The sequence below is a fragment of the Streptomyces sp. NPDC002676 genome (assembly GCF_053592455.1).
Map to the genome: position 1 here is coordinate 1 of NZ_JBSFVT010000016.1, position 56097 is coordinate 56097.

Here is a 56097-nt window from a genome sequence, read left to right on the forward strand (position 1 = left end):
GTGGTGACCCGGACGCCGGGACGGGCGGCGAGGTCGGCGGCGAGGCGGCGCGCCTCGGTGGTGCCGCCGAGGATCAGGACGTGCACGGGCATGAGAGTGAGCGTACGAGGTCGTACCGGCCGTTCCGGAGCCCGGGTCGCTACGGTCTGAGGCATGGAGTCCGTGCGTGCCGTGCTCATCGACATCGACGGTGTCCTCACCATGTCCTGGAAGCCGCTGCCGGGTGCGGTGGAGGCGGTGCGCGCGATCCGCGCGGCCGGGCTCGGTGTGGCTCTGGTGACCAACACGACGTCCCGTACGCGGGCGTCGATCGCCGCGACCCTGTCGGAGGCCGGGTTCGAGGTGAGCGCCGAGGACGTGCTCACGGCGCCCGCGGCCACCGCAGCCCACCTCGCCGCGCACTTTCCGGGCGCCCGCTGCGCCCTCCTGAACAGCGGGGACATCGCGGAGGACCTCACCGACGTCACCCTGGTCGACGAGGAGCGCCCGGACATGGACGTGGACGTAGACGTGGTCGTGCTCGGCGGCGCCGGGCCCGAGTTCGGCTACGCGGCGCTCAACCGGGCCTTCGGGTACCTCCAGCAGGGGGCGCGGCTGGTCGCCATGCACCGCAGCCTGTACTGGCGCACCGACGCCGGGCTGCAACTGGACTCGGGGGCCTTCCTGCTCGGGCTGGAGCGGGCCGCGCGCGTCGAGGCGGAGGTCACGGGCAAGCCGTCCCCGGCGTTCTTCGGAGCGGCGCTGGCCCGGCTGGGGGTGGGCGCGGACCGGGCGCTGATGGTGGGCGACGACATCGAGTCGGACGTCCTCGCGGCGCAGCGCGCCGGGATCACGGGGGTGCTGGTCAGGACGGGGAAGTACCAGCGGGAGACCGAGGAGAGCGCCGGCGGTACGCCCGACCATGTTGTGGACTCGTTCGCGGACCTGCCCGCGCTGCTGGGGCTGGAAGGCGTCTAGGCCCTGTCGTCGAGGGCCTAGCGCAGGAGCAGTTGTACGCCGCCCACGATCGTCGCCGCGATCACGATCTGCTCGAAGAGCCGCTGGTTGATCCGGTTCACAGCCCATTTGCCGAACAACGCCCCGGGCACGACGAACACGGCGAGCGCGGCGTCAAGGAGCAGGGAGCGGCCGTCGATCAGCCCGAGGCCGACGCTGAAGGGCACCTTGGACACGTTCACGATGAGGAAGAAGAACGCCGACGTACCGAGGAAGCCGAGCTTCCGGAAGCCCGCCGAAAGGAGATACATCGACATCACCGGCCCGCCCGCGTTGGCGACCATCGTCGTGAAGCCGCCGAGGACGCCGTACGAACGGGCCCTCGTCCGGCCCGCCCGGGTGGTCACCGCGTCCGGCTCCTCCCCCGCCTCCGCCCGGCGCCGCCGCCACAGCGTGACCCCGGTCATCAGCAGCAGGATCGCGCCGATCGAGGTCCGTACGACTCCGTCGTCGGCCCACATCAGGAACAGCGTGCCGGCCACCACGCCGACCGCCACCGCCGGGAACAGCCGCCACAGCGTGGGCCAGTGGGCGTGCCGCCGGTAGGTGAGGACGGCGAGCACGTCGCCGGCGATCAGGACCGGCAGCAACACCCCGGTGGAGGCGCGGGCGGGCAGCACGGCCGCGAAGATCGCGAGGCTGACCGTGTTGGCCCCGCTCACCGCGGACTTGGAGAAGCCCACGATCAGGGCCGCGAAGGCGAGGGCGGCGAACTCCCAGCCGGTTATGTTCCAGAGCGTCATCGTGTTCATGCGGACACCGATGCTATGCGCACGCATCCCGCCCGCATGAGCCGCGTCCCGCCTGGTGGCTGCGGGCCCCGGAAAAGCCCCTGGCTCCCCTTGCGGGGAGCCCCCGTCGCCCCCTAGTGCCGCTCGACCAGCACCGCGCTCCCCTGCCCCACGCCCACGCACATCGTCGCCAGCCCCCGCTCCGCGCCCGTGCGGCGCATGCGGTGCAGCAGCGTGGTGAGGATGCGGGCGCCGGAGCAGCCGAGCGGGTGGCCCAGGGCGATCGCGCCGCCGTAGGGGTTCACCAGCTCGGGGTCGATGCCCAGCTGGTCGACGCACGCGAGTGCCTGCGCGGCGAACGCCTCGTTGAACTCGGCCTCCTGGAGGTCGCCGGTCGTCCAGCCGGCGCGGGCCAGCGCCTTGCGGGTCGCGGGCACCGGGCCGATGCCCATCACGTCCGGGTGCACGCCCGCCGAGGCGCCGGCGACGTACCGGCCGAGGGATTCGAGGCCCAGCTCGTTCAGCGCCTCCTCGCTGACCAGCAGCAGCCCGGCGGCGCCGTCGTTCATCGGCGAGGCGTTGCCCGCGGTGACCGTGCCGTCGGCGCGGAACGCCGGCTTGAGGCGGGCCAGTTTCTCCAGCGAGGTGTCCTCGCGGACGCACTCGTCCTGCTCGACCACGACGCCGTCCGCCCGCTCAACGGGCAGAAGTTCGTCGTCGAAGTGGCCGTTCTTGCGTGCCGCGGCGGCCAGTTGGTGGCTGCGCAGGGCGAACTCGTCCTGCCGGTCGCGGGAGATGCCGTAGCGCTCGGCGACCTCCTCGGCGGTCTCGCCCATGGCCAGCAGGCCGTGCAGCTCCTTCATGGCCGGGTTGACCAGGCGCCAGCCGAGGCGGGTGTCGTACGTCTCGATGCGGTGGGGCAGGGCCTCGTCGGGGCGGGGCAGCACGAAGGGGGCGCGGCTCATCGACTCCGAGCCGCCCGCGATGACGATGTCGGCCTCGCCCGCCGCGATCGTACGGGCCGCGGTCGTGACCGCCTCCAGGCCGGAGGCGCACAGCCGGTTGACGGTGGCGCCGGGCACGGACTCGGGCAGTCCGGCGAGCAGGGCGGCCATGCGGGCGACGTTACGGTTGTCCTCGCCGGCCTGGTTGGCCGCGCCCCAGTAGACGTCGTCGATCCGGGCGGGGTCGAGCGCGGGCACGTCGGCGACCAGGTGGCGGACCACGGTGGCCGCCAGATCGTCGGGACGCACGGTGGACAGGGCTCCGCGCAGCTTGCCGATGGGTGTGCGGCGGGCGGCTGCGAAGTGGACGGGACGCACGGCTTGGACTCCTGACCTACGACGCTGTGGATCAGCACAGACCTCAGTGGACACGGACCTCGGTGGACGCGGACCCGGTTGTCCTGGACCACGGTCGCACGGGACCGAATTAATTAGCACTGCTAGTTTTGGACTATAGACCGCCCACCCGCTCCCTGGGAAGATCTTCCCCGACCTTCACCCAGACACGCCGAGACAGCCGGAGGAGACATGGCCGAGATCCGCGAGCACACCCTCGACGGCACCCGTGGCGCGATCGCCGTCCGGGAGTGGCCGCACGCCGGCCCCCGCTACCTGGCCCTGCTGGTGCACGGCTACGGCGAGCACGCGGGCCGGTACGACGGGCCGGCCGCCGTCCTCACCGGACACGGGGCCGCCGTGTACGCGCCCGATCACATGGGGCACGGGAAGTCGGCCGGCGAACGGGTGGTGATCGAGGACTTCGAGGACGTCGTCACGGACGTCCACCGCGTGGCCGACCTGGCCCGCGCGGCCCACCCCGGCCTGCCGCTCGTCATGGTCGGCCACTCGATGGGCGGCCTGATCGCGTCGCGCTACGCCCAGCGGTACGGCGACGAGCTGACCGCGCTGGTGCTCTCCGGCCCGGTGATCGGCGCCTGGGAGCTGCCCGGCCGGCTGCTCGCCCTGGACGAGATCCCGGACATCCCGATCAGCCCGGCCGCGCTCTCCCGCGACCCTGCGGTGGGCGCCGCGTACGCCGCCGATCCGCTGGTCTGGCACGGGCCGATGAAGCGGCCGACGCTGGAGGCGTTCGCCCGCACCCTGGAGACCGTCGACAAGGGCGGTGACGTGGGCGCACTGCCGGTGCTGTGGCTGCACGGGGACGACGACCGGCTGGTGCCGCTGCCCGGGAGCCGGGTCGGCGTGGAACGGCTGAGCGGCGGCCGGCTGACCGAGCGGATCTTCACCGGGGCCCGGCACGAGGTGTTCCACGAGACGGACCGGGCGGCGGTCTTCGCGGAGCTGATCCGCTTCCTGGACGCGGCACTTCCGCGCTGACCGGGCACGCGGGAGCGGGGTGGCCGAATCCCGCTCCGCCGGGCCGCGTGACCATGTCACACTGCTCCCCGTACGCCCCCGGGACGAGGGCCGGGGCGGGCCGAGCGGAGGAGCAGGACGTGACGGGGACCGAGCCGACCACCCAGGGCATCGACACCAGCCGGCCGCATCCGGCCAGGGTGTACGACTGGTACCTCGGCGGCAAGGACAACTACCCCGTCGACGAGCAACTCGGCCGCCGGATCACGGCGATCGACCAGGGCGCCGTACGGCACGCGCGCGCCAACCGCGCCTTCATGCACCGGGCCACGCGCGTCGTGGCCGCGGAGCGGGGCATCCGCCAGTTCCTGGACGTCGGCACCGGCATACCGACCGAACCCAACCTCCACCAGATCGCCCAGTCCGTCGCCCCGGACGCCCGCGTGGTCTACGTCGACAACGACCCCATCGTGCTGGCCCACGCGCAGGCGCTGCTGCGCGGCACCCCCGACGGCGTGACGGAGTACGTGCAGGCCGACGCCCGCGATCCACGGGCCATCCTCGAACAGGCCGCCCGCGTCCTGGACTTCGAGCGCCCGGTCGCCCTCTCCCTCATCGCGCTGCTGCACTTCATCGCCGACGAGGACGGCGCCCACGACGTGGTGTCCACTCTGGTCGAGGCGCTGGCCCCGGGCAGCTGTCTGGTCCTGTCCATGATGACGGCCGACCTGGAACCCGAGAAGGTGGCGCAGGGCATCGCGGCCTACCGGGCGGGCGGCGTGACCCTGGTGGCCCGCTCCCGGCCGGAAGTGGCCGCCTTCTTCAAGGGACTTGAGCTGCTGGACCCGGGCGTCGTCTCGGTGGCGGACTGGCGCCGTGAGGACGACTCCGACGGGGACGGGCCGGTCTCGCTGTACGGCGCGGTGGGGCTGAAGTCCTGAGCAACTGCCCCGTTACGCGGACGAGTTACTCCGGTATGCCGAGCACCCGGGCGATGGTGCGCAGCACCCCGTTGTCGTTGTTCGACGGGGCCAGGTGGCGGGCGCGGCGGACGACCTCCGGGTGGGCGTTGGCCATGGCGAAGGACCATTCGGCGGCGTCGAGCATCTCCAGGTCGTTGAGGTAGTCGCCGAACACCATGGTCTGCGCGGGCGTGATGCCCAGCTCGCGCTGGAGGCCTCGCAGGGCGGCGCCCTTGTCGGCGGTGCGGTTCATGACGTCGACCCAGTGCTCGCCGGAGACGACGACCCGGTGGGTGGCGGCGAAGTCCCGCAGGGCCGGGGCGGTGGTGTGCTCGGCGGAGCCGAAGTCGAAGAGCGCCACCTTGATCACGTCGTCGTCGACGGCGGTGACGTCCTCGACGATCCGGTGCTCGACGTAGTAATGACGCACCTGCGCCAGGAACGCCTCGTCGGTCCGCTCCACGTACGCCGACCGCTTGCCGCAGACCACCGCGCCCACGTCCACGCCGTCCGCGACCAGGCGCCGTACCGCCCGGGCGACCCCGGCGGCCACCGCACGGTCGAGCGGGTCGGAGCTGAGCTCGACGCCGTCCCGGACCACGTAGGTGCCGTTCTCCGCGATGAACACCATGCCCTCGGCGACGTCCGCGAACTCGCGGGCCAGCGTGGCGTACTGGCGACCGCTCGCCGGGCTGAAGACAACTCCGCGCCGGCGCAGTTCGGCGAGCATCGGCCACAGGCCGTCCGGGATGCGCTTGGCGTCGTCCAGGAGCGTGCCGTCCATGTCCGTGACGACGAGCCGGATGTCGGCGGCACCGGCGGGCAGGCCGGGGGCTTCTTGCAGGGGCGCGGGGATGGCGGGCATGTCCTTCTTCCGGTCGGGGAGGGATAGGGGTGAGGTGCGGGTACATGTACGGGGTCCAGTGTTCCGGACGGCACGACGACGGCGGACCACCGCACTGCGGAGCACCGCACACGAGAAGGGCGACGACGTGAGCGAGAGCCAACCCCCCGCGGATGCCTCGGCGAGGCTGGACACCTCCGTGGCGCACAACGCGCGGGTGTGGAACTACTGGATCGGCGGCAAGGACAACTACGAGGTCGACCAGCAGGTCGGCGAGCACGTCGCCGGGATGTTCCCGGTGATCCGGGCGGTGGCCCGCGCGGACCGGGAGTTCCTGGGGCGGGCGGTGCGGTACCTGGCCGCCGAGCAGGGGATCCGGCAGTTCCTCGACGTCGGCACGGGTCTGCCGACGGTCGACAACACGCACGAGATAGCGCAGCGCATCGCCCCCGAGTCACGGATCGTGTACGTCGACAACGACCCGATCGTGCTCGTCCACGCCCGTTCGCTGCTGACCAGCTCCCCCGAGGGCGTGACCGACTACGTCGATGCCGACGTGCGCGACCCGGACACCATCGTGCTGCGCGCCGCGGACACCCTGGACCTGACCCGGCCGGTCGGCGTGATGATGCTCGGCATCCTCAACTTCGTCCTCGACACGGACGAGGCCCGGGACATCGTGCGGCGGCTCATGGCGGCGGTGCCCTCCGGCAGCCACCTCGCGCTCACCCACCCCACCTACGACGCCGACGTCGGCGGCGAGGGCAACATCGCCGCGATGGAGTTCTGGAACGCGCACGCCACGCCGCCGATCACCGCCCGCAGCCGGGACGAGATCGCCTCGTTCCTGGACGGGCTCGAACTGGTCGAGCCGGGTCTGGTGCCGTGCTCGCAGTGGCGCGCGGAGTCCGACGCGGCGGCGGTACCGCAGTTCGGCGCGGTGGCCGTGAAACCCTGACCCCGCCCGCCCCCGGCCGTCGAGGAGGGCCCTCGGCCGTCCCCGGGGGCCCGTCGAGGAGGACGTATGACCACCCTTGCCGACCCCGTGCCCGGCGGGCGCCCCGGCGACCTCGGCCGGGTCGCCGCGCTCGGCGCCGGTCTCGCGGCGCGCGGCGTCCGCGGGATCGTGCTCGCGTACGTGGACACCGCGGGCGTCGGCCGGGTGAAGACGATCCCGACGGCGCGGCTGGAGGCGGCGGTCTCCTGGGGTGTCGGGATGTCGCCGGTGTTCGACACGTTCCTCGCCGACGACTCCATCGTCACCACCGACGTCCTCGGCTCCCCGGACGGAGACCTGCGGCTCTATCCCGACCTCGACCGGCTGGTGGTCCTCGCGGCCCAGCCCGGCTGGGCCTGGGCGCCCGTCGACCGGATCACCCAGGAGGGCGAGCGGCACCCCGGCTGCGCCCGGACCTTTCTGCGCCGCATGGTCACGGACGCCGCCGAACGGCACGGCCTCTCCTTCGAGGCGGCCGTCGAGGTCGAGTGGGTGCTCGGGCTCGGCTCGGCGCCCGCCGGGGAGTTCGTCCCGGCCTGCTCGGGACCGGCGTACGGCGCGACCCGGCAGGTGGAGCTGAGCGACCTGACCGCCGACCTGCTGGCCGCGTGCGCGGAGCAGGGCGTGGACGTCCGCCAGATCCATCCCGAGTACGCGGCGGGGCAGTTCGAGATCTCGGTGGGCGCGCTGGACCCGGTGGCGGCGGCCGACCTGAGCGTGCTGGTGCGCCAGACGGTCCGGGCGGTCGCCCAGCGGCACGGCCTGCGGGTGTCCTTCGCGCCCGCCGTGTCCGCCGAGGGCGTCGGCAACGGCGGCCATCTGCACCTGTCCTGCCGGCGCGCCGGGGTCAACCTGCACGCCGGCGGCCCGGGCCGGTACGGCATGACGGCCGAGGCGGAGTCCTTCGCGGCCGGTGTGCTCGCGCATCTGCCCGCCCTGACCGCGGTCACCGCGCCGAGCCCGGCCAGCTATCTGCGGCTCAAGCCCTCGCAGTGGGCGGGGGTGTTCACCGCTTGGGGCCGGGAGACCCGCGAGGCCGCGCTGCGGATGGTGACCGGTTCGGCGGGCCGCCAGGACCAGGAGGCCAACATGGAGATCAAGCCGGTCGACCTGGCCGCCAACCCGTACCTGGCGCTCGGCTGTGTCATCGCCGCCGGGCTCGACGGGCTGACGGCGGCGCTGCCGCTGCCCGGGGAGATCACCGGGGACCCGGCCCGCCTCGGCCCCGAGGAGGCGGCGGCCCTCGGGGTGCGGCGGCTGCCGGTGTCGCTGCCGGAGGCCGTCGAGGAGTTCCGCGCCGACCAGGTGCTGCGGGCCGCGCTGGGCCCGGTCCTGGCGGACGCGGTGAGCGCCGTACGGCTCGGGGAGGCCGCCGCCGTGGCGGGCCTCGACGACGCCCAGGTGGCGGCGGCCTACCGCTGGGTGTACTGACCATGGCGACACTGGCCGCCGCACCGGGACCGGTCCACGAGGCCCTCGCCGCGCTGCCGCTGGTGGACCACCACTGCCACGGCGCCGTCACCGCCGATCTCGACCCCGACCAGTTCGAGTCGCTGATCACCGAGGGCGCGGCCTGGCCCGGGATCTCGCCCTTCGACAGCCCGGTCGGCACGGCCGTACGCCGGCACTGCGCACCCCTGCTGGACCTCCCCCGGCACGCGCCGCCCGCCGACTACCTGGCCCGGCGCTCCGCGCTCGGCTGGCAGGAGGTCAACCGGCGCTTCCTGACGGCGTCCGGCACGGAGGTGTTCTGCGTGGACACCGGCTACGCCCCGCTCCCGCTCACCTCCCCCGCCGAACTGGCCCGGGCCGCCGGGGCCACCGCCTACGAGGTCGTACGACTGGAGCAGCTCGCGGAGGCGGTGGCCGCGCGGGGCGTGGAGGCGGGCGAGTACGCGGCGGTGTTCCGGGCCGCCGCCGAGCAGGCCGTACGGCGGCCGGGCGTGGTGGCCGTCAAGTCGGTCGCCGCCTACCGCACCGGCTTCGCCCTGGACCCGGCCCGCCCCACGGACGCCGAGGTGACCGAGGCGGCCCGGCGCCGGCTCGCGCACGGGAGCCGGCTGACCGACCCGGTGCTGGTACGGCACCTGCTGTGGACCGCCGTCGACCTCGGCCTGCCCCTGCAACTGCACACCGGCTTCGGCGATGCCGACGTACGGCTGCACCGCGCCGACCCCGCGCTGCTGACCGACTGGCTGCACCTGACCGCGGGCACGATCCCGGTCCTGCTGCTGCACTGCTGGCCGTACCAGCGTCAGGCCGCCTATCTGGCCGCAGTGTTCGAGCAGGTGTACCTGGACGTCGGGCTGGCCCTGCACTACACCGGCCCGGCCCGCGCGCGGGCGGTGCTGGAGGAGGCGCTGGAAATCACCCCGTACCGCAAGCTGCTGTACAGCTCCGACGCCTGTGGCGTGGCCGAATTCCACCACCTGGGTGCACTGTCCTTCCGGCAGGGACTGGCCGGATTGCTCCAAGCCCGCGTGGACGCGGACGAGTTGAACCTGCCCGACGCCCTGCGGATCGCGGCCTGGACGGGCCGCGACAACGCCCGCCGGCTCTACGGACCACTCCTATCCGATTCGGCCCGTCACTGAGCGGGCGCCCCACCCGGAAAGTATGATCAAGCAATGTCTGACATGACCGAAACCACGCCCGGCTGGCTGACCACGGACGAGCTGGAAATGGCCAGGGCCCACATGCCGATCCTGTACGTCGAGGCCGTGCCCGTGCGCGTGGACGACAGCGGCGAAGTCACCAGCATCGGGCTGCTGTTGCGTATCGGCCCAGACGGAACGGTCAGCCGGACCCTGGTCTCCGGGCGCGTCCTGCACCACGAGCGGGTCCGCGACGCGCTGCTGCGCCACCTGGAGAAGGACCTCGGCCCGGTCGCCCTGCCGCGCATCCCGGCCTCCCTGCAGCCCTTCACCGTCGCGGAGTACTTCCCGACGGCGGGCATCACGCCCTACCACGATCCGCGCCAGCACGCGGTGTCCCTCGCCTACATCGTGCCGGTGACCGGCGACTGCCGGCCCCGGCAGGACGCGCTGGACCTGGTGTGGTTCAGCCCGCAGGAGGCCGCCTCGGCGGCGCTGCAGAGCGAGATGCCGGGCGGGCACGGGGTGCTGCTGAAGCAGGCCCTCGCGCACGTCGGCGCGCTCTCCTGACACCCGCGCCCCCGCCACCGGTCAACTGATCTTCGTACCAGCCCTTCCGCGGCGCTGACCAGGGGTTTCAGGGAAGCGTTCAGGTTGCGGTCAGGCTCGCGGAGGGCTCGGGAAACACCTGCACCAGAGGCCCCAAAACAATGGCAAAGGGGGCTGGGGAAAGGACAGTTGGCCGTGCGAGGGTGCGGCTCATGAGCACAGAGCACGTCCTCGACCGACGGCCCCGCGGCCATGCCCGCGTCCGCGCCCGCGAGAGCGCGAACAAGGTGCCGGAGGTCACCGTCTACTTCTGGATCATCAAGGTCCTCACCACCGGCATGGGCGAGACCGCGTCGGACTTCCTGGCCCACCTGTTCGGCCCGGTCCCGGCGGTCGGTCTCGGCGCCGTCGCCTTCACGGCCTCGCTGGTGCTCCAGTTCGCCGTGCGCCGGTACGTCGCCTGGATCTACTGGACGGCGATCGTCATGGTCAGCGTGTTCGGCACGATGGCCGCCGACGTGCTCCACGTGGGCCTGGGCGTCCCCTACGCCCTGTCCACCCCGCTCTTCATGACCGCCCTGGCGGCCGTCTTCGCCTTCTGGTACGCCAGTGAGCGGACCCTGTCGATCCACAGCATCCGCACCCGCCGCCGCGAGGTCTTCTACTGGGCGGCCGTGCTCGCCACCTTCGCGCTCGGCACCGCGGCGGGCGACCTCACCGCGACCGCCGGCCTGGGCTACCTGGGCTCGATCGTCCTGTTCGCGGCGGCGATCTGCGTCCCGGCCCTCGCCCACCGGGCGGGCGTCCTCGGCGCGGTGGCCGCGTTCTGGACGGCGTACGTCATCACCCGCCCGCTCGGCGCCTCGATCGCCGACTGGATGGCCCTGCCCGGCTCCCGCGGCGGCCTGGGGTGGGGGCTCGGCCCGGTCACCCTGTCCTGGACGGTGGCGATCCTGGGCTTCGTCGCGTACCTGACGGCGTCGCGCCGGGACACCGAGGCGGCCGGCCTTGCGTGAGGGTGCGTCGCCCGGCTGATCCAGTCGGCCCACAACGGTCGAGGGCCGTTCCGGATCACTCCGAAACGGCCCTCGATCTGCGACTTTCACAAGTCGGGACGACAGGATTTGAACCTGCGACCCCTTGACCCCCAGTCAAGTGCGCTACCAAGCTGCGCCACGTCCCGTTGCCGTTTGACCTGGGGTTTCCCCGGTCGAAACGCGCAGGGAAACAATACCGCACTCGGGTCGGTGGTCACGCCCCCTTATCGCCCGCCCGGCAGACCCAGCTCGGGGTGGGCGTCCAGGAGCCGGGGCGGGGCCGCCTGGCGCCAGGAGTCGGCGAGGATGTCCCGCAGCTCGTCCTCGTCCTCCAGCGCGGCGAGCCGGGCTCGCACCCAGGCGAACTGGGCCTCGTGGCCGGCGATCCAGAACTTCTCCGGCTCGGCCATGACCAGTTCGTCGCGCTCGTCCTTGGGGCAGCGCACGGCGATGGACGTCTCGTCCTCGGGCAGGGTGGCGAACATCTTCCCCGCCACCCGGAACGTGGGCATGCTCCAGGCGATCTTCTCCGTGGTGTCCGGCAGGGACAGGGCGATACGGCGTACGTCTTCTGCGTCCGGCATGCCACGCACCGTAACCCGTGCCACTGACAGTCAGCCCTGGGCGGCCTGGCCCAGGGCCTCCAGCACCGGGCGGATCAGCGGATGCCCCTCGGCTCCGCGCCGTACGGCCGCGAAGACGCGGCGGGTGGGGGCCACGCCGTCGACCGGACGGACGACCACGCCCGTGAGGTCCACGCCGCGCAGCGCGGAGCGGGGCACGAGGGCCACGCCCGCGTCGGCGGAGGCCAGGGCGATGACGGCACGGAAGTCGTCGGAGGAGTGTTCGAGGCTGGGCTGGAAGCCGGCGTTCTCGCAGGCGAGGACGACCACGTCGTGGCACGGGTTGCCCGGGTACGGGCCGATCCAGGGGTCCTTCGCCAGCTCGGCGAGCGGCACTTCGGGGGCGTCCGCGAGGCGGTGGCCGACCGGGACGACCGCGTCGAAGGGTTCGGCGTACAGCGGGACGTGGGTGAGCCGGGGGTCGTCGGCGGACGGTGCGCCCCGGTACTCGACGGCCACGGCCACGTCCACCTGCCGGTCCAGGACCATCGGCAGGCTGGCGTCGCCCTCGGCGTCCCGTACCCGGATGCGTATGCCGGGCGAGATGGCGGCGAGCCGGGCCACGGCCGGGGCCACCACCTGGGCGATTCCGGTCGCGAAGGCCGCCACGGTGACCGTGCCGGCCTCCCCCGAGCCGTACGCGGCCAGCTCCGCCTCCGCGCGCTCCAGCTGGGCGAGGACCGCGTTGGTGTGGCTGAGCAGGATCTCGCCGGCCGGGGTGAGCCGGACGCCCTTGGCGCCGCGCTCGACCAGGCGGTGGCCGGTCTCCTGCTCCAGGGCCGTCAGCTGCTGCGAGACGGCCGAGGGGGTGAGATAGAGCGCGGCGGCAGCCGCGGTCATCGTACGGTGGTCGGCCACCGCACGGAGGATGTGGAGCCGCCGCGCTTCGATCATGGGTGAATTATCGCAAGCCGGACGGGTTGGTCAGCCCTCCAGCTCGGCGCGGGCCGCGACGAAGGCGTCCACGGCACGGTTGACGTCGTCCGTCGAGTGCGCGGCGGACAGCTGGACGCGGATGCGGGCCTGGCCCTGTGGGACGACCGGGTAGGAGAACCCGATCACGTAGACGCCCCGCTCCAGCAGCAGCTCGGCCATGCGGGCCGCCTTCGCCGCGTCACCGATCATGACGGGCGCGATGGCGTGGTCACCGGGGAGGATGTCGAAGCCCTCGTCGGTCATCCGGCGGCGGAACAGGGCGGTGTTCTCGTTCAGGCGCACGCGCAGGTCGTCGGCCGCCTCCAGCAGGTCGAGGACCTTGAGCGAGGCCGCCGCGATGACCGGGGCGAGCGTGTTCGAGAAGAGGTACGGCCGCGAGCGCTGGCGCAGCAGCGCGACGATCTCGGCGCGGGCGGCGACGTAGCCGCCCGAGGCGCCGCCGAGGGCCTTGCCGAGGGTGCCGGTGATGATGTCGACGCGGTCCATCACGCCGTGCAGCTCGGGGGTGCCGCGGCCGGTGGGGCCGACGAAGCCGACGGCGTGCGAGTCGTCGACCATGACCATGGCGTCGTAGCGGTCGGCGAGGTCGCAGATCTCGGCGAGCGGGGCGACGTAGCCGTCCATGGAGAAGACGCCGTCGGTGACGATCAGCTTGCGCCGGACGCCGCCCTCCGTCGCCTCCTTGAGCTTGGCCTCCAGGTCCGCCATGTCGCGGTTGGCGTAGCGGAAGCGGCGGGCCTTGGACAGGCGGATGCCGTCGATGATGGAGGCGTGGTTGAGGGCGTCGGAGATCACCGCGTCCTCCTCGCCGAGCAGCGTCTCGAAGACACCGCCGTTGGCGTCGAAGCAGGAGGAGTACAGGATCGTGTCCTCCTGGCCGAGGAAGGCCGCGAGGCGGGACTCCAGCTCCTTGTGCACCTCCTGGGTGCCGCAGATGAAGCGTACGGAGGCCATGCCGTAGCCCCAGCGGTCCAGGGCCTCGTGGGCGGCGGCGACCACCTCGGGGTGGTCGGCGAGGCCGAGGTAGTTGTTGGCGCAGAAGTTGAGGACCTCGCCGGGACGGCCGCCGGCGGTGACGTTGACGGTCGCGGACTGCGGGGTGTCGATGACGCGCTCGGGCTTGTGCAGTCCGGCGGCGCGGATCTCGTCGAGGGTGGCGCGCAGGTCGTCACGAACAGAGGCGAACATGAGGGGCTCCATCAAGTACGGGGGCGAGTGGGCCGGAGGGGCTTGTGCGCCCCGGAGGCGAACCGGGCCTGAAGATCAGACGGTCCAGTCGAGGATGACCTTGCCGCCCTTGCCGCTGGCGGCGTCGGCGAAGGCCGCCTCGTAGTCGCGGTAGTCGTAGCGGCCGGTGATCACGGGGGCGAGGTCGAGGCCGCCCTCCAGCAGCACCGACATGGCGTACCAGGTCTCGAACATCTCGCGGCCGTAGATGCCCTTGATGGTGATCATCGAGGTGACGACGCTGGCCCAGTCGACCGCGAACTCCTCGGCCGGCAGGCCGAGCATGGCGATCCGGCCGCCGTGCGTCATGTTGGCGATCATGTCGCGCATGGCCTCGGGCCGGCCGGACATCTCCAGGCCGATGTCGAAGCCCTCGCGCAGGCCCAGCTCCCGCTGTCCGTCGGCGATCGAGGTCCGGGAGACGTTCAGGGCGAGGCTCACGCCGATCTTGCGGGCCAGGTCCAGGCGCTCCTCGCTGACGTCGGTGATGACGACGTTACGGGCGCCCGCGTGCCGGGCCACGGCGGCGGCCATCAGGCCGATGGGGCCCGCGCCGGTGATCAGGACGTCCTCGCCGACCAGCGGGAAGGACAGCGCGGTGTGCACGGCGTTGCCGAACGGGTCGAAGATCGCGGCGACGTCGAGGTCGACGGGGACGCGGTGCACCCAGACGTTGGACGCGGGCAGCGCGACGTACTCGGCGAAGGCGCCGTCGCGGCCGACGCCGAGGCCGATGGTGGCCCTGCACAGGTGACGGCGGCCGGCCAGGCAGTTGCGGCACTTGCCGCACACCAGGTGGCCCTCTCCGCTGACCCGGTCGCCGATCCCGATCTCCGTGACGTCACGCCCGACCTCGACGACCTGCCCGACGAACTCGTGGCCCACCACGAGCGGGGTGCGGATCGCCTGCTGGGCCCAGCCGTCCCAGGCACGGATGTGCAGGTCGGTGCCGCAGATACCGGTCCGCATGACCTTGATCAGCACATCGCCGGGACCGATCTCGGGCTCCGGGACGTCCGTGAGCCAGAGCCCCGGCTCTGCCTTCTCCTTGACCAGCGCCTTCAACGCTACGGCTCCTGTGGGTGAGGTCCCGGGACGCGGGCATGGCGAAGCAGCCCGCACCGGGGAAGAGGAGTGGAATCACTACGCAATCTGCCGTATGCGCGGGCCGGAATCCATCGAGCTTTTCTTAACCACCGCCTCAGCTTTCCTTCACGCCTCCCGTTTTCCCAGGCAGGCCACCACCCTTCGATTCACAGGGGCAGCCCGTCCTCGGCGCTTCGTTCGAGTCGTACGACGAGATCGGCGGCGAGCGTCTTGACGGTGTCCAGGACGTTCCTCCCCCACGCCCTGGGCGCCCTGTCGGCCACACACACGGTGCCGAGCACCATGCCGGAGCTGTCGATGAGCGGGGCACCCAGATACGCGTGGATGCCGTATTCGTCCACGACCGGATTCCCGGCGAACCTCGGGTAGTCGCGGACGTCCTCCAGCACCAACGCCTTGCGGCGGACCACCACATGGGGGCAGAACCCGTGCGCGCGCGGGAGGACCCGGCCCACCTCGGCGCTGCTGCCGTCCGCCCGGACGGCCGGGGCGGCGGGGGTGGCGAGGCCCGCGAAGAACTGGTGCTCCTCGCCGATGAAGTTGACCATTGCGTACGGCGCTGCGACCAGCCGGGCGAGGTGGTCGGCGAAGGCGTCGAGCGCGGGTTCGGGCCGGTCCACCAGGCCGAGTCGGCGCAGCCGGTGGACCCGGGCGGGAGCTTCCTTGTCCTCGGGGGTGAGCAGCAGACCCCTGACCGGCCGGGGCGGCTCGTAGCTCATGGCCGTACTCCGTCTGGCCTTGCTCCCTCGGACCTTGCTCTGTCTGGTCGTGCTCTGTCTGGCCATGTTCCGTCGCTGTGGACGTTCCTCATAGGGCGGCTCCGTGGGCAGTGTGGCCGGATCACATGTGGGCGCCGTGGCTGGGCGCGGGCTCCGGGGTGTGGGCGAGGAGGTGATGGACGAGGGTGAGCAGGGTCTGGACGCCGGAGCTGGAGATGCGCGCGTCACAGTGGACGACCGGGACCTCCGGGTCGAGGTCGATGGCGGCACGCACCTCGTCGGGGTCGTAACGGTGGGCGCCGTCGAACTCGTTGACGGCGATGACGAAGGCGAGGCCGCGCTCCTCGAAGAAGTCCACGGCGGCGAAGCAGTCCGCCAGGCGCCGGGTGTCGGCGAGGATCACCGCGCCGAGCGCGCCCTCGGACAGCTCGTCCCACATGAACCAGAACCGCTCCTGGCCGGGCGTGCCGAACAGGTACAGCACGTGTTGCGGATCGAGGGTGATCCGGCCGAAGTCCATGGCCACCGTCGTCTCGACCTTGTTCTCGATGCCGTCGAGACTGTCCGTCGCCGCACTGACCGTGGTGAGCAGCTCCTCCGTACTCAGCGGGGCGATCTCGCTGACCGCGCCCACGAAGGTCGTCTTGCCGACCCCGAACCCGCCCGCCACGAGAATCTTGAGCGCGGTGGGGAACGGGTCAGAGCTGTCGTCGTAGTCCATCGAGCACTGCCTCCAGCAGGGACCGGTCAGTGGGGTTGTGGTGGTACGCGGGTGGCTTGGTGGTGAGCGCCCCGCAGTCGACGAGGTCCGAGAGCAGCACCTTGGTGACCACCGCGGGCAGTTTGAGCTGCGCGGCGGCCTCGGCGACCGAGACGGGCGCCCGGCACAGGTCGAGTACCTGGACGTGCTCGGGGCCGAGGTAGCCGAGCGGGGTGACGCCGGTGGACATCACCTGGGACATCAGGTCGAGGGCGATGCTGGGCTCGGTACGGCCGTTGCTGACCGTGAACGGGCGCACCAGCCGTCCGGCGGCGTCGTCCAGCCAGGGCCCGTCGCCGGCCGCGGCGGCCCTCAAGGCCTCATCGCCGTGGGTTCGACGGCGTGCTGCCGGGGCGCGGTCATCAGGTAGGGGCGGACGCTCTTGACGAGCATCGCCATCTCGTAGCCGAGGACGGCCGCGTCGGCCTCGCGGCCGGCGAGGACGGCGAGGCAGGTGCCCGAGCCGGCCGTGGTGACGAACAGCAGCGTCGAGTCGAGTTCGACGACGACCTGCCGTACGTCCCCGCCGTCGCCGAACCGGACGCCCGCGCTGCGGCCGAGGGAGTACAGGCCGGAGGCCAGGGCCGCCATGTGGTCGGCACTGTCGGGATCGAGTCCGTGTACGGACTTCACCAGTCCGTCGCAGGACAGGAGCACCGCGCTGCTGGTGTGCGGTACCCGCTGCACGAGGCCGCTCAGCAGCCAGTCGAGGTCGGATGCGTGGGCGGTCGGCGCATCGCTCGCCATGGTGGATCGACTCCTTGGGGTACGAAGGTCTGCCGGAGCGCGGGGGACGGGGGTGGGACGGGGCAGGGTGGTCATCCGGCCGGTGCGCTCCCGTCGGGTCGGCCGGTGCCGTGGCTGTCGTGGGATGGCGGCACATGGGCATAGGGCTCCGCTATGGCGGCCGGATCCATATGTCCCGCGCCCCCAAAAGCCGTTGACTCCTCGTGGGCCGACTCCAACTGCTGCTGGGCCTCCGCGAGTCCGATCCCGCGCTGGAAGGCGGCCATCAGTCCGGGGTCGTGAGCCGCGACGGTGTCGCCGTCCTGGCGCGGGGCGGGGCCGCCGCGGAGCTGGGGCACGATGTGCTCCTGGGCGCGGCGGCGCGGCAGTCGGGGCTTCTCCACGGTGCCGTGCACCGTCTCGCCGCGCGGGCTGGGCAGGATGCCCGCGTTCGCCTCGACGGCGGCCCGGTGCTCGGGACCGATACCGGGCACGGCCTGGGCGGGGGTGCGCCGGTCGTCATGGGCACCGCGCACGGGCAACGGCGCCGGTGCCTCTTCGCGCGGTCGCGGCGCGTCGACGGAGGCGTACGACTGCTGGGGCCGGCGGTGCGGCTGCTCGTGCTCCTGCGGTCGTTGGTGCTGATGTTGCTGTTGCGGCTGCTGGTGCTCGTGGGACGGCGGTGTCGGCGACGAGGCCGACAAGGCTCCGGCCTCGGCTCCCTCCCCGGCGGCGGAGTCCGATGCCCCCGGCTCACCCGGCGCCGTACCCAACAGCGCCTGCGGGACCACGAGTACGGCCTGCACGCCGCCGTAGATGTTGGTCTGGAGCCGCACGGTGATGCCGTGCCGCCGGGCGAGTTGGGAGACGACGTACAGGCCGATGCGGCCGTCGGCGAGCAGCCGCGCGACGTTCACCTGGTCGGGGTCGGCGAGCAGGTCGTTCATCCTGCTCTGCTCGCCGACGGGCATGCCGAGCCCGCGGTCCTCGACCTCCACGGCGAGCCCGGAGGTGACGAGGTTGGCGCGCAGCAGCACTTGGGTATGCGGGGCGGAGAACACCGTGGCGTTCTCCACGAGTTCGGCGAGCAAGTGGATGAAGTCGGCGACGGCGTGCCCGCGCAGCTCGCCGTCCACGGGCGGCACCAGCTTCACCCGGGAGTACTGCTCGACCTCGGCGATGGCGGAGCGCAGCACCTCGGTCATGCTGACCGGGTTGCTCCACTGCCGCCGCGAGACGGCACCGCCGAGCACGGCGAGGTTCTCGGCGTGGCGCCGGATGCGGGTGGCGAGGTGGTCCACGTGGAAGAGGCCCTTGAGCAGGTCAGGGTCCTCGATCTCGTTCTCCAGCTCGTCGAGGATCGAGATCTCGCGGTGCACGAGGGACTGAAGCCGGCGTGCGAGGTTGACGAAGACCTCGAGTTTCTGCTCGCTGCCGGTCTGGCTGGAGAGCTGGGCGGCCTGCACGACGGCGGTGACGGCTCCGTCGTGCGCGCGTGCCAGGTCGGCGGCGAGGAGCTCGAAGTCGTCGGCGTCCTCGGGCGGACGGCGGCGCGTCTTCCGTTGCGGCGGGGTCTCCCCCTTGCGCAGCGCGTCGACCAGTTCGTGCAGGTCGGCCTCTCCGCGGGCGGTGCCACGGCGCAGCGCGTCGATCCGGTCGCTCACCGAGCGGGCGGCGCGGTCGGCGGCCACGGCGGCGATGAGGATGCCCGCGACGGTCACCGTCACCGCTCCGGCGAGCACGGCCCACAGGGAGGGGCCGGTGCGTGCGCCGGTGGAGCGGACGCTGAACAGGACGGCCGCGCCTGCGCTGAGCGCGACGGCGACCGGCGGGAGCACGGCGAGCCGCATGAGCTGCGGCCGTATGTGCGTCTCGGGCAGTGCGGGAGCGGTTCGGGCGACCGGGCGCCCATGTCGGCCGCCCTCTCGGCGGTCGGCTCGGGTGGCCGGTGCACGGAGCTGAGACATCTACGTCCTCGTACTGGTCCGTCGGGCCGGTTTTGTTCGCGCGGCGTACGAAGCGGTCACGCGCGGCGGACACTCACAGTAGTTGCCTGAGCATCATGCGCGGTGGGCAGTTGACAAACTCCCCCAGGGAGCATCCCGCTCTGGTATTAAGCCTCGTACTGCAGACCGATAACAGCGCCGCATTGCCTGTACAAAGGGAAAGCAATTCGGTCCAACTCGATCAGAATCAGCCAGAAACAGGCGGAGGGCCGAGGCGCACCACGGCGTGCGCGCCGGCCCTCGGCAGAAGCGGCGAAGGAACGGAACGAGCACCGAACGAGCACCGATCCGTTCTCGAACACCCCTCCAGAATTTCCAGCCATGAAATTCCGCCGGGATCACCCTTTCCCACAGCGCCCCGCCGCAGCACCTCAACACCGCACCCCGGCCCCCTGGTCTCCGTGACCTTCCGTTACGGAGGGCCGGCTCCCGTGCGTCTGCGAGAATCGGTGCTGTTCCCGAAGCGCCGTGCATGCGGTGCTCGTCGCCCAACAGGAGCACGCACGGTGTCGCCACAGCACGGAGTCCCCTCCCCCACCGGCCAGGACCGCAAGGACCTTCAGGCCGACTGCGCCGACTGCTTCGGCCTGTGCTGCGTGGCCCTGCCCTTCGCCCGCTCGGCCGACTTCGCCGCCAACAAGCCCGCCGGGCAGCCGTGTTCGAACCTCCAGTCGGACTTCCGCTGCGGCATCCACGCACAGCTGCGCGACAAGGGCTACCCCGGCTGCACCGTCTTCGACTGCTTCGGCGCCGGGCAGAAGGTGTCCCAGGTCACCTTCGGCGGCACCGACTGGCGTCAGGCGCCGAGGACGGCGCGCTCCATGTTCGAGGTCTTCCCCGTCATGCGGCAGCTGCACGAGCTGCTCTGGTACGTCACCGAGGCCCTGGAGCTCGGACCGGCCCGCCCCGTCCACAAGGAGCTGCGGCGGGCTCTGGCCCGCATCGACAGCCTGACCCGCGGCAGCGCCGAGTCGATCACCGGGCTGGACGTGAACGCGCTGCGCGGCGAGGTCAACACGCTGCTGCTGAAGGCCAGCGAGCTCGTCCGGGCCCAGGTCCCGGGCCGCAAGAAGAACCACCGCGGAGCCGATCTGATCGGCGCGAAGCTGTCCGGTGCCGACCTCAGGGGCGCGAGCCTGCGCGGTGCCCTGCTCGTCGCAGCCGACCTCAGCGGGGCCGATCTGCGCGACGCCGACCTGATCGGGGCCGATCTGCGCGACGCCGACCTGGGCGGCGCCCGCCTGACCGGCGCCCTCTTCCTCACCCAGGCGCAGCTGAACGCCGCCAAGGGCGACGCGGCGACCGAGCTGCCTGCCGCGCTCGGCCGCCCCGCGCACTGGCGGGCGTGACTGAATCACCTACGCTCCCTGTCTATTGACTGACCGTCACGTATTCGCACGGTGATACGATCACCGCGCACGTGGGCGGACGGATGAGCTAAAGACACCTCCGACTTCGGGGGCGGTTCCAGTGGCCTTCCGAATGCGGGTGGTCCGCCGGTCCGCCCGTGTTGACGGGAATTCAGCAACTGGCCGTCGGTCGCCTGAAGAGAGTCTTATGACGGATTACGTACAGAACCCTGTGCTCTGGGCTCTGTTGGTCCTCGTTTCTGCCGCCATCGTTGTCATCGTTCGCCAGCGCAGGGCGGCTCGGACCTTGCGGCAGGAGATCGACGGGCTCAGGACCCACTACTCCAACCTGGAGAACCACTACACACAGTCCGTGGAGGCGGCCCAGGAGCAGGCCGAGGAGGGGACGAAGACCGTCCTCAAGTCCGCCATGCGGACGCTTCAGGGCCTCGCCGCCGAGCAGCAGCTGATCATCTCCCGGCTGCAGAACAAGTACGGCGAGTCCGCCATGCTCCAGGACCTGCTCGAAATCGACCACACCAACTCGCAGTTCGGCCGGCGCGCGCAGTCGATCGCCGTCCTCTGCGACGGCTGGCTGGGCCGGCAGCGCGACGTCGCCTCGGTGTACGACGTGGTCCGCAGCGCCCAGGGCAGGATCCGTCACTTCCGGCGTGTGGAGATCCTCTCCCGGGTCGACTTCGGCATCACCAGCCGCGCCGTCGAACCGGTGGCGCTGACGCTCGCCGAGCTCCTCGACAACGCCACCAGCTACTCGAGCCCGGACACCGTCGTCGAGATCAACGCCCGGACCGTACCCAAGGGCATCTGCATCGTCGTCGACGACGCCGGTGTCGGCATGAACGACGAGGAGCGGGCCCGGGCCCAGAAGCTGCTGTCCAGCAACCGGGTCTCGGGCGTCTCCGGGCTCGGCAACCCGCCGCAGTTCGGTTTCGCGGTGATCGGCGTGCTGTGCGAGCGCTTCGGCTTCGAGGTGTCGGTGGACTCCTCCTCCCCGTACGGGGGCGTGCGCGCCGTCGTGCTGCTGCCGCACGACCTGCTCACCAGCGTGCCGGAGCAGAAGACGCCGGCGCCGGCCGTGGCCGACACCGCCGTACCGCATCAGACCGCCGTACCGCATCACAGCGGGCCCGAAACCGTGTCGGAGACCTCCCCGACCGCCGACGGCCTGCCGAAGCGGCGCCGCAAGCGGCCGATGACCATCGTGCCGAGCAGTACGCCCTCCGCGCAGGCTCCGGGCCGCTCCGGCGCGGAGACGGCGGCGATCATGGGCGCCTTCCAGCGGGGCACGCGGTCCGGCCGGACCGCGGATCCGGACGCCGTGGACCAGACGAGCAGCACACCTGGCGCAAGCAGCGAAGGACATGAGGTTTCGTGAACGACGATCTGTCATGGATGCTCGACAGCGCCCTGGAGATTCCCGGGGCCCTGCACGCTGTCCTGATATCCGCCGACGGTCTGTTGATGGCCCGGTCGAAGGACTACGACAAGGACAATGCGGACCGGGTCGCCGCCGCGATGAGCGGGGTGCAGTCGCTCAGCCGCTCGCTCGGGTTCTTCTGTGAGGATCCGCGCGCACGGTGGCGGCAGACCCTGGTCGAGTTCGACGGCGGCTGGGTCTTCCTGATCTCCGCGGGCGAGGGCGCCTACCTCGGTGTCTCCGCCGCCCCGGACGTCGACATGGCGGACATCAGCTTCCGGATGCAGCAGCTCGTCGGCCAGCTCGGCAAGGTGCTGATGACGCCGCCGCGCGAGAACCTCGGCGCGCGCTCATGACCGGCCGCGACGAGTGGGCGTCCGAGGCCGCGGAATTAGTGCGGCCGTACGTCATCACCAAAGGGCGCGACCTGCCCGACGAGGCGCAGCTCTCCCTGATCACGCTGGTGACGGCGGCGCCGGGGGAACGGCAGCTGCCGACCCGGCTGTCACCCGAGGAGCAGCGGTTGCTGGACATCTGCGCCGCCGGCTACCTCACGGTGGCCGAGATCGCGGGGCACACGCGGCTGCCGCTGGGCGTGGTGAAGATCGTCCTCGCCGCCCTCGCCGAAGGCGGCTACCTCATCACCCGCCCGCCGGTGGAGCGCGCCGCCCTCACCGACAGGGAGATCCTGGAGGAGGTACTCAATGGTCTCCGCGCCAAGTTTGGCTGAACAGCTCTACGTTCGCGGCGGGGCGACGCAGATCCCGGTGAAGATCCTCGTCGTCGGGCACTTCGCGGTGGGCAAGACCACGTTCATCGGCTCGATCTCCGAGATCGAGCCGTTGTCGACCGAGGAGAGGATGACGCGCGCCGCGGAGCACGTCGACGATCTCAAGGGGGTCCGGAGCAAGACCACCACCACGGTGGCCATGGACTTCGGACGCCTGACCATCAGCGACCGCATCGTGCTGTACCTGTTCGGAACCCCCGGCCAGAACAGGTTCGTGCAGATGTGGGAGGACCTCGCCCGCGGCGCCCTCGGGGCACTGATCCTCATCGACCCCGAGCGCCTCGCGGACTCCTTCGCGGTCATCGACCTGATCGAGCAGTACGGACTCGACTACGCCATCGCCGTCAACCGTTTCGACGGCACGCCCCTGCGCGGCGAAGCGGCTCTGCGTGAGGCACTGGATCTGCTCGACGACACCCCCGTCGTCACCTGCGACGCACGCGACGAGAAGTCGTCCGCCGCAGCACTGACCACCCTCGTCCGCCATTTGCTGGACCGTGCCCAACAGGAGCAGTAAGCCCCCATGGACGCTCAGACCCCCGCTCCGGTGCCCCCGCCCGGATGCCCTGCCCACGCCTTCGGCGGCCGGATTCCGCTGTACGGAGCGGAGTTCGCGGCTGACCCCCAGGCGTACTACGCCTATCTGCGCCACTACGGGCCGACCGCTCCCGTGGAACTCGCTCCGGGTGTGGACGCCACCCTCGTCACCGACTACCCGACCGCGTTGCAGCTGCTCCAGGACAACGGCTCCTTCCGTAAGGACGCGCGTCGCTGGCGGGCCTTCGCCGAAGGCCGGATTCCGCCGGACAGCCCGGTCGCACCCCTCCTTGCGTACCGTCCGAACTGCATGTTCAGTGACGGCGCCGAGCATCTGAGGCTGCGCCAGGCGATCACCGACAGCATGGCCCGCGTCGACTCGCACCAGCTGAGCCGGACCACCGAGCAGATCTCCAACTACCTCATCGCCCAGTTCGGCCCGCGCGGCTCGGCCGATCTGCTCGGCGACTACGCCAAGCAGCTGCCGCTGTTCGTGTTCAACCAGCTCTTCGGCTGCCCGGCGGACATCGGCGACCGCGTCCTGTTCGGCATCTCCGGGATGTTCGACGGCATCAACGCGGAGAAGGCCACCGAGGTGCTCTTCGGAGCCGTGGGGGAACTGGTCGCCCTCAAGCGGTCCCGGCCCGGCGACGACGTCACCTCGTGGCTGATGCAGCACCAGGCACGCCTGACGGACGAGGAGATGGTGCACCAGCTCGCGCTGCTCCTCGGCGCGGGCGCGGAGCCGCTGCGCAACCTCATCGGCAACACCCTGCACCGGCTGCTCACCGACGATCGCTACGCCGACGGGGGCGGCCTGATCGGGGAAGCCCTCGACGACACACTGTGGGACAACCCGCCCATGGCGAACTACGCGCCGCACTACCCGGCCGCCGACATGGAGTTCGCGGGGCAGAAAGTGCAGGCGGGCGAGCTCATGCTGGTCAGCTTCGCCGCGGCCAACACCGGCCCGGCGCTGGCGGCCTCGCGTCAGGCCGGCAGCAACCGGTCCCACCTGGCGTGGAGCGCGGGCCCGCACGGCTGCCCGTCCAAGGAGCCGGCGCGGCAGATCACCGTCACCGCCATCGAGAACCTGCTGAACCAGCTGCCGGACGTGGAACTCGCCGTCCCGGAGGACAGCCTGATCTGGCGCCCTGGCCCCTTCAACCGGGCCCTGGCCACTCTGCCCGCGCGTTTCACCCCCGTCCACTCGGCCCGGCGCACCGGTGTGCAGGCCGCTGCGGAGGCGCCGGTGCGTCAGGAACATCCGGACGCGGCCGCCAAGGCCGAAGGCAAGGGACTCTGGAGCCAGTTCCTGAACTGGCTGACGAAATAGCCGGCTGCGCGGGCTCACTCCTGATCAGCCCCCAGGAACGGTTGACGACCGGCACGGGTACGCATAAAGCCCACACCAGCGTGAAGTGATCCACACATCATCCGCCACTTCCTCACCACTGCATGACGGTTGTACCGCGGGGGTACTGATCCCCGCGGTATCCGTGTTGCTTACGAGGAAAAGGAGTTGTTGTGGACCACATATCCACCGGGCAGGTATCTTCCTGCGCCCCCCTGATCGCGGCGGGGGGCCGGTGACCGGCTCGCTCTTCGACGCCCCGCGGCATCCGGGAGCCGGTACGCTCGGCGGATTCACGGCGGACCAGCTGCTGCGCCTGTGCGAGGTCGTGGGGCTGGGTCCGGTCGACGCGGAGATGTACGCGCACACCCTGGTCACGACGCTGGGTCCCGCCGCCGAACGGCCGCTCGACCTGCCGCCTCCCACCCCTAGCTTCCTCTCCGACGACCATACGCCGGTGGAGTTCTCCCTCTCCTTCACCGCCGGCAAGCCCCCGGCGCTGCGCGTGCTGGTGGAACCGGGCTGTGGCGCGGGCAGCCTGGCGGAGAACGGACGAGTCGGCCTGGACGTCGTCCGCGCGATGGGCCGGCGCTGGCACTTCTCCACCGACCGGCTGGACGAACTGGCGGATCTCTTCTTCCCGTCCGCGCCCCATGGCCCCTTCGCGCTGTGGTGCGCGCTGGAGTTGCGGCCCGGCGGCGTACCCAAGGTCAAGGTGTATCTGAATCCGGCCGCGTCAGGGGCGGAACGTTCCGCCGAGACGGTACGGCAGGCGCTGCGCCGGCTCGGCCACCGGCAGGCGTACGCGGCGCTGCCGGAGGCCGACGGCTGTCCGTTCTTCGCCCTGGACCTGGGCGACTGGGCGGTGCCACGGGTGAAGGTGTACCTCCGGCACCTCGGCCTGTCCGCCGCCGAGGCGGGCGGCCTGTCCCGGATGGGCCCGGGCCCGGGACAGAGCGAGATCCATGAGTTCTTCCGCATCGCCTCCGGGTACATGGACGCCGACGACGAGCGGGGCCTGCCGCTCGACCGACGGCCGGGCCTGACCTGCCATGCCCTGACCGAGACCGGCCTGCCCAGCGGCTTCACCCTCCACATCCCGGTGCGCGACTACGCCCGCCACGACGGGGAGGCCCTCGAACGCGCCGGGACCCTGCTCCGTCACTACGGCATGGACGACACCCCGCTCCTCGGGGCCCTGTCCGCCCTCACCCCGCGGCGGCTCTCGGACGGCGTGGGCCTCATCGCCTACCTGGCGCTGGCCCATCAGCAAGGCTGTCCGCCGCGGGTGACCGCCTACCTCTCCTCGGAGGCGTACGCCGTCAGGGCGCCGGCCGCCGTGCCGGCCCTTGGGCTCGCAGCAGCGCACTAGCCGCTTTCCGGCCGCGGCCTGTGAACAGAAGGCTCCCGGTGGACGTCCACCGGGAGCCTCCCGCAGGCCGACAGGGCCTAGGCGTCCTGCAGCTCCCGCAGCTCCCGCAGATAGGGGCCGACGTCGACCTGGATGGACGGGCCGCCCTCCGCCGTGCCGTACCGTCCGGCGATGCCGTTCAGGTACGCGGCGATCTCCTCGCGCATGACGTCCGTGGACGGCAGGACGGCCTCGCCGGCGACGATCCGGGCGACCCAGCGCGACTGGGCCTCCACGAGGCGGGTGATCGAGCCCATCGGGCGGACCAGGCCGATGAAGTGCAGGCCGGGATGATCGGGGGCGACGACCCGCCGGTACAGCTCGACCGCTCCTTGCGGCCCGGCCGGACACCCGGCGGGCAGGAACGGGAAGGCCATGCGGTAGCCGGTGCAGTAGACGATCGCGTCGGCCTCCTCCGACGTTCCGTCGGTGAAGACGACCCGTCGTCCGTCGAGGAAGTCGATCGCCGGCCTGGGGTTCACCGCGCCGTGGCGTATTCGGCTGAGGAGCTCGTCCGAGATGGTGACCGGAGAGGAGAAGAGCGGATGGTCGGGCTCGGGCAGGCCGTAGTCGGCGAGTCTGCCCCGGGCGACGAGCAGGGCCTGCTCGCAAAAGCGGATCTGCTCGGCGAACGACATGCTGGTGAACCAGGGCGCTTCGGCCATCTCGTCGACCGACATGCCGTAGAGCTGCTTGGGAACGATGTGCAGTCCCCGGCGCACCGAGAGCACGGTCCGCGCGGCGTGCCGGGAGAGGTCCGCGGCGATGTCCACCGCGGACGCGCCGAGGCCCACGACGACGACCCGCTGCCCGCTGAAGTCGCTGCCGTCGCGGTAGTCGACCGCGTGCAGAATCGTTCCGGTGAACGCGTCGGATCCCGGCGCCGGTTTCGGCAGCATCGGCTCTGCGTTGTGGCCGGAGGCGACGACCACATGCGCGAAACGCCGGGACGTCATCGCCCCGCCCGCGTCCCGGCTGACGACCGTCCATGACAGGTCGGGCTCCTGACGCACCGAGACCACTTCGGTGCCGAGCTCGATGCGGTCCAGCACCCCGGCCCACTCCGCGAAGGACCGCAGATAGGCGGCGACGTCGCTGTGCCGGGGGTAAAGGGGAAAGGCGTCGGGCATCGGGAATCCGCTGTAACCCGTGAGGTGCTTCGCGGTGTTCAGATGCAGCGACAGATAGCCGGGCCCGGTCTCTCCGGCCTGCGGCTGACGCCAGATTCCTCCGACGTCCACCGCCCGCTCCAGACAGACGAACTCGATCCCGCTTTCCGCGAGAGCGTGTGCAGCCGCCAGTCCCGACAGGCCCGCACCGATCACGCACACACTCAATGTTGCCCCCACACCACAGAAACCCTCCGTTCTGAACAGTCCTTGACTTCCCAGCCGACCCACGCCTCACACCAGCAACACGGACTCAGGGCACACATCACATCCGGATCCGCCGCAAGACCGGCAGGACAGCCGACCGCCAGGCCTCGATCGACGTCACCGCAACGCCGGGCGGTACACCGCCCGGCGGGGGAAGCGTCTGTGACGAGCGTTCAAGCAAGGGCACTCGTCGGGCTGCAGTTGCGCCCTGATCACCGACACCGCACGCTGCCCGTATGGACCAGACTTCGGATGCCGGCGTACTGCCCGTTCTGGTGACGGGCGCGGCGGGCAGCGTCGGCGCCGTCGGGCGGTCCGTGGTCGAAGGCCTCCGGCACCGGGGCCTGCCCGTCCGGGCCATGGTGCGGCGCGATGACGAGCGGGCGCAGGCGCTGCGCGCGACGGGTGCCGAGGTCGTCGTCGCAGACCTGACGCGTGCGGGCGACGTCGCCGACGCCCTGGCCGGCTGCGGACGCATGTACTTCGGGATGGGCGTGTCGGCGCAGTATCTGGAGGCTGCCGCGACGGCGGCGGCCGTCGCGCGCGCATACGGGCACCTGGAAGCGTTCGTGAACATGTCGCAGCTGACGGTCTCCGAGATGGACCTCACCAGCACCTCCGAGTCGCATCAGCACCGACAGCAGTGGCTGGTCGAGCAGGTCCTCGACTGGTCAGGCCTGCCCGTCGTCCAGATCAGACCCACCGTGTTCATGGAGAACCCGCTCTTCCGCGTCGGCTTCTCCTCGATCGCGAGCGACGGCACCGTCCGACTGCCCTTCGGCCAGGCGAAGACCTCCCCGGTGGCGGCCGGCGACGTCGCCGCGGTCGTGGAGGAGATCCTGGCCGACCCGGCCCCGCACATCGGCCGGATCTACGAGCTGACCGGCCCCCGCTCGCAGGACATCGCCGCCATGGCCGCGGAGGTCTCCACAGCTCTGGGCCGGCCGGTCGGCTACACCGACGTCCCACTGCAGGAATGGATCGACGACGATCTCAGGCCGCTGGGGCTGCCGGAGCACGTCTTCCAGCACATCTCCACCATGGCTCGCCTTCATGCGGAGAATCGCTATGACCGCAAGGCGGACGGGGTCGAGCAGGTCACCGGGCGGCCTCCTTCGGGGGTGGCGGATTACGTCCGCAAGAACCCCGGCCTGTTCACCCGCTGAAGCCCGTGCCTTTCCGAGCGTTGCCCGACGTGTCCGAGACCCTCGCCCCCGCACGCGCCGGCTACTTCCTGGGCTACGCGTGCTGGAACTGCTTCACCACGCCCTTCCTGTTCACCCTTCCGGACGTGCGGGTCTGCGAGATCGAACCGTGGCGCGACGCTCCCCCGCCCCAACGACGCAGCCCGCGAGCACTACGAAGCCCTCGTCCCCGAGGTCGGCCTCGACCGGTTCCTCGGACTCCCCTCGCCGAAGATGTTCATGTACGGGGAGCAGAACAACACCCTGTCCCATCTCCCCGGGATGGCGGTGTGGTCGTCGAACGCGCGCGCAGACGGCAGCGCACCGAGGATGGCAGTGTGCCGACAAGGATTCTGCTCGAAGGACGCCCGGGCGTGGGCAAGACGACCGCCATGCGGCGGCTCGCGGCGCTGCTGCGCACTCGCGAGGCGGTCGGCTTCACCACGGAGGAGATCCGGGAGGCCGGCGCCCGGGTCGGTTTCGCCCTGGAGACACTGACGGGCCGGCGGGCGGTCCTCGCCCACACGGACTTCCCGGGCCCGACTCGTGTCGGGCGGTACGGGGTCGACCTGAGCGTCATGGAACGGCTGGCCGTCCCCTCGATCCAGCCGACGGCGGCACCCGGGCGGCTCGTTCTCATCGACGAGCTCGGCCGGATGGAGCTGGCCTGCACCCCGTTCCAGGACGCGGTCCAGGCGTTGTTCGACTCGGACGCGGACATCGTCGCCACGGTTCACGCGCACCGCGACCCCTTCACCGACGGCCTCGGACAGCGGCCCGACGTCGAGGTCGTCCACCTCACCCCGGCCAACCGGGACAACCTGCCCGAAGCACTCGCGGCCCGGCTGGAACACAGGCCCTCATGAACCGTCCTGGGCCTGAAAACCGGCCGGCTCCCAGCATGTCCCAGCAGCGACACCTCTCAGCAGACCAGTCCCTGTAGCCCGCCCTCCGGCCTCACCGGACACGCCGCAGCCATGACCTCTATGATCGGGCCGATTTCATGCTCGCCCGATGTCACACGTCACCTGCGAAGTCGAGATCGTCCTCGCGGGCCTCGGCACGGGCCTGTACGGGCTGGAGCCGGAGCCACGGGCGTGGGATCGACGGGGTCGCGGCGCGCCACCAGGGGTCCGTGGGCAGCTGCCCGGCCGGCTCGAAGGGCTCGCCGGGCCGGGGCAGCGCCACCGCCTGGCCGGCCGCCTCCGCGGCGTCCCTGGTCCACTCCCCCGGCTCGGCCCAGGCGTGCGGGGCGAGGTTGAAGGTGCCCCAGTGGATCGGCAGCAGCGCGCCGTGCGGGGCTCCGCCCTGGAGGTCGAGGTGGGCGCGCAGGCCCTCCTCCGGGGTCATGTGGATGTCGGGCCAGAAGTCGCTGTACGCCCCGATCTGGATCATCGTGGCGTCGAACGGACCGTGCGCGGCGCCGATGTCCCGGAAGCCCTCGAAGTACCCGGTGTCGCCGCTGTGGTAGATCCGGTGCTCGTCACCGGCCACGGCCCAGGACGCCCAGAGGGTGTGCTGGGTGTTGCGCAGGCCACGTCCGCAGAAGTGGCGGGCCGGGGCCGCGGTGAGGGTGAGGCCGCCGACCCGGGTCGACTCGTGCCAGTCCAGTTCGCGCAGCCGGTCCGCCGACACGCCCCAGTACTCCAGGTGCGCACCGACCCCGAGCGGCACGGCGAACACGGTGTCGGTACCGGCCAGCTCCTTGATCGTGGGCATGTCCAGGTGGTCGTAGTGGTCGTGCGAGATGACGACGACGTCGACGGGGCCGAGCGCGGCCAGCGGCAGCGGCACCGGGTGCAGCCGCTTGGGCCCGGCGAACGGGAACGGGGAGCAGCGCTCGCCCCATACGGGGTCGAACAGGATGCGGTGGCCGTCGATCTCCGCGAGCACGCTGGAGTGGCCCATCCAGGTCACCCGCAGCCCCGTGGCGGGCGGCTTGGCGAGGTCGGCGAGGGTCGTGGGGTGCACCGGGACGGTCCCCTTGGGGGCGCGCAGGGGCCGCGTGTCCTTGTCGAAGAAGACCTTCGCGAACTCCAGCGTGGAGCCGGAGGGCCGGGTGCGGGCGAGGCCGCCCGGGTTCTGGAAGACGCCGTCCTTGAAGTGGGGGGAGCGGCGGATGCGCGCCAGGCGTTCCCCGCCGGGGTCCGCGCCGAAGGCCGCGGGCCGCAGCACGCTGAGCCCGAGGCTCTGGGAACGCAAACCGGTCACGGTACCTCCAGGTGGAGTCGCTGAGGCCCTCCATTATGGTCGGCCCCTCCGACAGACCGGGGGCCCCGGGGGTCGGGACGGTTCCGCGGGGCCCTGCTGGATATCCGTTCAGCACATCGAGAATCCGGTCCTCTCGGCTCAGCACGCCGCTGCTGCGGGCCGCCATCGGGCAGATCGAGGCACGGGGGGGGCAGCGCTCAGGATCGCCGACGTGGCCGCGGCGCTCGGTGTGAGCAACGCGCTGGTGCTGTATCACTTCTCGACGAAGGAGAAGCTCGTCGCTGCCGCGTTCACCCACGCCGCCGAGGGCGATCTCGCACACCTGCGGGGGCTGCTGGGCCGACGGACGTCCGCGCTGCGGGAGGTCACCCGGGAGGTGGACACGCAGTGGAAGGCGGCGGTCGCCGACGTCATCGCCGAGGGCGTCACGGCCGGCGAGTTCACATGCGCCGACCCGGCGTGCGCTGCCCTCCGACTGAACGCACTGCTGGACGGGCTGGCCGTGCAGCTGACGTCGCACCCGGGCGCGGTACCGCGCTCCCGGGCCCAGCAGTGGGTGGACGAGGCACTGGCCCGGGAACTGGGCCTGACGCGGGAGGAGTTGACCGGTCAGGGTCGGTGAGTGGGCTCTCGGGCGATCGCGCTTCGCACAGGGAGGTTCGGGGCGCGGCGCGCGGGAGCACACCGCACTCGAAGGTTCTCGGCCCGCACACGTGGACGCGCGCTGTGCCGAAGCACCCGCCGCCGACTCACATGGTTGCACCCCGCACGGGGACATTCGCTTCCCACACATGGCCGCCCCCGCGCCAAAAGACCCCCGGGGCCGCATCCACCGGCCCACCAGACCGAGAGGCCCAAACCCCACCCAGCCTCGCCACGGCCCGCACCGGCACACTCGCCCCGCACCCATGGCCGCCCCGCGCCGGGAGACTTCACGGCCCCGCGCGCACAGCCGCGCCCTGCGCCGCAGGCCTCGCGGCCACCCGGGCACGGCCCGCGCCCACACTGAAAAGCCCGCCCCCACACAGACGCACCCGTGCCCCGCACCGAAAAGCTCTCGGTACGGGGCACGGGCCCACGCCGTCGGCTCAGGCCACCGAAGCGATCCGGGTCTTGATGTCGTCCGGCGACAGCGTGCCCTTCGCCGTGACGTGGTCGCCGGAGGATTCACCGCGCAGTCGGCGGCCGATCCACGGGACGAGGTACTCGCGGGCCCAGTGGACGTCGTCGCGGCGGATGTCGAGCGTGCCGCGGGGCGGGAGCGGCGGCCAGGGCTGCTCCGGGTCGGCCGGGACGTCGAGGCCGAGGGACTGGCCGGCGCGCAGCGCCACCCGCGTGTGCCCCTCCGGAGAGAGGTGGAGGCGGTCGTCGTCCCAGGCCCGGCGGTCCTGGACGGACTTGAGGGACCACAGGTCGATCACGGGGCAGTCGTACCGGTCGGCGATGGCACGGACGTGTCCGTTGTAGGTGGCGATCTTGCCCCGCAGGTGCTTGAGCACGGGGACGCCACGCGTGTCGAAGCCGGTCGTCACCAGCACCGTGCCCGCGGCCTCCGCGAGCCGGGCCACGGCCCGCTCGAACCGCTCGGCCACCTCGTCCGGGTCGGTGCCGGGCCGGATGATGTCATTGCCGCCCGCGCAGAAGGAGACGAGGTCCGGGGCCAGTTCCACGGCCTTCGGGAGCTGGTCGGCCACGATCTGGTCGAGCAGTTTTCCGCGCACAGCAAGGTTCGTGTACACGAAGTCGCCCTCGGGCTGCCGGTCGGCGAGCAGGACCGCGAACCGGTCGGCCCAGCCGACGAACGCCCCGTCCGGGCCGGGGTCGCCGACGCCCTCGGTGAAGCTGTCCCCCACCGCCACGTACGACCCGATCACTGATCTTTTGTCATTCTTCGAATCGTCTGCCACGTCGGACCATGATTCACCTTCGGATGTGACCTACGCGACCGTAGGCAGGGGTTGACGAACGGTGAGATGAGCCACGCTCACACCGTTGTCCGATCCGGAATACGACGCCTGTCCACGGTGTTGAAAGGCGGACGGCTCGGACGGGGACATGACCCGCCACGGACGGTCACAGATGACGCTCCTCACGCGCACAGGTCTCATATGCGGCGTAGACGGATAACGGTCGCATCCAGGTCGCCCCGCAGCCCGGTGCGCAGCCCGTGATGCAGGAGTACCACGCCTCGGTACACTTCGCCCGTTTCACGGCATTCATACGACGCCGTCGGATCCAACCCGTGCAGCCGCACCGCCGGTACGGGTTCGCCGTAGCTCTGCGCCTGGAGGCAGGCGAGGACCACGGCCTCGTCGCCGAGGACGTACTGGACGGCGCTGAGGCCGCCCGTCGGAGGCCTCAGCCGGTAGAGGTCGCCGCGCTGGACCAGCGGGCGGATCTCCTTGTAGAGGGCCACCCACTCCCCGGCCTCGGCCAGCTCCTCCTCGGTCCACTCGGTGAGGTCGCCGCCGACGCCGAGGACGCCGGCCATCGAGCTGACAAAGCGGAACCGCAGCGGACTGACGCGCCCGTTGAGCTGGGTGTTCGGGCTGTCGGTGACCCAGGCGGCCATCACGCGCGCGGGGTGGATCTGGCTGAAGCCGTGCTGGATGGCGAGGCGGTCGACGGGGTCGGTGTTGTCGGAGGTCCACACCTGGTCGGTACGGCTGATCACCGCGAGGTCGATCCGGCCGCCGCCGCCCGAGCAGGACTCGAAGGCGACCCCGGGGTGGGCCGCGCGCAGCCGGTCCAGCAAGGCGTACAGGGCGCGGACATGGTCGACCCACAGGCGCTGCGGGTACGGCTCCCCGGGCCGGCCCGCGTCGGTGAAGCAGCGGTTGAAGTCCCACTTCACATAGTCGATGGGGGCGCTGGACAGGAGGGCGTCCAGCTGCCCCCAGAGATAGTCCTGAACGTCCTCGCGGGCCAGGTTGAGCACGAGCTGGTTGCGGAATTCCGTCCGCTTTCGCCCCGGTTGGTACTGCACCCAGTCGGGGTGGGCGCGGTACAGCTCGCTGTCCGGGTTGACCATCTCGGGCTCGACCCAGATGCCGAACTGCATACCGTGGCCGTGCACCTGGTCGGCGAGGGGCTTGAGGCCGTGCGGGAAACGGTCGGGGTTGGGCGTCCAGTCGCCGAGTCCGGCGCGGTCACTGGTGCGGGCGCCGAACCAGCCGTCGTCGACGACGAACAGCTCGACGCCGATCGCGGCGGCCCGCCGGGCAAGGGCGGCCTGCTGCTCCTCGGAGATGTCGAAGTTCGTCGCCTCCCAGGAGTTGAAGAGCACCGGCCGGTCCCGGTCCGCGTCCGGGATGACGTACGCGCGCTGGTACGCGTGCCAGGCGCGGCTCGCACCGCCGAAGCCGCCGTCGGACCAGAGGCCCGCGAAGACCGGGCTCGTGTACGACTCCCCGGCCTCCAGCATCAGCAGGCCCGAGTCGTCGTAGCCGGCGCCGCCGGTGATCTGTACGCGCGCGTCGGGGAGTTGGGCGACCGCGATGCGCCAGGTGCCGGACCAGGCGAGCGCGCAGCCGTAGACCTCGCCGTGTTCCTCACCGGCGTCGGTGTCGAGCGCGACCCAGGGCAGGTGCTGATGGCCGGTGTGACCGCGCCGGCTGCCGAGGACCTTCTCGCCGTAGGTGAGGGGGGCGGTGGTGAGCCGGGACTCGGCGGCCCAGCGGCCGTGCAGCTGGGACAGCCGCCATCCCTCGCGGTCCGGCAGGGTCCAGGTGGCCGCGTCGGCGCGCAGCAGCTCCACGCGCGCGTGCCCGCCGTTCGCCACGGTCACCCGGCGCTCCACGACGTCCCCGCGCATCCGGTAGTGCAGGGTGACGGCCAGGCCGTCGTCCTCGAAGCGGAGCCGCAGCTCGGCGGCTTCTCCGTCGCCTTCGGTGTCGTACGACACATAGCGCCACTCGGTGCCGCGCCGCTCCTCGGTGCGCACGGACAGGGCGGGGCGGACGAAGCGGGGGCCGCCCTCGACGGGGTACTCCTCGCGGCCGTCGAGCGGGGACTCGAAGGGCCGGTAGCCGGGCAGCGGGTCGGCCGCCAGGGCCTCGGCGTCCGCGAGGGCGATCCGGGGTCCCCAGTGGAGGTGCAGGAGTTCGTCCCGCGGCGTGAGATGCAGGGCATAGCTGCTGGTCGGCCCCGACAAGAGCCAGGTGCGTCCGTCTTCGGCGATGTCCACTATCGATACCTCATAGGTCTCAACAGTTCCGCTCAAGTGTCAACATCATCGGGGGCCCGCGGCCCCGCTGGCAATGCCTGTGGACAACTGAATGCCCGAGGAAACCGATGTCGTATGGTCGTCAGAGCGCCCGTCGGCAAGCAGCGCCGGCGGGGCCGACCGGGAGGAGCCCCCGTGACCCAGCAGGTCCCGTCGACCGAGCCCGAACTGGCCGGAATTCGCAACTTCCGTGACGTGGGTGGGCTGCCGACCGTGGACGGTCGCCGGGTGCGGCAGGGAGTGCTGTTCCGCAGCGGGCACCTCGCCCACGCGACCGACGAGGACGCGGCCTTCCTCTCCTCCCTGGGCCTGCACACGATCTTCGACTTCCGCAACGCGGCCGACCAGAAGCTGGAGGGCCCGGACGTCGAGCTGCCCGGCGTGCGGAACGTGAACCTGCCGCTGAGCGACCCGGCGGACGGCGCCGAGTTCTGGAAGATGGTCCGCGACGGCGACATCGAGCAACTGCGCGGCATCCTCGGCGAGGGCAAGGCGGCGGGCCGGATGATCGCCTCCTACCGGATGATCGTGAGGGACCGCACCGCGGAGCACTCCCGGGTGCTGCACGCGATCGCAGAGGACAGCGTGCCCGCGCTGATGCACTGCGCGGCGGGCAAGGACCGCGCGGGTATCTCCATAGCCGTCACGCTCCTCGCCGTCGGCGTGGAGCGCGAGGCGATCGTCACCGACTACCTGGAGTCCAACGCCAAGCACCGCCGCTACAAGGTGCGGCGCAACGGGGATGCCGCGACGGCGTACACCCCCGAGGTGATGGAGCTGCTCAGCCCGCTCTTCGACGCGCGTGCCGAGTACCTGGCGGCGGCGTTCGAGAGCATCGACGAGACCTGGGGCGGCGTCGACACCTACCTGGAGCGGGGCCTCGGCCTCACGCCCGAGACGCGTGAGCGGCTGCGCGAGCGCCTGCTGGACTGACGGACGGACCGACGGTCCCGCCCCTGCCTCGCGTGCTAGCTCTTGCCGCCGAGCGCGAACAGCAGGAAGAGGAAGGCCGCGAAGACATGGCCGACGGCGATGTAGATGATCAGTCGCACCCACAGGGCGCGGGGGAACTTTTCCTCAAGGTTCCTCATGGCAACTCTCCGGTCAACGGGCCCAGGCACAGGGTGGCCGTGGGGCTCTGCAGCAAGGTGTGGACGAACAGCAGCTCGACGCCGTCCGGGTCCGCGGAGGCGAGCCGGTGCGGGGTGAGCGAGTCGAAGTGCGCGCTGTCTCCGGGCGCGAGCAGGTGCACGGTGTCACCGAGGCGCAACCGCAGCCGCCCCTTGAGGACGTACAGCCATTCCTCGCCGGGGTGGACGCGCACGATGTCGCCCTGCGTGCCGTACGGCACGCGCACGCGCAGGGCCTGCATGCCCCGGCCGGGCGCCCCGGCCTGGAAGTACGTCCAGCCGCCCGCCGGCGTCGGCTCCATGTCCGCGGCGCGCACGATCGCGTCCCGGTCGGCGACCATCTCCCCGAGCAGCTCGGAGACGGTCGTATCGTAGATACGGGCGAGCGCGAGCAGCATCGGCAGTGAGGGCTGGCGCTGCCCGGTCTCCAGCCGGGAGAGATGGGCGGGCGAGAGCCCGGCGGAGGAGGCGGCGGCCTCCAGGGTGAGGCCGGCGCGTCGGCGCAGGGCACGTAGCTGCGGCGCCACGGCGGGCAGGTCGTTGCCCTGGCCCGCCGGTGGCACGGCGTCTGAGGCGTTCATGCCTCCATTGAGCCGGACAATTGCCTCACGGGCAATTTTTTTGCCTCAGAGGCAAATCCCGAGCGGTAAGGCTCATCGGCTCGTGTCAGCGGTTGGCCACCGCCTGCTTGATCAGGGTCTTGCCGAAGTCCCACAGCAGCCCGCCACCACTGTGCGCGTCGTCCATGACCTGGGTGAAGGCGTCTACGAACCGGTTCACGTCCGCCTCGTCCACGACCAGCGGCGGAATCAGCTTGATCACCTCCAGGTGGTCGCCGGAGACCTGGGTGAGGATCCTGTGGCGTTGCAGCAGCGGGACGACGACCATCTGCGCGAACAGGCCCTTGCGGGCGGCCTGGAGCATGGTCCAGCGGCTGCGCAGCTTGAGCGAGGAGGGCCTGCCGAACTCGATGCCGATCATCAGGCCCCGGCCGCGCACGTCCGCGAGCAGCTCGTACTTGTCGATCAGCGCGGTCAGGCGGGACTTCAGCAGCTCGCCGGTCGTCCGCACCCCGGCGACGATCTGCTCGTTCTCCATCACCGACAGGACGGCCAGGCCGGCGGCCATCGCCTGCGCGTTGGACCCGAAGCTCGCCGAGTGGACGAGGACGCGGTCCATGGACGAGTAGACCTTCTTGAAGATCCAGTCCTTGCCGAGCGTGGCGCCCACGGGGACGTAGCCGCCGGAGAGCGCCTTGGCCACGCACACCAGGTCCGGTTCGACGCCTTCCTCGTGCTGGTAGGCGTAGAAGTCACCGGTGCGGCCGAGGCCGGTCTGCACCTCGTCGGCGATGAGCAGCGCCTTGTGCTTGTGCAGCAGCTCCTGGGCGGCCCGCAGCCAGCCCGGCGGTGCCTCGTGCACGCCCTTGCCCTGGATCGGCTCCACGATCAGGGCGGCGACGTCGCCCTTCTTCAGCTCCCTGGCCAGGGCGTCGAGATCGCCGAGCGATACGGCGGTGTCGGGCAGCAGCGGGGCGAAGCCGTCCCGGAAGCCGTCCTCGCCGTTGACCGACAGGGAGCCCGTGGTCAGGCCGTGGAAGGCATGGTCGCAGTACAGGACGCGCGGCTTGCCGGTGGCGTACCGGGCGAACTTCAGGGCGGTCTCGACGGCCTCCGTGCCGCTGTTGCCGAAGAACACCCGGTCCAGGTGCGGACTGTGGGCCAGCAGCCGCTCGGCGAGCAGGCCGGGCAGCGGCTGGCAGTCGAAGCGGGTCAGGTCGGCGAGGGAGGCGTCGAGGACGTCGTGCAGCGCCTTGCGGACGACCGGGTGGTGCCGGCCGAGGCCCATCACCCCGAACCCGGCGAGCATGTCCAGGTAGTCGTTGCCCTCGGCGTCGTAGAAGTGGGCGCCCTCCGCCCGCTCGTAGACCTTGTCGAAGCCGATGGTGTGCAGCATGCGCGGGAGCTGGGGGTTGAGGTATCTCGCATGCAGCTCGTAGCGCTCGGCTCCGCGCTCGGCGAGGAGGGCGCCGAGGTCGAACTCCTTGGTCATTCAGCTGTCTCCTTGACTGTGCCGTTGCCGTCGACGTGCCTGACGGCCAGGCTCGCGCCGATCCGTCCGGCGATCTCGACGGGCGTGAGGCCGATGTCGGCCAGTACCTCGCTGCGTTTGGCGTGCGCGAGGAACTGCTCCGGGATGCCGAACCGCCGTACCGGCACGTCCACGTCGGCGTCGCCGAGGGCCAGCGCCACGGCCGAACCGACGCCGCCCGCACGGCTGTTGTCCTCCACGACGGCCACCAGCCGGTGTCCGGCGGCCAGGCCCGGCAGCGCGGGGTCGACGGGTTTGACCCAACGGGGGTCCACGACCGTGCAGTTGATCCCCCGTGCCGCCAGCAGCTCGGCGGCCTGGAGGCACACCGGCGCCATCACGCCTACGGCCACCAGGAGCACGTCGGCGTGCTCGGCGCGGTGCAGGACGTCCATGCCACCGACGCGGTCGACGGCCGAAATCTCCGGGCCGACGGACTCCTTCGGGAAGCGGACCAGGGTGGGCGCGTCGTCCACGGCGACGGCCTCGCGCAACTGGGCGCGCAGCTGGTCGGGGTCGCGCGGGGCGGCGATGCGCAGGCCCGGTACGACCTGGAGGACGGACAGGTCCCACATCCCGTTGTGCGAGGCCCCGTCCGCACCGGTCACGCCGGCCCGGTCGAGGACGAAGGTGACCCCGCAGCGGTGCAGGGCCACGTCCATCAGGAGCTGGTCGAAGGCGCGGTTGAGGAAGGTGGCGTAGACGGCGACGACCGGGTGCAGCCCGCCGGTGGCGAGTCCGGCCGCGGAGACCGTCGCATGCTGCTCGGCGATGCCCACGTCCCACACCCGGTCGGGGAAGCGTTCGGCGAACTTGCCGAGGCCCACCGGGTGCAGCATGGCCGCCGTGACGGCGACGACGTCCTCGCGCTCCTCCCCGATCCGCACGAGCTCCTCGCCGAACACCGAGGTCCAGGAAGGCCCGTTGGAGGGTGCGAGCGGTTCGCAGGTCAGCGGGTCCATCACGCCGACGGTGTGGAAGTGGTCCTCCTCGTGGGCGAGGGCGGGTTCGTAGCCGCGGCCCTTGAGCGTGAGGCAGTGGACCAGGACCGGGCCGTGGAACCGCTTGGCGCGGCGCAGCGCCGACTCGACGGCCCTGATGTCGTGCCCGTCGATCGGGCCGACGTACTTCAGGCCCAGATCCTCGAACATGCCCTGCGGGGCGAAGGCGTCCTTGAAGCCCTTCTTCGCGCCGTGCAGGGACTCGTAGATGGTGGTGCCGACGACGGGCGTGCGCAGCAGGACGTCCTTGCCCCAGGCGAGGACCTTCTCGTAGCTGTCGGTCGTGCGCAGGGTCGCGAGGTGGTTGGCGAGGCCGCCTATGGTCGGGGCGTAGGACCGCTCGTTGTCGTTGACGACGATGATCAGCGGCCGGTTCTTGGCCGCCGCGATGTTGTTCAGGGCCTCCCAGGCCATGCCGCCGGTCAGCGCGCCGTCGCCGATGACCGCGACGACGTGGCCCTTCTCCCCCTGTACCTGGTGGGCCTTGGCGAGGCCGTCGGCCCAGCCGAGCGCCGTGGAGGCGTGGCTGTTCTCGATGACGTCGTGCTCGGACTCCTCGCGCGAGGGATAGCCGGACAGACCGCCCTTGCCGCGCAGCTTGGAGAAGTCCTGACGCCCCGTCAGCAGCTTGTGGACATAGCTCTGGTGGCCGGTGTCCCACAGGATGCGGTCCACCGGTGACTCGAAGACCCGGTGGAGCGCGACGGAGAGTTCCACCACCCCCAGATTGGGCCCGAGGTGACCGCCGGTCCTGGCCACCGCCTGCACCAGGAACTCCCTGATTTCGTCGGACAGTTCGCGAAGTTCCGCCTCGGACAGCGCCTTCAGGTCACGTGGTCCCCGGATGTTCTCCAGAATCGTCACGCTCGGGCCCCCTCTCGGTCCGTGCCTTGCCTCAACTCACTTGGGGCTCAATCCGCTTTTTGCAGACGCAGCCCCAGCGACTCCAGGAGACCCGGATCGTGCCGCCGATGCCCTGGCCGAGCAGCGCGCCGAAGGCGACGGCCGATGGCACCGGGGCTCCGCCCCCGACCGCCGCCGGCCCGACCTGGATCCGCCGCGAGACGCGTCGCGGCGCGATGGGCCGGGCCGGTACCCCGGGGAGTCCCGAGGCAACGGCGGTCATGACCTCAGTCCCGGTTCCCGGAGACGGTCTCGCGCATCGCCCGCAGCGACTCCTTCAGGGAGCCCATGGTGGCGAGGACGGCGGTGGGTTCGTAGCCGCAGTGCGCCATGCAGTTGGCGCAGCGAGGGTCCTTGCCGCGGCCGTACTGGTCCCAGTCGGTCTTCTCGATGAGTTCGCGGTACGTGGGCACGTACCCGTCGCTCATCAGGTAGCAGGGGCGCTGCCAGCCGAAGAGCGAGTAGTTCGGGATCGCCCAGGCGGTGCAGGGGAAATCGATCCTGCCCTCCAGGAAGTCCAGGAAGAGCGGGGAGTGGTTGAGCCGCCAGCGCGCCCGGTTGCCGCCCGCGAAGGCCTTCTTGAACAGCTCGCGGGTCTGCTCGACGCCGAGGAAGTGCTCCTGGTCGGGTGCCTTCTCGTAGGCGTAGGCGGGCGAGATCATCATCTCGTCGACCTTCAGCTCGTCGTTGAGGAAGTTGAGCACCTCGACGACCGTCTGCGGGGTGTCGGTGTTGAAGAAGGTCGAGTTGGTGGTCACCCGGAAGCCGCGCCGCTTGGCCTCCTTGATGGCCTCCACGGCCTCGTCGAACACACCCTCCTTGGCCACGGACTCGTCGTGCCGCTCGCGCAGCCCGTCGATGTGCACCGCGAAGGCGAAGTACGGGGAGGGCTTGAACTTGTCCATCTTCTTGCGCAGCAGCATGGCGTTGGTGCACAGGAAGACGTACTTCCTGCGCTCCACCAGCTGGCGTACGATCTCGTCGATCTGAGGGTGCATCAGCGGTTCGCCGCCGGCGATGGACACCATCGGCGCACCGGACTCCAGCACCGCGCCCACGGCCTGGGCGACCGGCATGCGCTGCTTGAGCACCCCTGCCGGATGCTGGATCTTGCCGCAGCCCTCGCACTTCAGGTTGCAGGCGAAGAGCGGCTCCAGCTCTACGATCAGCGGGAACTTGTCCCGCCTGCGGAGCTTCTGTTCAACCAGGTATGCAGCGACCTTGATGGACTGACGCAACGGCATGGCCATCTGGCTCACCTCCGGGGGAGCAGCAAAGAACGGTGCCATTCGAAAAAAGCGGGAAGGACAGAACGAAGAACGCGGAAAGCTGATATTCCACCGCGCACCGTGCCGATTCTGACGAGTTCATGTTCTGGAGCGTCCACGACCACCCGTACGGCCGCAACCGGGCGCTCGCCGGCGCGTACGGCGCTCAGGAGCGTGGCCGCCGATTCCATGTCGACCGCGATCGCGCCGGTCGCGAGCAGCTCGGACCGCTCCGGGCCCCGCACCACATGGTCGGAGCCGGTGAGCGGGCCGGTGTGGACGGTGCGCCCGGGCAGGATGCGCACGAGTTCCTTGACCAGCAGCTCCGTGCCCACGCAGGGCACGGTGCCATGGGGGTCGCGGGTCTCCATGGCGACGACCAGGTCGCCGGGGTGCATGCCGGGGGCGAGCCCGGCGCAGAACCCGGTGGCCAGCACGGCCGCGTCGGCCAGCGCCGGGTCGGCCAGCCGCCCGGTGAGGGAGCGTTCCGCCGCGCGGGGGCCCATGCCCGTGCGGAGGAAGGTGACCGGCCCGCCCGCGTCGCCCCGGTCGCCGGTGCGCAGGGCGAGGTGCTCGATGCCGAGCGCGCAGGCGATCAGCAGCGGGGCCGGGGCGGGCTGGGTGCTCATTCGGCTCCCTTGACCTCGGAGAGGGGCTTGCCGGACAGCGACTTCGCGGACAGCGGCTTCCTGGCGAGGAGGTCGCGCTCGAAGGGGTCGCCGTGCAGGTACCGGCCGAGCGCGGTGAGCGGGAAGACCTGCCGGTAGAGGTGGTAGTTGATGGAGAAGTCCCAGGGGAAGCCGGTGCCCGTGAAGTACGGCTCGTCCCAGCTGCCGTCCGCCCGCTGGGTCTCGGCGAGCCACTGGACGCCGCGCTCGACGGCCTTGGAGCCCTTCTCCCCCGCCGCGAGCAGCGCCATCAGCGCCCACGCGGTCTGCGAGGCGGTGGAGGCGCCGCGACCGCTCCACTCCTTGACGTACTTGTAGGAGCGCAGGTCCTCGCCCCAGCCGCCGTCGTCGTTCTGGACGCTCTCCAGCCAGGCCACCGCCCGCCGGATCGCCGGGTGGGAGCCGGGCAGGCCGGCCGCGGTCAGCGCGGGCACCACCGAGCCGGTGCCGTAGAGGTAGTTGACGCCCCAGCGGCCGAACCACGAGCCGTCCGGCTCCTGTTCGGCGAGCAGCCAGTCGATGCCCCGCCGGGTGCGCGGGTCGTGCGCGAGGCCCTCGGCGGCGAGCATCTCCACCACGTGCGCGGTGACGTCCGCGGACGGCGGGTCGATGACCTCGCCGAAGTCGCAGAACGGCAGCCGGTTCGGGAACGGGCTGGTGTTGTCGACGTCGAAGGCGCCCCACGCGCCGTTCCGCGACTGCATCCCGAGGTTCCAGCGCACCGCCCGGCCGATCGCCCCGTCCACGCGCTCCGGATCGTGGTGCCGGACCCGGCGCAGCGCGAGGGCGACCTCGGCGGTGTCGTCGATGTCGGGGTAGTTGTCGTTGTGGAACTCGAACGCCCAGCCGCCCGGCGGCAGCCCGGGGCGCTTCACGGCCCAGTCGCCGGGCCGGACGATCTCCTCGCCGAGCATCCAGTCGGCCGCCTTGACCAGTTGCGGGTGGTCGGCGGGCAGCCCCGCGTCGACGAGTGCGATGGTGGCGAGGCAGGTGTCCCACACCGGGGACTGGCAGGCCTCGATCATCCGGGCGCCGTCCTCGCGCCATACGGCGAAACGGTCCAGCGACTCAAGTCCCGCGCGCATCACGGGGTGTTCGAGGTCGTAGCCGAGCAGGTGCAGGGCGATGACCGAGTACACAGCCGGCGGCTGGATGCCGCCCCAGCAGCCGTCGTTCTCCTGCCGCTCGATGATCCAGCGGGCGGCGGAGTTCATCGCGGCCCTGCGCAGCCCGCGCGGGGCGAGCTTGCGCAGCTGGTGCAGTGCCTTGTCCAGGCGCTGGAAGGCACCGTCCCAACTGGCTGCGGGAGCAAGCGGCTTGGGCGGGTTGGGGTGCTCGGGGTCGGTGTGCAGCTCGTCCAGCGGGAAGGGCGCCGGGCGGACCGGACGCTTGGCGGAGACGATGGTGAGCGGGACGATCGTCTGCCGGGCCCAGCACCCGAAGTCGTAGATGTTGAGAGGCATCCAGGAGGGGAACCAGATCAGCTCCGGCGGGAGTTCGGGCAGGTCCTCCCACTTCCACCAGCCGAACAGGGCGAGCCAGATCCGGGTGAAGACCCGGGCCGCGGCGATGCCGCCGCGCTCGCGGATCCAGGCCGAGGCCCGCGCCATGTGCGGGGCGCCGGGCGCGTCACCGGCCAGGCGCAACGCGACGTACGCCTCGATGGTGGCGGACAGTTCGCCGGGACCGCCGTAGAAGGTGGCCCAGGCGCCGTCCTCGCGCTGCTCGCCGCGGATGAACAGGGCGGCGGCCCTGGTCGTGGCCTCGTCGCGGATGCCCAGGAACTGACGCAGGAGCAGGTCCTCGGCGTCCATGGTGACGTTGGTCTCCAGGTCGCCCTTCCACCAGCCCTCGGCGTCCTGCCGCGCGAGCAGGAAGTCGGTGGCGCGCCGCGCGGCGCGTGCGGCGGCTTCGGGCACCCCGGCCGCCTCGGGGTTCGTGATGTCGGTGTCGCTGGCCGCGGAAGCGTGTGGCGGCAGGGCCGCTCCGGTGCTTCCGTCGGTCGTCGCTGTCATGGCTTCCCCTTCGTGCAGTCGTGCGAGTCGTGCTGCTGTGGGTCCGCCGTCGGCCGGTGTCCGTCACCTCCGGACACCGGCCGGCGACTACGCGAGAGTCCTTCGACCGATGGTGCTCATCTCTTCCGTACGACGACGAAGTCGGCGAGCGCCACGAAGGAGGCCCGTACCCGGTCGGGCATGTCGACCGCGCCGAGGGCCTCGATCGCGACGGCGTGCTGACGGCGCGCCTCCTGCGCCGTCCACTCACGGCCGCCCGCCTGCTCGATGAGGGCGGCGCGGGCCGCGAACTCCTCCTCGGAGAAGTTCTCGAAGTCGCTGCTCTTCGCGTCGGCCGCGAGGATCTCGCCGAGCTGGTCGGAGGCGCTGCCGCCCGCCGCGAGAGCGGCCACCACCGGCAGGGACTTCTTGCGCTGGCGCAGGTCGCTCCAGGTCTGCTTGCCGGTGGCCACCGGGTCGCCCCAGATGCCGAGCAGGTCGTCGATGGCCTGGAAGGCGAGGCCGAGGTGGTAGCCGTACCTTTCCAGCGCGTCGGCGGTCCGGTCGTCCGCGCCGCCGAGGACGGCGCCGATGGACGAGGCGCTGGCGAGCAGCGCGCCGGTCTTGTTGCCCTCCATCTCCAGGCACTCCTCGACGCTGACGCGGTCGCGGTGCTCGTAGGAGATGTCCTGCGCCTGACCGTCGATCAGGGCGCGGGAGGCGGCGGTCAGCCGGCGGGTGGCTCGGGCCGCCTCGGCGCTGCCGATCTCCAGCAGCAGCTCGTTGGCGAGGGCGAACAGGGCGTCGCCGACCAGGATGGCCTGGGCGGGGCCGTGCAGCTTCCAGACGGTGTCGCGGTGCCGGCGCTGCTCGTCGCCGTCCATCAGGTCGTCGTGCAGCAGCGAGAAGTTGTGCACGAGTTCGACGGCGACGGCGCCCGGGACACCGACCTCCGGCGCGGCGCCCGCGACCTCGGCGGAGAGCACGGCGAGGGCCGGTCGGACGGCCTTGCCGCCGTCGCCGTCGGCGGGGTTGCCGGCCGCGTCGATCCAGCCGAAGTGGTAGGCGGCGACAGTGTCTATCGGCGGCGCCAGGCGCTCGACGGCCGCACGCAGGACCGGTGTGGCCAGGGTCCGGCCGCGCTCCAGGAGCGCGAGCACGTCCACCGCGTCGGCGGCCGTCGAGGCCGGGGGCACAGCGGGCACAGTCTCTCCTCTTTCTGCGGTACCGGAGGTGCGGGGGCCCGCCGCGGACTGCTGATCGAGCATCAGGCCGCCTCCTCGAAAGCCGGGAGTCGGCTGGGGCGGGGCCGGCCCAGGGCGGCGAGGGCGGCGTCGGCCGCGCTCACGCCACTGCGGACCGCACTCTCCAAGGTCGCGGGCCACCCGGTGGCGGTCCACGCTCCGGCCAGGTACAGGCCGGGGGTCTTGGTGCGGGCGCCGGGCCGCAGCCGCCCGACGCCGGGGCTGGGGGCGAACGTCGCCGTGCGCTCCCGGGTCACGAAGAAGTCCTTCACCTCGGCGCCGCGCGTGCCCGGGATCAGCCGCTCCAGCTCGGGCAGGTAGCGCTCGCGGAGCGCTGCCACGGGCGCGTCGATGTCGCCGTGCGCGGCCGACTGGGACAGCGCCAGGTACTGCCCGGTGCGCAGTCCGGACGCGTCGGTGCGGTCGAAGACCCACTGCACGGGGGTGCCGAGGGCGGCGAAGAAGGGCCGGGCGAGCACCTTGCGGTCGTAGACGACGTGCACGTTGAGGATGGGCGCGGTGCCGATCTCCAGGAGCCGTTCGGGGGCGTCGAGGGCGCCGGGCGGCAGCAGGTCGTGGGCCTCGCGCTGCGGTACGGCGAGGACGACGGCGTCGGCGTCGAGCGTCTCGCCGGGAACCTGAACGCTCCAGGCCCCGTTTTCGTTGAGAGAGAGGGAGGTGACGCGTGCACGGACCTCGGTACGCACGCCGGCGGAGTCGAGCGCCCTGCGGGCCAGCCGGTCGTGCAGTTCGCCCAGCGGGACGCGCGCGAAGCCGATGTCGGCCGCGCCCGGGTCGGACAGCAGACCGGTCTTGAACACCATCGCGGCGAGCCCCAGCGAGGAGTCGCCCGCGACCGCGTTGAGGCTGGCGATCCCGACCAGGTTCCACAGGGCTTCGACGGCGCGCGCCGACTGGCCGTGCGCGGCCAGCCAGCTGCCGAAGTTCTGGGCGTCCAGGGCCGGATCGGCGAGGTCGAGCCTCTTGAGCGCGAGCGCGGCCCGGCCGACCGCGACACGCTCGGCGAGCGAGAGGTGCGGGTAGACGGCCAGGCTGCGCCCCAGGTGCAGGGGGACGGGCAGCGGGTCGCGGCTGATCCGGCCGAGCCGCCGCCCCTCGGGCTTGGCGGCGTCCACGACGGGTACGTTCAGGCGCTCCTGCAGCGGTGCCAGTGCCGCGCCCTCGATCCGGTCGAGGAACCAGCGGTAGGCGGTGCAGCAGCGCAGGTACACGTGCTGGCCGTTGTCGACGGTCAGTTCGCCGCGCTGGAAGGAGCAGGCGAGCCCGCCGAGCCTGGGCCTGCCTTCGAGGAGGGTGACCTTGACGCCCGCGTCGGCGAGCGCGAGCGCCGCGGTGATCCCGGCCAGCCCGCCGCCGACCACGACGGCACTGCGTCCCGCGGTCGCCTGGGTGTCAGCGGGCGCCCCCACGGGGCGCGAACCGTCGCTCATCGTGCGTCCTTCCGTGCGTGCCGGCCATGTTGGTGGAACGGTGCACGAGCGGTCGTCCGAGACAGGGACGCCACGCCGCGGCACGGGGTTGCCTGCCGGGCCGGGCCGGTCGGACCGCCCGGATCCACGGGGCCCATCAGGCACGCCTCCTGACGGTCTGCCGGGACACGTGCCGGGCGTCGAGGCCGGACAGGCCGCGCACGGCGACGTAGGCCTTCTCGCGTCCGGGCAGCGAGACCCGGCCGCGCAGCACGGCCTCCGGGTCGCGCTCGATGCGGTCGAGCAGTCGACGGTAGATGCCGGCCATGGCGGCCACACAGGCGCCGCTGCGCCGGTCGAGCATGGGCAGCAGCCGGTAGCCCTCGGCGAAGAGGGCGCGGGCCCGTCGTACTTCGAAGTGCACGAGGCCCGCGAAGTCGGAGCCCTCCGGTGGGGTCGGCCCGTGGAACCCGGCCGAGCAGCCGAACTTGGCCAGGTCGTCGGCGGGCAGGTAGGTACGGCCGCCCTCGGCGTCCTCGCGGATGTCCCTGAGGATGTTGGTCAGCTGCAGCGCGAGGCCGAGCGTGTCGGCGTACTCGGCGGCGCGCTCGGCGCCGCGCGCGCCCGGTTCCGTACCGAACACGCCGAGCGAGAGCCGGCCGATGGCCCCGGCGACACACCGGCAGTAGACCTTCAGGTCGTCCCAGGTCTCGTAGGTCTCCCCGCGCACGTCCATCTGGACGCCGTCGATCAGCTCGTCCAGGCCGTCGAGCGGGATCGGGAAGGCACGCGCGGCATGGTCGAGGGCGACGGCGACCGGGTCGATGTCGTCGTCCGCGACCGCGCCCTCGCGCATGCGCGCGAGCAGCGCCCGGGTGTCCTCGAGGCGCGCCTGCTTGGTGGCACGGGGCAGGTCGCCGTCGCCGATGTCGTCCACTCGCCGGGAGAACGCGTACAGCGCCGACATGGCGCGGCGCTTGGGTGTCGGCAGCAGCCGGATGCCGTAGGCGAAGTTGCGGGCCTGCTGCCCGGTGACGGCCTCGCAGTAGCTGTAGGCGGCGAGTACCGGCGCGGACACGTACGGCGGAGAATCCACGGTCCGGATCACCCCTCTCCTCGCAGAATCACGCCCGCCTCACGCAGCAGCCGGCCCTTGCCGGGTCTGGGCGGGCCGGGAAGTACGTCGTATTCGGCGGCGGCGATCGCGCGGACCGCCGCCCTTCCCCCTGCCACGAACCCCGCGAGCAGCAGCCTGAGCCTGCCGTGGACGCTACCCACGAGGGGGGCGCCTTCATTCAGCAGATTCCGGGCGCGTTCCGCTTCGTACGCGACCAGGGCGCGCACCGATGCGCCCGCGGATTCCGCGGCGAGGTCGGTTTCGCGGACGTGGAAGCGCAACATGTCCTCGGCGGGGAGATAGATCCGGTCACGGCCGAGGTCCTCGGCGACGTCCTGGAGGTGCTCCACGACCTGCAGGGCGGTGCAGATCTTGTCGGACAGACGGATCCGTTCGGGGCTCGCGGTGCCGGTGACGGCGAGGACGAGGCGGCCGACGGGGTTGGCGGACAGTTCGCAGTAGGCAAGGAGGTCGTCGTAGGTCTCGTACCGGGTGACGAGCTGGTCCTGGCGGTTGGCGGCGATCAGGCCGAGGAAGGGCTCGGGGGTGAGGCAGCGGCGGCGGACGGTGGGCTGGAGGCGGCGCAGCAGGGGGTGGCGGGGGCTGCCGTCGAAGACGCGGCGCAGGTCGGCCTCGAAGGCGTCGAGGAGGAGCAGGCGGTCTTCGGCCTCGGCAGCCGACACGCCGAGGATGCGGGCGTCGGCCCCGCCGAGGGCCAGGTCGCCGTCGCCGATGTCGTCCACGAGGCGGGCGAAGCCGTAGACCGCCATGAGGTCGTCGCGCCAGGCCCTGGGCAGGAAGAACGGGGCCACGGGGAAGTTCTCGCTCGCGGCCTTGTCCAGTGTGGTGCGCTCCAGGCCGGGCGCCGTGACGGTGCCCGTCACCGCGCGCTGCCCGGGGCGGGGACGGCGCGTGCTGCGTTGAGCTGGGGAGTTTCCGTAGCCATCGCCGTCACATCTCCCGTTCTACACTGCCGACCCAATACACACTATTTCGGACACGCCGCCCGGCAATCCGCGGGCCGACCCGGCCAGAGGTGACGCGCATTATGGCCCTAGTTGCCGCTTTCCGGCACTGGTACAGCTTACGTTGTACAACGCAAGGCCGTTCGTCGGGGTGTCCTGCACATCACAACAACACACCGATTGGCGTCAAGATTCCTTGAACCAGACCGAGTTGACGATTCCCTTGCGGATGTAGAGCCCCGCGGAAATCGTTCCGGACGGACCGTGGCCGAAACCGGTGGGGTCCCTTACTTGCCCGTGAACTTCTCGTACTCCTTGAGGACCTCTTCGGTGGGCCCGTCCATGCGGAGTTCGCCGCGTTCCAGCCACAGGACGCGGTTGCAGGTGTCGCGGATGGACTTGTTGTTGTGGCTGACCAGGAACACCGTGCCGGCTTCCTTGCGCAGTTCCCGGATGCGCTCCTCGGAGCGCTTCTGGAAGGAGCGGTCGCCGGTGGCCAGCGCCTCGTCGATCATGAGGACGTCGTGGTCCTTGGCGGCGGCGATGGAGAACCGCAGGCGCGCGGCCATACCGGAGGAGTACGTGCGCATGGGCAGCGTGATGAAGTCGCCCTTCTCGTTGATCCCGGAGAAGTCGACGATGCTCTGGTAGCGCTCCTTGACCTGCTCGCGGGACATGCCCATGGCGAGGCCGCCGAGGATGACGTTGCGCTCGCCGGTCAGGTCGTTCATCAGGGCCGCGTTGACACCGAGCAGGGACGGCTGACCGTCGGTGTAGACCTTGCCCTTCTCCGCGGGCAGCAGGCCGGCGATGGCGCGCAGCAGGGTGGACTTGCCGGAGCCGTTGGAGCCGATGAGGCCGATGGCCTCGCCGCGGTAGGCGACGAAGGACACACCGCGCACGGCATGCACCTTGCGCACCCCGCGCTCTTCCCCCCGCTTGAGTATGCGGCTCAGCGCGGCGGTGGCGCTGCCCTTGCCGGTCTTGGCGCCGTTGACCCGGTAGACGATGTGCAGGTCGTCCGCGATGACCGTCGGGCGCCGGTCCGCGCTCGCCTGGTTGTTCTGCTCAGCCACGGCCGTACCGCTCCTCAGCCTTCCAGAAGTACACGAAGCCACCGGCGAAGACGACCACGGCCCAGAACAGGGCGATGGCCCACACGTGCGGCGGCAGGTTGGCGGCACCGTACCCGTCGATCAGCGCGAAGCGCATCAGGTCCATGTAGACCGCGGCCGGGTTGACCTGCAGCAGCCGCACCGCCCACTCGGGGCGGCCCTCCATCATCTTGCTGATGGAGAACATGACGCCGGAGGCGTACATCCAGGTGCGCAGCACGAACGGCATCAGCTGGGCGAGGTCCGGGGTCTTCGCGCCCATGCGCGCCACGATCAGCGCGAGCCCGGTGTTGAACAGGAACTGCAGCAGCAGGACCGGCAGGATCAGCAGCCAGGACAGGCTCGGGTAGCTGCCGAAGCCGATCGCGAAGACGAACAGCACGACCATCGAGAAGAGCAGCTGCTGGAGCTGCTGCAGCGCGAAGGAGATGGGCAGCGAGGCGCGCGGGAAGTGCAGGGCGCGCACCAGGCCCAGGTTGCCGGAGATCGCGCGGACGCCCGACATGAGCGAGCTCTGCGTGAAGGTGAAGACGAACACGCCCGTCACCAGGAACGGGATGTACACCTCCTTGGACATGCCCCGGCTGGCGTGCAGGATGACGCCGAAGATGAAGTAGTAGACGCCCGCGTTGAGCAACGGGGTCGCCACCTGCCACAGCTGGCCGAGCTTGGCCTGGCTGTACTGCGCCGTCAGCTTCGCCTGGGAGAAGGCGAGGATGAAGTGGCGCCGCCCCCACAGCTGACGGACGTACTCCGCGAGCGAGGGCCGGGCTCCGCTCACGGCGAGCCCGTACTTGGCGGCGAGCTGCGCGGCCGTCAGTCCCTCGTCGGGCGAAGGGGCCGCGGTCACCGCGACGGTGCCGTCCTGGGTGGTCTCACTCACAGGTGGAAACTTTCGTCTTCGGGTACGTCTGTGCGGGTCGTCTCGGGTGGCCGGCGGGGGGCCGGCCGGGGCGGGCTCACGTCGAGCTTGTCAGATGACCGGGGGACGGCCCAGCCGCGTGAGCCGCCACACCGTGCGCCAGCGCATCGGGCGGCGGGGGCCGCAGGGCGTCGTCCAGCCCTCCTTGAAGCCGCCGAACCAGGCCCGCAGGGCCGGCCGGGAGGGGCGGCGCAGCAGCGTGAGCAGCATCCAGACCCCGAGGTAGACGGGGACCAGCAGGGCGGGCAGGTTACGGCGGGCCAGCCAGACCCGGTTGCGGGCGACCATCCGGTGGTAGACCGCGTGCCGCGAGGGCGCGGTCGTCGGGTGGTACAGCACCATGTCGGACCGGTAGTCGATCATCCAGCCCGCGTCGAGGGCGCGCCAGGCCAGGTCGGTCTCCTCGTGGGCGTAGAAGAAGTCGCCCGGCAGCCCGCCGACCTCGGCGAAGACCTTCGTACGGACGGCGTTGGCGCCGCCCAGGAAGGTGGTGACCCGGGAGGAGCGCATCGGGTCGGAGGCGCGCAGCCGGGGCACGTGCCGGCGCTGGGTCTCGCCCGTCTCCGGGTCGGCGATGCGGAAGCTGATGATGCCGAGGCTCGGGTCCGCGGCGAACGCCTCGCGGCACAGCTCGGCGGTGTCGTGGCGGGCCAGCAGGCCGTCGTCGTCGAGGAAGAGCAGCAGGTCGACGTCACGGCCGCCGGGCCCGAAGGCCTCGATGCCGACGTTTCGGCCGCCGGGGATGCCCAGGTTCTCGGGCAGCTCGACCGTGCGGACGCCCTCGGGGACGTCCGGGACGGGCGAGCCGTTGCCGACGACGACCACCTCGACCGGGTCGCCCTCCTGCCCCGCGACCGAGTCGATCAGGGCACGCAGCTCCTCGGGACGGTTGCCCATGGTGATGATGACGGCGCCGGCCTTCATGCCGCTCACCTCAGCCTGCTGGAGGCGAGGATGGACACCAGGTGCAGCAGAGTCTGCAGCAGGGCGATGCCGGCGAGGACGGCCGTGCCGAGGCGGGTGAAGAAGAGGTCGCCGTGGATCTGGTCCGCGATCGCGAGGACCACGATCAGCAGCGAGGCCTCGATGCCGAGGATCAGCCGGTGGAACTTCAGCGCCGAGGCGGCCCGGCGGGCCAGCGCCATGCCCGAGGAGCGCGGCTCGGAGGCCGCCTCCTTCACGGGCGCCATCCCGGTCTGGTGCCGGGCGACGCCGACCAGGTCGGTCTCGGCCTTGATCAGGATGGCGCCGAGCGCGGCGAGCGTGCCGAGGAAGGCCCACAGCCAGTCGATCCGGCCGCTGCCCCACAGGTCGGCGGCGCGCAGGCCGAGCCCGACCAGGACGGCCGCGTCGGTGAGGTAGGCACCGACGCGGTCCAGGTAGACCCCGCCGAGCGAGTACTGCTTGCGCCAACGGGCGATCTCGCCGTCGACACAGTCCAGCAGCAGGTACAGCTGGGTGGCCACGACGCCGAGGACGGCGCCCCAGATCCCCGGCACCAGCAGGGCCGGGGCCGCGAGCACGCCGCAGACGGTCATCAGGTACGTGAGCTGGTTGGGCGTGACCCTGGTGTTCACCAGGTAGCGGTCGACGCGCAGGGACACCTCGCGCATGTAGAGGCGTCCCGCCCAGTGCTCACCGCTGCGCCGGTCCTTGACCCCCGCGGGGTGGACGACCGGACGGAGTTCAGCTACCGATGGCCTTGACATAGTCGGCGTAGATGTCCTTGATCTGGTTCGTCTTGAGGTCGAGGTGCTCGAGGATCGTGTACCGGCCGGGCCTGGTCTCCGGAGCGAACTCCACGGCGCGGACGAACTCGTCCACCGTGAAGCCGATCTCCTCCGGCAGCACCGGAAGCCCGTGCCGGCGCAGCACCTCGGCCATGAACGCGGACTGCTCGTGGGCTCCGCGAAGGTACATCGCGAAGGCGGCCCCGAGCCCGCACTGCTCGCCGTGGCTCGCGGCGCGCTTGGGGAAGAGCAGGTCGAAGGCGTGGTTGATCTCGTGACAGGCGCCCGAGGCGGGCCGTGAGTCGCCCGAGACCGACATCGCGACACCGGTGAGGACCAGCGCCTCGGCGAGCACCTGGAGGAAGTCGTTGTCCCCGATGCCGCCCGGGTGCCGGAGCACGGCCTCGCCGGCCTGGCGGGCCATGGCGGCGGCGAGTCCGTCGATCTTCTCGCCGTTGACGCGGTTGGCCAGTTCCCAGTCCGCGACCGCGGAGATGTTCGACACGGCGTCGCCGATTCCCGCGCGCACGAAGCGCGCCGGAGCCTCCCGGATGACGTCCAGGTCGATCACGACGGCGATCGGGTTCGGCACGCCGTAGGACCCGCGCCCGGCGTCGTTGTCGAGGGTGGCGACGGGCGAGCACAGGCCGTCGTGCGCGAGGTTCGTCGGCACGGCGACCAGGGGCAGGCCGACGCGGGCCGCGGCGAACTTGGCGCAGTCGATGATCTTGCCGCCGCCGAGGCCGACCACGGCGTCGTAGTGGTCGGCCTTCATCTCGCCGGCCAGCCGGATCGCGTCGTCCAGGGTGCCGCCGCCCACCTCGAACCAGGAGGCGCCCGGCAGGGACGGCGCGATGCGCTCGCGCAGCTTGGCGCCGGAGCCGCCGCTGACGGCGACCGCGAGCCGCCCGGAGTGCGAGATCCGCTGGTCGGCGAGGACGCTCGCCAGGTCGTCCAGGGCACCCGGGCGGATGTCCACGACGACCGGCGAGGGAATCAGCCGGGTCAGTACTGGCACGCGATCTCCCGTCCCCGGGCGAGGTCGTCGTGGTTGTCGATCTCGACCCACTGGACGTCGCCGATCGGCGCCACGTCGATCTTGAAGCCGCGGTTGACCAGCTCCTGGTAACCGTGCTCGTAGAACTGCTGCGGGTCGGTCTCCCAGACCGTCTTCAGCGCGTCGGCCAGCTCGGGGGCGGCGTCGCCCTCGATCAGGGTGACGCCGATGTACTCGCCGGTCGCCTCGGCGGGGTCCATCAGCTTGGTGATCTTCGTCATGCCCTTGGCGGGGTCGACGACGACCTTCATCTCCTCGTCGGCCAGGTTCTTCACCGTGTCCAGGGCGAGGATGATCTTCTTGCCCTCGCCGCGGGCGGCGAGCAGCGTCTTCTCGACGGAGACCGGGTGCACGGTGTCGCCGTTGGCGAGGATCACGCCGTCCTTGAGGGCGTCCCGGCCGCACCACAGGGAGTAGGCGTTGTTCCACTCCTCGGCCTTGTCGTTGTCGATGAGGGTGAGCTTGAGGCCGTACTTCTGCTCCAGGGCCTCCTTGCGCTCGTACACGGCCTCCTTGCGGTAGCCGACGATGATCGCGACCTCGGTCAGCCCCACCTCGGCGAAGTTGCCGAGGGTGAGGTCGAGCACCGTGAGCGAGTCCTCAGCGCCGTCGGGGCCAACCGGCACCAGCGCCTTGGGAAGGCTGTCGGTGTAGGGGCGCAGACGCCGTCCGGCGCCGGCCGCCAGCACGAGGCCGATCATGCGGTTTCTCCTTCGTCGTGTACGGCGGGCGCGCCGCCCTTGTGGGCAGCCACCCAGAAGCGGATGCTCTCGACGAGCACCACGAGGGCCACGTACACGGCGAGAACCGTGAGCGCGACCGTGAACTGCGAGGCGGTGAGCAGCGCAGCCAGGACGGTGACGAGCAGCGTCCGTCCCTCATGCCCCCCGATGGCGCGCACCAGCCAGGCCGGGCTCGCTCCGGCGTTGCCGCGGATGCGGTACACCGTGTCGTAGTGATGGTAGGCGACGGCGGCCACCAGGCCGAAAGCCGCAGGAAGGGCCCCGTTTACCCCGGATTTACTTGCGAGGGCGAGCACGGTGAGGTACTCGGCGGCCCGGAAGACGGGCGGGACCAGCCAGTCGAGGGCGCCCTTGAGGGGGCGGGCGACGGCGAGGGCCGAGGTCAGCAGGTAGACGAGGGCGCCGACGACGGGCAGCACGCCGCCGAAGCCGGTCAGGGCCGAGCAGGCCACGACGGCTGCGCCGCCGAGCAGGGCCGCGGCCGGTACGGCGAGACCGGGCAGTCCCTTCCCCAGTCCGCGCGTGAGGGCCTCGGTGAGAGGGCCCGAGTCGGCCAGGTCCGCCAGTGCCCGCGCCGCGCGGTCGGTCCGTCGTGCCTTGCGGGTCAGCGATCGCAGCACCCGGCCCGCGGTGGTGTAGGTCGCGGCGAAGGCGCAGCCCACGAGGAGCGCGTAGAAGGTGATGCGCGGGGTGGTGGCCGCGGTGAGGACGGCCATCATCGCCCACCGCTCGCCTATCGGCAGCACTATCATCCGCCGCACCCAGACCGTCCAGCCGACACTGTCGAGCCTGCCGGAGAGGGCGGCGGTCGGGCTGGTGTTGGCGGTGGCGTCGTGGTTGGCCTCGTTGAAGGAGAAGTCGACCACGTGCCGGCAGGTCTGGAGGATCATCGCACCGAGGGCGAGGGCCCACACGTCATCGCCTCCCCCCCTGCCGCTCGCGGCCGATGCGCCGAGCGCGAGTCCGGCGTAGTAGGCGTACTCCTTGGCCCGGTCGAAGGTGGCGTCCAGCCAGGCGCCGAGCGTGGAGTACTTCAGGGCGTAGCGGGCGAGCTGGCCGTCGGTGCAGTCCAGCACGAAGGACGCGATCAGCAGCACACCGGCCGCGACGAACCCGGCACGGGTGCCGGTGGCCGCGCAGCCCGCGGCTATCAGTGCGGTGAGCAGCGAGGCGGTGGTGACCTGGTTGGGGGTCAGGCCCCGGCGGGCGCACCAGCGGGCGATGTAGCGCGAGTACGGGCTGATGAAGAACGTGGTGAAGAAGCCGTCGCGGGACTTCACGGCCGACTTCAGGCGTACGGCCTCCTCGTCGACGGCGGCCACGGCCTGCCGGGCCTCGTTGCGGCCCTGCGGGTCGGTGGGGACGGCGGCGACCAGGCTGCCCAGCTCGGGGCGGTGCACGTCGCCGCCGTCGGCGTCGAGGGCGGTGACGATCCGGTCGGGGAGGCTGTCCACGGCGACGGCCGTGCCGCCGCCGGCGGAGGTCTCGCGGGCCATGGCCCGGGTCAGCGCCTGCCGGGCGTCGGGCTGGGCGGTGACGGCGCCGGCGAGCGCGGCGAGCGGGAAGCGCGGGTCGGTGAGGCCGAGGCGCAGCGCGTGCAGGTGGCCCACGAAGCGGGCGTCGACCAGGGCCACGCGCCGGTCACCGGGGACGGCCGCGAGCAGGGTCTCCGCCTCGGCGGCGTCGGCGGCCACGCGCACGTCGAAGCC

The 56097-nt window shown here is 71.5% G+C and carries 53 protein-coding genes, 1 tRNA gene and 2 pseudogenes (1 of these 56 only partly in view); 19 read left to right on the forward strand and 37 right to left on the reverse strand.

Annotated elements, in window-relative coordinates; translation table 11 throughout:
- Positions 1 to 153: 153 nt before the first annotated feature.
- Positions 154 to 957 carry an HAD-IIA family hydrolase gene (locus tag ACWD3E_RS32235; RefSeq protein ID WP_451391078.1) on the forward strand — a complete coding sequence of 268 codons (804 nt, stop codon included), beginning with the start codon at positions 154 to 156 and terminating at the stop codon, positions 955 to 957.
- Between the two features lie 17 nt (positions 958 to 974).
- Here ACWD3E_RS32235 and ACWD3E_RS32240 read toward each other — a convergent pair whose 3' ends face one another.
- Both ACWD3E_RS32240 and ACWD3E_RS32245 read right to left on the reverse strand, forming a co-directional pair.
- Positions 975 to 1748 (reverse strand): sulfite exporter TauE/SafE family protein, encoded by a 774-nt coding sequence (locus ACWD3E_RS32240; protein ID WP_451391079.1) that lies wholly within the window; start codon positions 1746 to 1748, stop codon positions 975 to 977.
- 113 nt (positions 1749 to 1861) lie between these two features.
- The gene (locus ACWD3E_RS32245) at positions 1862 to 3049 is read right to left on the reverse strand and encodes a thiolase family protein (protein ID WP_451391080.1); all 1188 of its coding nucleotides are present in this window, start codon (positions 3047 to 3049) and stop codon (positions 1862 to 1864) included.
- Positions 3050 to 3259: 210 nt separating this feature from the next.
- On the opposite strand from ACWD3E_RS32245, the gene ACWD3E_RS32250 reads away from it, so the two are divergent.
- Together ACWD3E_RS32250 and ACWD3E_RS32255 are read left to right on the forward strand one after the other, a co-directional pair.
- On the forward strand, positions 3260 to 4069 hold the full coding sequence (locus ACWD3E_RS32250; protein WP_451391081.1) for an alpha/beta hydrolase: 810 nt from the start codon (positions 3260 to 3262) through the stop codon (positions 4067 to 4069).
- A 119-nt stretch (positions 4070 to 4188) separates the two neighbouring features.
- Complete coding sequence (locus ACWD3E_RS32255) at positions 4189 to 4989, forward strand: SAM-dependent methyltransferase (protein ID WP_451391082.1); 801 nt, start codon at positions 4189 to 4191, stop codon at positions 4987 to 4989.
- 25 nt (positions 4990 to 5014) lie between these two features.
- Here the strand turns inward: ACWD3E_RS32255 and ACWD3E_RS32260 are convergent, their stop codons facing one another.
- Positions 5015 to 5875, reverse strand: coding sequence for a Cof-type HAD-IIB family hydrolase (locus tag ACWD3E_RS32260; RefSeq protein ID WP_451391083.1), 861 nt, complete (start codon positions 5873 to 5875; stop codon positions 5015 to 5017).
- Between the two features lie 127 nt (positions 5876 to 6002).
- Here ACWD3E_RS32260 and ACWD3E_RS32265 point away from each other — a divergent pair, with 127 nt between their 5' ends.
- From ACWD3E_RS32265 to ACWD3E_RS32285, 5 genes are all read left to right on the forward strand, one after another.
- Positions 6003 to 6812 (forward strand): SAM-dependent methyltransferase, encoded by an 810-nt coding sequence (locus ACWD3E_RS32265; protein WP_451391084.1) that lies wholly within the window; start codon positions 6003 to 6005, stop codon positions 6810 to 6812.
- Positions 6813 to 6878: 66 nt separating this feature from the next.
- Entirely contained in the window at positions 6879 to 8282 is a 1404-nt protein-coding gene (locus tag ACWD3E_RS32270) for a glutamine synthetase (protein ID WP_451391085.1), read from the forward strand.
- A gap of 2 nt (positions 8283 to 8284) precedes the next feature.
- The gene (locus ACWD3E_RS32275; RefSeq protein WP_451391086.1) at positions 8285 to 9445 is read left to right on the forward strand and encodes an amidohydrolase family protein; all 1161 of its coding nucleotides are present in this window, start codon (positions 8285 to 8287) and stop codon (positions 9443 to 9445) included.
- 42 nt (positions 9446 to 9487) lie between these two features.
- A complete protein-coding gene (locus ACWD3E_RS32280) occupies positions 9488 to 10015 on the forward strand; it encodes an NUDIX hydrolase family protein (RefSeq protein WP_451391220.1) in 528 nt (175 codons plus the stop codon).
- A gap of 191 nt (positions 10016 to 10206) precedes the next feature.
- A complete protein-coding gene (locus ACWD3E_RS32285; protein ID WP_451391087.1) occupies positions 10207 to 11010 on the forward strand; it encodes a COG4705 family protein in 804 nt (267 codons plus the stop codon).
- 93 nt (positions 11011 to 11103) lie between these two features.
- Here ACWD3E_RS32285 and ACWD3E_RS32290 read toward each other — a convergent pair.
- The 10 genes from ACWD3E_RS32290 to ACWD3E_RS32335 form a co-directional block, all read right to left on the reverse strand.
- Positions 11104 to 11177, reverse strand: a tRNA-Pro gene (locus ACWD3E_RS32290).
- Positions 11178 to 11255: 78 nt separating this feature from the next.
- A complete protein-coding gene (locus ACWD3E_RS32295) occupies positions 11256 to 11615 on the reverse strand; it encodes an MmcQ/YjbR family DNA-binding protein (RefSeq protein ID WP_451391088.1) in 360 nt (119 codons plus the stop codon).
- Positions 11616 to 11645: 30 nt separating this feature from the next.
- A complete protein-coding gene (locus ACWD3E_RS32300) occupies positions 11646 to 12548 on the reverse strand; it encodes a LysR family transcriptional regulator (protein ID WP_451391089.1) in 903 nt (300 codons plus the stop codon).
- 30 nt (positions 12549 to 12578) lie between these two features.
- The gene (locus ACWD3E_RS32305) at positions 12579 to 13778 is read right to left on the reverse strand and encodes a glycine C-acetyltransferase (protein WP_451391090.1); all 1200 of its coding nucleotides are present in this window, start codon (positions 13776 to 13778) and stop codon (positions 12579 to 12581) included.
- Between the two features lie 75 nt (positions 13779 to 13853).
- Positions 13854 to 14882 carry an L-threonine 3-dehydrogenase gene (gene tdh, locus ACWD3E_RS32310; RefSeq protein WP_451391091.1) on the reverse strand — a complete coding sequence of 343 codons (1029 nt, stop codon included), beginning with the start codon at positions 14880 to 14882 and terminating at the stop codon, positions 13854 to 13856.
- A gap of 188 nt (positions 14883 to 15070) precedes the next feature.
- A complete protein-coding gene (locus ACWD3E_RS32315) occupies positions 15071 to 15643 on the reverse strand; it encodes a GAF domain-containing protein (protein ID WP_451391092.1) in 573 nt (190 codons plus the stop codon).
- A gap of 121 nt (positions 15644 to 15764) precedes the next feature.
- Entirely contained in the window at positions 15765 to 16364 is a 600-nt protein-coding gene (locus ACWD3E_RS32320; protein ID WP_451354406.1) for a GTP-binding protein, read from the reverse strand.
- Positions 16342 to 16719, reverse strand: a complete 378-nt coding sequence (locus ACWD3E_RS32325; protein WP_451391093.1) for a DUF742 domain-containing protein — start codon at positions 16717 to 16719, stop codon at positions 16342 to 16344. The genes ACWD3E_RS32320 and ACWD3E_RS32325 overlap by 23 nt, the downstream gene beginning before the upstream one ends.
- The gene (locus ACWD3E_RS32330; RefSeq protein ID WP_451391094.1) at positions 16716 to 17150 is read right to left on the reverse strand and encodes a roadblock/LC7 domain-containing protein; all 435 of its coding nucleotides are present in this window, start codon (positions 17148 to 17150) and stop codon (positions 16716 to 16718) included. The genes ACWD3E_RS32325 and ACWD3E_RS32330 overlap by 4 nt, the downstream gene beginning before the upstream one ends.
- A 71-nt stretch (positions 17151 to 17221) precedes the next feature.
- Complete coding sequence (locus tag ACWD3E_RS32335; protein ID WP_451391095.1) at positions 17222 to 19096, reverse strand: sensor histidine kinase; 1875 nt, start codon at positions 19094 to 19096, stop codon at positions 17222 to 17224.
- Positions 19097 to 19641: 545 nt separating this feature from the next.
- On the opposite strand from ACWD3E_RS32335, the gene ACWD3E_RS32340 reads away from it, so the two are divergent.
- The 7 genes from ACWD3E_RS32340 to ACWD3E_RS32370 all read left to right on the forward strand — a co-directional run bounded on the left by ACWD3E_RS32340 (position 19642) and on the right by ACWD3E_RS32370 (position 25975).
- Positions 19642 to 20484, forward strand: coding sequence for a pentapeptide repeat-containing protein (locus tag ACWD3E_RS32340; protein ID WP_451391096.1), 843 nt, complete (start codon positions 19642 to 19644; stop codon positions 20482 to 20484).
- Positions 20485 to 20692: 208 nt separating this feature from the next.
- Positions 20693 to 21880: an ATP-binding protein gene (locus ACWD3E_RS32345; RefSeq protein WP_451391097.1), complete on the forward strand. Its 1188-nt coding sequence runs from the start codon at positions 20693 to 20695 to the stop codon at positions 21878 to 21880.
- Positions 21877 to 22278 (forward strand): roadblock/LC7 domain-containing protein, encoded by a 402-nt coding sequence (locus tag ACWD3E_RS32350; protein ID WP_451391098.1) that lies wholly within the window; start codon positions 21877 to 21879, stop codon positions 22276 to 22278. The genes ACWD3E_RS32345 and ACWD3E_RS32350 overlap by 4 nt, the downstream gene beginning before the upstream one ends.
- Positions 22275 to 22652, forward strand: a complete 378-nt coding sequence (locus ACWD3E_RS32355) for a DUF742 domain-containing protein (protein WP_451391099.1) — start codon at positions 22275 to 22277, stop codon at positions 22650 to 22652. The genes ACWD3E_RS32350 and ACWD3E_RS32355 overlap by 4 nt, the downstream gene beginning before the upstream one ends.
- Positions 22627 to 23229, forward strand: coding sequence for a GTP-binding protein (locus tag ACWD3E_RS32360; RefSeq protein ID WP_451391100.1), 603 nt, complete (start codon positions 22627 to 22629; stop codon positions 23227 to 23229). The genes ACWD3E_RS32355 and ACWD3E_RS32360 overlap by 26 nt, the downstream gene beginning before the upstream one ends.
- Before the next feature lie 6 nt (positions 23230 to 23235).
- The gene (locus ACWD3E_RS32365; RefSeq protein WP_451391101.1) at positions 23236 to 24585 is read left to right on the forward strand and encodes a cytochrome P450; all 1350 of its coding nucleotides are present in this window, start codon (positions 23236 to 23238) and stop codon (positions 24583 to 24585) included.
- A 253-nt stretch (positions 24586 to 24838) separates the two neighbouring features.
- Complete coding sequence (locus ACWD3E_RS32370) at positions 24839 to 25975, forward strand: tryptophan dimethylallyltransferase family protein (RefSeq protein ID WP_451391102.1); 1137 nt, start codon at positions 24839 to 24841, stop codon at positions 25973 to 25975.
- 77 nt (positions 25976 to 26052) lie between these two features.
- On the opposite strand, the gene ACWD3E_RS32375 is transcribed toward ACWD3E_RS32370, so the two are convergent.
- Positions 26053 to 27351, reverse strand: a complete 1299-nt coding sequence (locus ACWD3E_RS32375; protein ID WP_451391103.1) for a flavin-containing monooxygenase — start codon at positions 27349 to 27351, stop codon at positions 26053 to 26055.
- 275 nt (positions 27352 to 27626) lie between these two features.
- Between ACWD3E_RS32375 and ACWD3E_RS32380 the strand changes: the two genes are divergently transcribed.
- Both ACWD3E_RS32380 and ACWD3E_RS32385 read left to right on the forward strand, forming a co-directional pair.
- Positions 27627 to 28556 (forward strand): NmrA family NAD(P)-binding protein, encoded by a 930-nt coding sequence (locus ACWD3E_RS32380; protein WP_451391104.1) that lies wholly within the window; start codon positions 27627 to 27629, stop codon positions 28554 to 28556.
- Positions 28557 to 28912: 356 nt separating this feature from the next.
- Positions 28913 to 29440 (forward strand): NTPase, encoded by a 528-nt coding sequence (locus ACWD3E_RS32385; protein WP_451391105.1) that lies wholly within the window; start codon positions 28913 to 28915, stop codon positions 29438 to 29440.
- A 151-nt stretch (positions 29441 to 29591) separates the two neighbouring features.
- Here ACWD3E_RS32385 and ACWD3E_RS32390 read toward each other — a convergent pair whose 3' ends face one another.
- On the reverse strand, positions 29592 to 30785 hold the full coding sequence (locus ACWD3E_RS32390; protein WP_451391106.1) for an MBL fold metallo-hydrolase: 1194 nt from the start codon (positions 30783 to 30785) through the stop codon (positions 29592 to 29594).
- Positions 30786 to 30907: 122 nt separating this feature from the next.
- On the opposite strand from ACWD3E_RS32390, the pseudogene ACWD3E_RS32395 reads away from it, so the two are divergent.
- A pseudogene (locus tag ACWD3E_RS32395) lies at positions 30908 to 31407 on the forward strand (TetR family transcriptional regulator C-terminal domain-containing protein).
- 466 nt (positions 31408 to 31873) lie between these two features.
- On the opposite strand, the gene ACWD3E_RS32400 reads toward ACWD3E_RS32395, so the two are convergent.
- The gene (locus ACWD3E_RS32400) at positions 31874 to 32659 is read right to left on the reverse strand and encodes an SGNH/GDSL hydrolase family protein (protein ID WP_451391107.1); all 786 of its coding nucleotides are present in this window, start codon (positions 32657 to 32659) and stop codon (positions 31874 to 31876) included.
- Between the two features lie 230 nt (positions 32660 to 32889).
- Positions 32890 to 34974: an alpha-galactosidase gene (locus ACWD3E_RS32405; protein WP_451391221.1), complete on the reverse strand. Its 2085-nt coding sequence runs from the start codon at positions 34972 to 34974 to the stop codon at positions 32890 to 32892.
- A gap of 171 nt (positions 34975 to 35145) precedes the next feature.
- On the opposite strand from ACWD3E_RS32405, the gene ACWD3E_RS32410 reads away from it, so the two are divergent.
- The gene (locus tag ACWD3E_RS32410) at positions 35146 to 35943 is read left to right on the forward strand and encodes a tyrosine-protein phosphatase (protein WP_451391108.1); all 798 of its coding nucleotides are present in this window, start codon (positions 35146 to 35148) and stop codon (positions 35941 to 35943) included.
- 35 nt (positions 35944 to 35978) lie between these two features.
- Here ACWD3E_RS32410 and ACWD3E_RS32415 read toward each other — a convergent pair whose 3' ends face one another.
- The 20 genes and pseudogenes from ACWD3E_RS32415 to ACWD3E_RS32510 all read right to left on the reverse strand — a co-directional run.
- Positions 35979 to 36101, reverse strand: coding sequence for a DUF6126 family protein (locus ACWD3E_RS32415; RefSeq protein WP_451391109.1), 123 nt, complete (start codon positions 36099 to 36101; stop codon positions 35979 to 35981).
- Positions 36098 to 36721 carry a helix-turn-helix domain-containing protein gene (locus ACWD3E_RS32420; protein WP_451391110.1) on the reverse strand — a complete coding sequence of 208 codons (624 nt, stop codon included), beginning with the start codon at positions 36719 to 36721 and terminating at the stop codon, positions 36098 to 36100. The genes ACWD3E_RS32415 and ACWD3E_RS32420 overlap by 4 nt, the downstream gene beginning before the upstream one ends.
- A gap of 85 nt (positions 36722 to 36806) precedes the next feature.
- Positions 36807 to 38192 carry an aspartate aminotransferase family protein gene (locus tag ACWD3E_RS32425; RefSeq protein ID WP_451391111.1) on the reverse strand — a complete coding sequence of 462 codons (1386 nt, stop codon included), beginning with the start codon at positions 38190 to 38192 and terminating at the stop codon, positions 36807 to 36809.
- Positions 38189 to 40096, reverse strand: a complete 1908-nt coding sequence (gene dxs / locus ACWD3E_RS32430) for a 1-deoxy-D-xylulose-5-phosphate synthase (protein ID WP_451391112.1) — start codon at positions 40094 to 40096, stop codon at positions 38189 to 38191. The genes ACWD3E_RS32425 and dxs overlap by 4 nt, the downstream gene beginning before the upstream one ends.
- A 91-nt stretch (positions 40097 to 40187) precedes the next feature.
- Positions 40188 to 40358 (reverse strand): annotated as a pseudogene (locus tag ACWD3E_RS32435) (flavodoxin-dependent (E)-4-hydroxy-3-methylbut-2-enyl-diphosphate synthase); the annotation flags it as partial.
- Positions 40359 to 40362: 4 nt separating this feature from the next.
- The gene (gene hpnH, locus ACWD3E_RS32440) at positions 40363 to 41385 is read right to left on the reverse strand and encodes an adenosyl-hopene transferase HpnH (protein WP_451391113.1); all 1023 of its coding nucleotides are present in this window, start codon (positions 41383 to 41385) and stop codon (positions 40363 to 40365) included.
- Between the two features lie 5 nt (positions 41386 to 41390).
- On the reverse strand, positions 41391 to 42032 hold the full coding sequence (locus tag ACWD3E_RS32445) for a phosphorylase family protein (RefSeq protein WP_451391114.1): 642 nt from the start codon (positions 42030 to 42032) through the stop codon (positions 41391 to 41393).
- Positions 42029 to 44086, reverse strand: a complete 2058-nt coding sequence (shc, locus tag ACWD3E_RS32450; RefSeq protein WP_451391115.1) for a squalene--hopene cyclase — start codon at positions 44084 to 44086, stop codon at positions 42029 to 42031. Before shc ends, ACWD3E_RS32445 begins: the two co-directional genes overlap by 4 nt.
- 116 nt (positions 44087 to 44202) lie before the next feature.
- Positions 44203 to 45333: a polyprenyl synthetase family protein gene (locus tag ACWD3E_RS32455; RefSeq protein WP_451391116.1), complete on the reverse strand. Its 1131-nt coding sequence runs from the start codon at positions 45331 to 45333 to the stop codon at positions 44203 to 44205.
- Positions 45333 to 46760, reverse strand: coding sequence for a hydroxysqualene dehydroxylase HpnE (gene hpnE / locus ACWD3E_RS32460; RefSeq protein WP_451391117.1), 1428 nt, complete (start codon positions 46758 to 46760; stop codon positions 45333 to 45335). The genes ACWD3E_RS32455 and hpnE overlap by 1 nt, the downstream gene beginning before the upstream one ends.
- A complete protein-coding gene (locus ACWD3E_RS32465) occupies positions 46757 to 46897 on the reverse strand; it encodes a DUF6380 family protein (protein ID WP_451391118.1) in 141 nt (46 codons plus the stop codon). Before ACWD3E_RS32465 ends, hpnE begins: the two co-directional genes overlap by 4 nt.
- A complete protein-coding gene (gene hpnD / locus ACWD3E_RS32470; RefSeq protein ID WP_451391119.1) occupies positions 46897 to 47847 on the reverse strand; it encodes a presqualene diphosphate synthase HpnD in 951 nt (316 codons plus the stop codon). Before hpnD ends, ACWD3E_RS32465 begins: the two co-directional genes overlap by 1 nt.
- Positions 47844 to 48740 (reverse strand): squalene synthase HpnC, encoded by an 897-nt coding sequence (hpnC, locus tag ACWD3E_RS32475; protein WP_451391120.1) that lies wholly within the window; start codon positions 48738 to 48740, stop codon positions 47844 to 47846. Before hpnC ends, hpnD begins: the two co-directional genes overlap by 4 nt.
- A 368-nt stretch (positions 48741 to 49108) precedes the next feature.
- Entirely contained in the window at positions 49109 to 49897 is a 789-nt protein-coding gene (locus ACWD3E_RS32480; protein WP_451391121.1) for an ABC transporter ATP-binding protein, read from the reverse strand.
- Positions 49890 to 50819 carry an ABC transporter permease gene (locus ACWD3E_RS32485; protein WP_451391122.1) on the reverse strand — a complete coding sequence of 310 codons (930 nt, stop codon included), beginning with the start codon at positions 50817 to 50819 and terminating at the stop codon, positions 49890 to 49892. The genes ACWD3E_RS32480 and ACWD3E_RS32485 overlap by 8 nt, the downstream gene beginning before the upstream one ends.
- 90 nt (positions 50820 to 50909) lie before the next feature.
- Positions 50910 to 51782 (reverse strand): glycosyltransferase family 2 protein, encoded by an 873-nt coding sequence (locus tag ACWD3E_RS32490; protein WP_451391123.1) that lies wholly within the window; start codon positions 51780 to 51782, stop codon positions 50910 to 50912.
- A gap of 5 nt (positions 51783 to 51787) precedes the next feature.
- A complete protein-coding gene (locus ACWD3E_RS32495; RefSeq protein ID WP_451354370.1) occupies positions 51788 to 52567 on the reverse strand; it encodes a CDP-alcohol phosphatidyltransferase family protein in 780 nt (259 codons plus the stop codon).
- Positions 52545 to 53606, reverse strand: a complete 1062-nt coding sequence (locus ACWD3E_RS32500) for an iron-containing alcohol dehydrogenase family protein (protein WP_451391124.1) — start codon at positions 53604 to 53606, stop codon at positions 52545 to 52547. The genes ACWD3E_RS32495 and ACWD3E_RS32500 overlap by 23 nt, the downstream gene beginning before the upstream one ends.
- Entirely contained in the window at positions 53594 to 54346 is a 753-nt protein-coding gene (locus ACWD3E_RS32505) for a phosphocholine cytidylyltransferase family protein (RefSeq protein WP_451391125.1), read from the reverse strand. The genes ACWD3E_RS32500 and ACWD3E_RS32505 overlap by 13 nt, the downstream gene beginning before the upstream one ends.
- Positions 54343 to 56097 carry the 3' portion of a DUF5941 domain-containing protein gene (locus tag ACWD3E_RS32510; protein WP_451391126.1) on the reverse strand. Its footprint extends 69 nt past the window's final position, so 1755 of the gene's 1824 nt are visible here — the last part of the coding sequence; its start codon lies off the right edge, out of view; the stop codon is at positions 54343 to 54345. The genes ACWD3E_RS32505 and ACWD3E_RS32510 overlap by 4 nt, the downstream gene beginning before the upstream one ends.

Coding starts and splice junctions, on each gene's coding strand:
- ACWD3E_RS32235 (WP_451391078.1), top strand. CDS start 154: ATGGAGTCCGTGCGTGCCGTGCTCATCGACATCGACGGTGTCCTCACC.
- ACWD3E_RS32240 (WP_451391079.1), bottom strand. CDS start 1,748: ATGAACACGATGACGCTCTGGAACATAACCGGCTGGGAGTTCGCCGCC.
- ACWD3E_RS32250 (WP_451391081.1), top strand. CDS start 3,260: ATGGCCGAGATCCGCGAGCACACCCTCGACGGCACCCGTGGCGCGATC.
- ACWD3E_RS32260 (WP_451391083.1), bottom strand. CDS start 5,875: ATGCCCGCCATCCCCGCGCCCCTGCAAGAAGCCCCCGGCCTGCCCGCC.
- ACWD3E_RS32270 (WP_451391085.1), top strand. CDS start 6,879: ATGACCACCCTTGCCGACCCCGTGCCCGGCGGGCGCCCCGGCGACCTC.
- ACWD3E_RS32275 (WP_451391086.1), top strand. CDS start 8,285: ATGGCGACACTGGCCGCCGCACCGGGACCGGTCCACGAGGCCCTCGCC.
- ACWD3E_RS32280 (WP_451391220.1), top strand. CDS start 9,488: ATGACCGAAACCACGCCCGGCTGGCTGACCACGGACGAGCTGGAAATG.
- ACWD3E_RS32285 (WP_451391087.1), top strand. CDS start 10,207: ATGAGCACAGAGCACGTCCTCGACCGACGGCCCCGCGGCCATGCCCGC.
- ACWD3E_RS32295 (WP_451391088.1), bottom strand. CDS start 11,615: ATGCCGGACGCAGAAGACGTACGCCGTATCGCCCTGTCCCTGCCGGAC.
- ACWD3E_RS32300 (WP_451391089.1), bottom strand. CDS start 12,548: ATGATCGAAGCGCGGCGGCTCCACATCCTCCGTGCGGTGGCCGACCAC.
- ACWD3E_RS32305 (WP_451391090.1), bottom strand. CDS start 13,778: ATGTTCGCCTCTGTTCGTGACGACCTGCGCGCCACCCTCGACGAGATC.
- ACWD3E_RS32315 (WP_451391092.1), bottom strand. CDS start 15,643: ATGAGCTACGAGCCGCCCCGGCCGGTCAGGGGTCTGCTGCTCACCCCC.
- ACWD3E_RS32320 (WP_451354406.1), bottom strand. CDS start 16,364: ATGGACTACGACGACAGCTCTGACCCGTTCCCCACCGCGCTCAAGATT.
- ACWD3E_RS32330 (WP_451391094.1), bottom strand. CDS start 17,150: ATGGCGAGCGATGCGCCGACCGCCCACGCATCCGACCTCGACTGGCTG.
- ACWD3E_RS32335 (WP_451391095.1), bottom strand. CDS start 19,096: ATGTCTCAGCTCCGTGCACCGGCCACCCGAGCCGACCGCCGAGAGGGC.
- ACWD3E_RS32345 (WP_451391097.1), top strand. CDS start 20,693: ATGACGGATTACGTACAGAACCCTGTGCTCTGGGCTCTGTTGGTCCTC.
- ACWD3E_RS32355 (WP_451391099.1), top strand. CDS start 22,275: ATGACCGGCCGCGACGAGTGGGCGTCCGAGGCCGCGGAATTAGTGCGG.
- ACWD3E_RS32360 (WP_451391100.1), top strand. CDS start 22,627: ATGGTCTCCGCGCCAAGTTTGGCTGAACAGCTCTACGTTCGCGGCGGG.
- ACWD3E_RS32365 (WP_451391101.1), top strand. CDS start 23,236: ATGGACGCTCAGACCCCCGCTCCGGTGCCCCCGCCCGGATGCCCTGCC.
- ACWD3E_RS32380 (WP_451391104.1), top strand. CDS start 27,627: ATGGACCAGACTTCGGATGCCGGCGTACTGCCCGTTCTGGTGACGGGC.
- ACWD3E_RS32415 (WP_451391109.1), bottom strand. CDS start 36,101: ATGAGGAACCTTGAGGAAAAGTTCCCCCGCGCCCTGTGGGTGCGACTG.
- ACWD3E_RS32420 (WP_451391110.1), bottom strand. CDS start 36,721: ATGAACGCCTCAGACGCCGTGCCACCGGCGGGCCAGGGCAACGACCTG.
- ACWD3E_RS32425 (WP_451391111.1), bottom strand. CDS start 38,192: ATGACCAAGGAGTTCGACCTCGGCGCCCTCCTCGCCGAGCGCGGAGCC.
- hpnH (WP_451391113.1), bottom strand. CDS start 41,385: ATGGCCATGCCGTTGCGTCAGTCCATCAAGGTCGCTGCATACCTGGTT.
- ACWD3E_RS32445 (WP_451391114.1), bottom strand. CDS start 42,032: ATGAGCACCCAGCCCGCCCCGGCCCCGCTGCTGATCGCCTGCGCGCTC.
- shc (WP_451391115.1), bottom strand. CDS start 44,086: ATGACAGCGACGACCGACGGAAGCACCGGAGCGGCCCTGCCGCCACAC.
- ACWD3E_RS32455 (WP_451391116.1), bottom strand. CDS start 45,333: ATGCTCGATCAGCAGTCCGCGGCGGGCCCCCGCACCTCCGGTACCGCA.
- hpnE (WP_451391117.1), bottom strand. CDS start 46,760: ATGAGCGACGGTTCGCGCCCCGTGGGGGCGCCCGCTGACACCCAGGCG.
- ACWD3E_RS32465 (WP_451391118.1), bottom strand. CDS start 46,897: ATGGGCCCCGTGGATCCGGGCGGTCCGACCGGCCCGGCCCGGCAGGCA.
- ACWD3E_RS32490 (WP_451391123.1), bottom strand. CDS start 51,782: ATGAAGGCCGGCGCCGTCATCATCACCATGGGCAACCGTCCCGAGGAG.
- ACWD3E_RS32495 (WP_451354370.1), bottom strand. CDS start 52,567: ATGTCAAGGCCATCGGTAGCTGAACTCCGTCCGGTCGTCCACCCCGCG.
- ACWD3E_RS32505 (WP_451391125.1), bottom strand. CDS start 54,346: ATGATCGGCCTCGTGCTGGCGGCCGGCGCCGGACGGCGTCTGCGCCCC.